Genomic DNA, 45144 nt, shown 5'->3' on the forward strand with positions numbered 1-45144 from the left:
AAGAGATCTGGGCATATCCTTCTGCTCGACATAATACTTGTTCTTTCTTACAAGGCTCTTGAATATCTCCTCATCAATCTGCTCATATATCTCACTGATAAGCCTGCATCCAAGCTTTAACACACGCTCATGAACATCGTTTGAAAGATCTGCTGCATCCTTCTCTCCATCAAGGAGACTTCTGACATTTTTCTCAATCTCCTTGATATCATTCTGAATAAACTGTAGTATACTGTTGTACATGGAAAGCACCGCCTTTTTAGATTTTTGTCGCAAACTCAATCTTAACATGAAGGCTGGTGCTTTTCCTTTTTTTATTTCTCCGAATCTATATTTACCCTAATTATTTAATTATTTATGATGCTTGTCAAAATGTTTTGCAAAAAATAAGTGCAGCTGCCAGAGTTAATTACTCTGACAACTGCACTTTTAAAGCATTAAAAGTCCTCAATTTTCCCGCTTACCGGAACATCTTTTCCTGCAATCCTTTAGCTCCTCTACATCAACAGTCTTATCCTTATCTGCAAAAGCTCAAGGTATATCATTTAAATTCCAGAATATACTTGGTAACGTCATCATATGAAGGCATTACGGCCAACGCGCCGCGTCTTGTAGTTATAAGGGACGCTGCGGCGTTTGAAAACTCAAGTATTTTGCTTAGATTATCCATATTAAGGTTATCAAGCCCATAATGGTGCACAAAATGAAGCGCACTGGCGCAAAATGTATCCCCGGCACCGGTTGTTTCTATTGTTGCAGGATTAAAAAATCCTCCATGAGATACAACCGTATCCCCATAATATGCTCTGCTTCCTTCCGAACCTAAGGTGGCGAAAATGAGCTTAATTCCAAACTCATCTTTTATGGCAGCTATGCCTTCATCAATATCTGTTTTGCCTGTCACAAGTTCAATCTCATTGTCGGAAATCTTTAAAATATCACAGACGCTCATACCATATCTGATGGCTTCCAAAGCATCCTCAACCTTGTTCCATAAAGGTGCTCTGTAATTGGGATCAAAAGAAACAGTACATCCGCTTTCTTTTGCAATTTCAATGGCCTTCTCAGTTGCCGCTCTGCCACAGGTGCTGGTCATTGAAAGTGTACCAAAGTGAAAAATATCAGATTTCTTAATGTATGACGCTCTTTCCAAAACCTCATCAGCTGTGATCATCATATCGGCTCCGGGATTTCTGAAAAAAGCAAAATCGCGGTCTCCGTTTGGAAGCTTTTGTACGAATGCAAGTGTTGTTCCTACATTTTTATCCTTCAGTACTGCGCTCATGTCAATTCCCTGTTCAGCTGCTTTTGAAACCAGCATTTCTCCCAGGAAATCTTCTCCAACCTTTCCGATAAAAGCTGTTTTATTTCCCAGCTTCTGTAACATGGACAGCACATTACAGGGTGCTCCGCCGGGATTTGCTTCAAAGATTGAATTTCCCTGTTCACTTTTCCCATTATCAGTAAAATCAACCAGCAATTCACCAAGTGCAACCACATCATATCGACTATACATTTCTCATTTCTCCTTATAAAACTGGCAGGATTACTTCTTAATCCTGCCATATCGTCAAAACTATTATTCCTCAGCTAAAGTATTCAGGCACACATCTACCACTGCTTCACCATCTACATTGAAGCTGATACCATCAGCGTGATAGTCCGTAAGAATACTCATTGACATAACCTGTTCCCCATCATTTACAAACACTTCAAGGCTATATCTATCCATTATTATGCGAAGCTTCACTGCTCCGTCATTCTTACCGACCTGACATCTTCTCTGATGAACGATAGCTCTTCTGCTACCCGAATATTTGCGGTCAATTTTTAAAACAGATTCAACCGGATCAAAGAAAACAGAAGAATGGAACCTGCCATTATCTGCAAGCCTTATCTCAATCTTTCTGTACAGATTCTCTGTTCTCTTTATATCCAGAGTCATATCTATTGTTCTTCCACTTATGCCGGAAAGAGTGCAGTCACCTGATATACGTACATTCTTTCTCTCAATAGTGGATGAATATAGCTTTTCAATCTCTTTAAGCGGCTTTTGGATCAGCTTTCCATTAACAATGGAGATTTCTCTTGGCATACTCATCTGTCCAAACCACGGGAAATCATCACGTTTAAATCCGGTGGTATCCCAGTTCTGCATCCAGCCGATCATCACACGTCTGCCATCTTCCAAAAGAAGAGTCTGTGGTGCATAAAAATCTATGCCATAGTCAACAGCCTGAGAATACTCGTCTTTAAACATGCCACTTTCATCCATATAACCTATCTGGCAAAGTGTTCCGTTACCATTATGAAATTCCAATTCTTCAGGAAGCATATCCTGAGGACTTGTAAGCAATACCTGTTTTCCATCTAATTCAAAGAAGTCCGGGCATTCCCACATACGTCCGAAACGATGGTTGTTCTTTGCAAGAAGCCTTTCGTATTTCCAGTCAAATCCATCCTTACTGCTAAAAAGAAGCAGCTGACCATCTGCATCCATAGTCTTACTTGCAATTACAGCCTTAAAGCCATCCTTATCTCTCCATATCTTTGGATCACGGAAATCATTTCTGCTGGCGCCTTCCGGAAGAGATGATTCATCAAGTACAGGATTATTCTCATACTTTACGTAATCTTTTCCATCACCAACCGCTATACACTGAGTCTGAACATCATGAAAAATACCATCTTCGTCTTCTTCCCTTATAACTCCTGTATACATAAGAAGCTGCTTGCCATCTGAAAGTTCAATAGCACTACCTGAAAAACACCCAAAATCATCATATTTTTCATCCGGTGCTATGGCTGCGGGAAGATTCTCCCAGTGCAGAAGGTCTGTACTTACTGCATGTCCCCAATGCATCGGTCCCCAAACTGTATCATAGGGATAGTACTGGTAGAACATATGGAACTTACCACCATAATATGAAAAGCCGTTTGGATCATTCATCCAGCCCACTCTGGGTACCAGATGAAAAATCGGCTTTAGCTCCTTTTTTATAAGCTTCTCCCTTTTTTCCTCATATTCTCTGGCTTTGCTTAACTTATCACTCATAATTACTCCGATCTAATTTAATATGAAGCAACCATACTAAATCATGACTTCGTCATGATGGCTCCTCTTCAAAAAACAAACATATCTATATCCGAAAACTCAGCATCTCCTTCAATATAAATCTGCCATTCGTTATCTACAGCAGAATAAATCCGGTTACTGAGAGCTTTTTCATCATTAACATAGAGCACAACTATTTCATTCTCCACGACCAGCTTTATATCATACGTCTTTCCGGCTTCCAGCCTGCACTTCTGAGAATTCTCAAATGCATCATAGATAATCTCCTGCTGATCAGGATCAATAATTACTTTATAATCTCCAAAGGAAAAACCTGCTTTTCCGTTTGTATTATTGAAGGTTACCTTGCCCTTAAGCAGCATTTTTCGCGGAAGTATTCCCAGGTTTTCCGTAGAAGTAACCTTCATGCCCTGTTCTTTTTTGTCTGCTCCGTTTTCAAAATAGTCCGTGAACTGGTCAGGCATCGTTACTCCCAGTGTGTTGTCATCTTTTTTCACCAGTTTGTACGGCATGACTGAACCTGCCCAGGTATATTCCAAAATATCGCTGCCACGCTTTTTATGATCAAGAAATCCCACTAGATAACGGGTTCCGTCATAAAGGACAGTTTTTGCAGCGTAAAAACCGTTGCCATCAAATGTATCAATTTCAGGCTTTATCCATTCTCCTTCGAGGTCCTGTGTCATTCTGTAGTATGTGACATTATTCCAGGAAAAAACAAGATAATACCAGCCATCTATCTCAAACAGATCCGGGCACTCCATAAAATAAAGCTCATCACTGTAATAAAATTCACCTTCAAATTTCCAGTCTGATAAATTCTTTGATGTATATTTCAGAATACAGCTTCCTGAATCATCATTTCTTTTTCCGCCAACCAGCATCCAATATTCGTCATATTCATCCATCCGGATAACTTGAGGATCCCTGAAATCATTTGTGCTATATCCTTCAGGAGCATGAATCGTATCTTTTGGTAGCTTTTTGTAGGATTTATTATTTTTGCTTACTGCGTGCATCAGGCACTCTCTGTCCTGATTATTATCAAAAGTTTCCGTATAGTCATTGTGTCCTGTATAAAACGCATGGTATTTACCATTTTCTGCCTTAATAAAGCTTCCGGTTCCTACCGCTATATCAGGATCCTCAATGTTTTCTCCAAACGGAATGATCTCTCCGACGTCTGTATAGCTACAGAAGTCTTTTGTGTCAAACCTGTAGATTGGATGATATCCTGTACCGTTATGATCCGTATCATACAGGTAATTGAGATGTATTCCATCTTCGTCAGCCTGTGCCATCACATCTCCAACCCAGGTCTCTTCGATATTGGGGAAAAGGCTGTCTATCTTCTCTCCGCTTTCCGTTTGTTCCCTAGCGTTTCCACATCCCTGACAAAGAAAAAGTGATATGGTCAGAGCTGTTCCAATTACTTTTTTATAATTCATACTCTTTTAAAATGCCCCAGCCAGATCATCTGACCGGGGCGAAACCTATTTGTCTAGTTACATTAAAAGCTCTTAATTAGCATAGAATGCATCAAGATATTTCTGATAGATTGAAAGGTACTCATCAAGACCATAAGCGTTAACCTTATCGAGGTACTCATTCCAACCTTCATCAGTCACACCATTCATAATGAAATCAGACTTGCTTGAATTTACATATGAAATAAGGTCTGTCTGGATTCCTGTAAGTTTTTCTGTGTCATCTGCTGACATGAATACGTTAGGATATACATACTCACAATGCATATCGTCTGTGTAGTATTCCTTGATCCAGTCAAGACGATACTGTGCATCATCAGGGCATGTTACATAAACGCCATAATACTCATCAAGGATTGCAAGAGGACCACCAACAGCCTCTGCTTCTCTAACTTCTACAGGTGAAGCATCTCCAAGAGGTGCATGCTTAAGCATCTTGTCACCGTTCTCATTAGTTGAAAGCTCAAAGATATCGAACTCGTCATCTTCACCATAGGTTCCCCAGTTGTTCTGAGGTGACTGGAAAGGATCATACATAAGATCAAGCCATGCACATACAAATGCAGGATTGTCACACTTAGCTGTTACTACGCATCTTCCGCGGTCAAAACCTGAAGTGAATGAACCGTTCATAGGTGTTACGTTTCTTGTATCTGCCTCAAGTGCAGCAAGGGGTACATAGTCCTCGATATTATCGATATTTGCTACATCCCATGTAAAGCAAACGCCGTATCTGTGGGATTTTCCCTTAGCAACATATGTAGACCAGTCCTGAGTAAAGCATTCAGGATCCATAAGTCCTTCATCATATAACTTGTGAAGCCATTCTACACCTGACTTGAAGCCATCCTGTGTAGCAGTGAAGATAACCTTCTTGTCATCAGTTACAGCAATGTGCTGTCCTATATCATTGTCACCATAGCCTTCGCCAAATCCATTGATAAGAAGGCTGGGATCGTTGTCATTGATGATGCATGACATAGGAATAATGTCACCGTCAATTCCGAATTCTGCCTGAAGCTCAGAAGCATGATCCTTGAATGCAAGGAGTACCTGTTCGAACTCATCAACTGTTGTAGGTGTCTCAAGTCCAAGGAAATCAAGCCACTTCTGGTTGATGTAAGTAAAGTTGTTACCTACAGTCTGGATAGCAGTCTTGTTAGAACCAAGCTGCTCGATCCAGGGAAGTGCCCAGATATGTCCCTCTGAATCTTCACACATTGCGCGGTATTCAGGATACTTGTCAAATACAGCCTTTAAGTTAGGCATGTTTGAATCGATATATTCCTCAACAGGAATGATTACACCCTGATCTGCGTATCTGATAAGATCGCTGTTTGAGAAGCCTGCGTTAAATACGAAATCAGTAAGTGCATCCTTGTTAGCCATGTTAAGACTTATCTTGTCTCCCCACTGATCATTTGAGATTGCAGTCCAATCTACATGTACATTTGTCTCTTCCTCAAGTCTCTTGAAGATTGTCTTGTTGTTCTGATTCTCTTCTGTTCCTGAAGGATAGCTGATCATACCGGTAATTGTAACCTTATCAGCAAGTGGGAAGCTGATGTCTTCAGCTGTCACTTTAGCCGCATCACTTTTTCCGGCTCCATCGCTACTGCCACATCCTGCCATCATTCCGGCAACCATAGTTGCTGTCATAACTGTGGCAAAAATTCTTTTCATTTCCTTTTTCATTTTTCCCTCTCCTTTTTTATTTGAACCCTTTGGGTTATTAACAACGAAGTTCTGCTCTTAGCCTTTTACAGAGCCCACCATAATTCCTGAGTCAAAGTACTTCTGGAAGAACGGGTACATGACTAACAGCGGAAGGCTCGAAATTATGATAGTTGCATATTTCAAAAGCTCAGCAAGCTGCGCTCTTTGTGCTGTACTCTGCATATCCGCGATCATTCCCGGATCAGGCTCATTCTGGATCAGGATTGCTCTGAGCACCAGCTGAAGTGGCTGCTTTGATGAAGAATTGAGATAGATCATCGCATCAAAGTAGCTGTTCCACATACCTACAAACTGCCAAAGAACTAATACTGCAATAAGTGGTGTACATACCGGAAGAAGAATTCTGAAGAAGAATACCAGCTCATTAGCACCATCAACATCTGCCGCTTCTCTGAGCTCGTTCGGAATTCCTTTATAGTAAGTTCTTGCAATTATCATGTTCCACACACTGAAGGCTCCCGGAAGGATTACTGCCCACATAGTGTCCAGAAGACCAATGTTATTTATAAGAAGATATGTAGGAATAAGTCCGCCACCAAAAAACATGGTTATTATAAAAATTGTGTTAAACAGTTTTTTTCCTTTAAAATCATCCCTGGACATGGGATATGCACAAAGTAGTGTTATGAAAACAGAAATTACGCTGAACAACACTGAGTAGATAATTGCATTTTTAAAACCTACCCATATCTGCGAATTCGTCATAACTCTCTCATAAGCAGTGAGCGTCCACTTTTCAAAATCCAGCACGATTCCCTTATTCTGAAGAGTGATGGGATCCATGAAAGACGCCACAACGATATATACCATCGGCAAGATTATCGCAAAGACAAATGCTGCAAGCAGGGCATAACCGAATATCAGAAAGCATTTATCTCCAAATCCATATTTTGCAAACCTGCTTTTTTTCTTAACTATCGTTTTTTCCATCTGAACGCCTCCTTATAATCCCTGTCCGTCGTTCATCTTCTCAACTATCTTATTTACAAGGACCAGCAAAATTACATTGATTACTGTATTAAATAGTCCAACAGCCGTTGAGTAGCTGTAGTCTCCGTTAATAAGACCCTTTTTGTACACATAGGTTGCTATGATCTCAGAAGACGCGAGGTTCATATCTGACTGAAGTGCATAAGCTTTCTCAAATCCAATGCTCATGATGTTTCCTGCCTGCAGGATAAACTGGATAACTACCATATCTTTGATTGCAGGCCACTCTACAGCCTTGATCTGCTGGAAAATGTTGGCACCATCTATCTGTGCAGCTTCCTTAAGCTCCTGGCTTGCATTGGATAATGCCGCAGTATACATAATTGAAGCCCATCCTGCTCCCTGCCATATTCCGCTGATAATGTAGATCGGTCTGAACGCTGCAGGAATTGTCAGGAAGTTGATGTTTGTTCCCATCATCATATTCAGTGGTCCGGTAACTGATAAAAGAATTCTTACCATACCGCAAAGTACTATGACTGAAATGAAATTAGGCATGTACAAAACAAGCTGTATATTCTGTTTTAATTTGCTGCTTCCCACTCTGTTTAACAAAAAGGCCAGAATGATCGGTACCGGGAACCCCCATAACAGTCCGAAAATACTTAACTTTAATGTATTAGCAAGATATTGGAGAAAGTCAGGTGATGATAAAAACTGTTTGAAGTATTTAAGACCGACCCATTCGCTTCCCAGCAATCCTTTGAACGGATTGTATTTCTGGAATGCAATCAGTATTCCTCCCATAGGTACATATCTAAAAAGTATTGTCAAAAACAACGCAGGTCCTAAAAAGAGTACATAAAGCTGCCAGTGTTGCCTGATATATACAAGCGTATTATGCAGCTCTCCTTTTTTTGTCTTTGTATTCATAATATTCTCCCAAAACATTTTACATTTGCACATCTGTGTTTTACATGTGTAAAATATAACACCAACAGGAACGAATGTCAACACTATATTTTTACATTTGTAACACTTTACTTTTACATTTGACACCCTGGTTTTTACATTTTATAATGAAGAAAACAATTCAAGGAAATGGAGATCAGAATAACAGATGGCATCCAGAGTAACATTACAAGACATTGCAGATGCTTTGGGCGTATCAAGAAATACCGTCTCAAAAGCCATTAATAATACAGGCGTTTTAGCTGATTCAACCAGAGACAAAGTATTGCAAAAAGCTTTGGAAATGGGATATAAACAGTTTTCCTACGCAAGCTCGGTATCAGAGATAAAGGCTCCTTCTTTTTCTCAGCCGGCTAAAGCATCAGGAGAAATAGCCCTGTTTACAGGAAATCTTTTGAACAATTCTCACTTTGCATCAACCATGCTGGACAAGTTCCAATATGAGATTTCTCTTCTTGGATACAGCCTTAGCATGCACAGAGTGGACTCCAAAAACATCGAGGATCTAACACTTCCTATTTCTTTTATAAAAGAAAAGACTGTAGCAATAATGTGTATCGAGATGTTTAATCACCCCTACTGTGAAATGCTATGTGACCTGGGTCTGCCGGTTCTTATGGTGGACGCACCCGTGGCAAGCTATTGGAAACCGTTAAATGCAGATCTTATTCTCATGGATAACTTTTCCAATATCTACACAGTAATTAATGATATGAAAAAAAGGGGAATCAGTAGTATTGGATACATTGGACAAGTTACTCATTGCCGTTCTTTTTATGAAAGATTTATGGCCTTTAGAGAAGCCATGTATATCAATGGGCTTACTATTGACGAGAAATTCTGTTTAACAGAAGTACATTCTCATGGAGACGAATACAAGGACTACATCTCTATTGCGCTTTCAAGGCTCAATGAGCTGCCACAGCTTTTTATCTGTGCCAATGACTTTGTTGCAATAGATGTACTATATGGTTTGAAAAAAATGGGGCTTGATTGTCCGGGAGATATAAAGCTTTTTGGTTTTGATGATTCACCAGAATCAAAGATAATGACTCCTTCTCTTTCAACGAGCCATATTCACAGCCAGGTAATCGGATATTCCGCTGCTAACCTGATTATTACCAGAATAGAACAACCTGACTTAAACTTCAGAACTGTCTATACTGAGACGGATCTGATCTATCGAGACTCTACTTCATAGAATAGAATGCTGCTTACATCGCACACCAACATTATACACCATGCACAAGAATTACCGCCATGTGATATCACACGGCGGTAGTTTCTTTACTTCTTAAGCAAATCTTTTACAGTTCTTATTTTAATTCTCTTGCCTTATTTATCACATCTTCCATTATTTCTTTGGTCATGCCGCCAGGAATGTATCCAAGAACATAGCCTTCAGGGTTAATTAAAAATGTGGTTGGGTATGCCGTTATGTAGTAAGGAAGTTGGAGCGATGCCCCCTCATCCATAAGTACAGGATAGGTGTAACCGTTTTCATCAAGGAAGTTGCTGATCCCTTCTATGCTGGTCTCATCTCCCATGTTCGGAAATGCAACACCTAATATCGCCACATCAGAATCCGGCTGAGAGTACTTTTCATATAGCTCCTGTATGTAAGGCATCTCTGCCCTGCAAGGAGGGCACCAGGTAGCCCAAAAGTTGAGGAAGACAATCTTTCCTCTATAATCTGACAAAGAGTGCGTTTCGCCATACTGATCCACCAGGGTAAAATCAGGAGCTAAAATACGCTCTTTCTCAGAAGTTTCAGTTGCCCGGTTCTCCTCACTAACTTCTGTTGCAGCCACATCCTGCTCGTCAGCCTCTTTTGAATTCTCAGCACTAATCTGTGTTCCAGTGAACTGTGAGAGATAATTTGAGATACTGTTAAGTCTTCCTGTAAACATAAGGATTCCCATAAGTATCATGAGCACAGCTCCGATTTTAACTGTATACTTTACAACACTCCTGTGCTTTCCAAAAAACTCTAAAAGTGTTGTGGTAAACAGTCCCATCAGTAAAAACGGGATAACGTAGCCTATGGTATATATTCCAATCAGCAAAAATCCTACGGATGCTGAATCTGCGGAAGCCGCCATGATCAGCACTGATGACAGCACAGGTCCTATGCAGGGGCTCCAGGCAAAACTTATAACAAAACCCATAAAAAGCGCTGTTATAGGAGACATTGTGAGCTTTCCAAAATCTATAGGAATCCGCACATCCCGGCTTAATAGCCTGCTGCTACCAAATACTCCCAGTTGATATAATCCGAACATTATGATAATAATGCCTCCGATTCTCACAAAGAGTATCTGATTACCACTAAAAAACCTTCCAAGAACGCTAAGCCCCATTCCCAGAAGGAAAAAGGCAAAGCTTATGCCAATCACAAAAAATATGGTATTCACCATGACCCTGGCTCTGTCATAATGTTTTGTACCATCATTTTCTTCCTTTAGCGCCCCGCCGGAAAGATAACCCATATACGCAGGTAAAAGCGGTAACACGCATGGTGAGAAAAAGCTCAATATACCTTGTAAAAAAACTGTTAAAAATGAAATATTCATATCAGAAACCCCTATCTCACTGTTTTATTACGGGGAAAATATTGTTTTTCTTTTTTCATCCCCGTAATCCACTTCGCCATTTCCTGATTTTCTTACGTGGATAAATATTGTTTTTCACGATACCCACGTAATTCAAAACAGCAACTGTAAAAAACTAAAAAGCAGCTAATGATTGACCGACCTTCCATGGAGCACCCACAGTCATATCAACAGCTTTAAACGATTTAAATTTCATAACTTGCCTTTCTTTGTAATCGATTGTATTGTGCGCAACCTATTATGATATTATTTCTTTTTCCCGAAATTGTCAATGTACTCAGATTGACTAATTAAAAGGACAGCTATTTCAGGGAAAAAAAATCAGCAGGTGCTTCCTGCCGATTTTTGCTATTTAGCTCGCTTAATAAGTGATAGAATTTTCTATCCACTATGTGAAATTATGTCAGCTTCTGCCGTATGACTCTATATTCTCACTGCCATCACGGCTGCTTTCCAATGTACGCGAGGATGCCTGCCTCCTTATATATAAGTTATATTATATCGAAACTACCTCCGGATCAAAAGACACCGTTATTCTTGTGCCTATTTCCTGACGTGACAGGACTTCAACAGTTCCCTTATGTGCATCTACGATCCATTTTGCAATGGAAAGACCAAGTCCGGACCCGCCGGTTGCGGAATTTCTGGCCTTATCGGATCTGTAGAAGCGCTCGAAGATGTGGCTCAGCTCTTCACCTGCCATACCGATACCTTCATCCTGAACTGTATAAACTATTTTTTCTCCCAGATTTTTAACGGTAAGCTTTATAGTACTGCCTTTATCGGAATACTTTGCGGCATTCTGGACAAATATCCTTATGGACTGCTTTATCATGGCCTGATCGCCTAAAACAAAACAGTCATCACTATCCTCGATAACATACTTGTGATCAGGATCGATCATCGAGGACTCTTCCCACACTTCACGCATTATTTCTGTCAGATCAAGTCTCACCATAGACAGCTTCTGACGGCCGTTATCTCCACGTGCAAGGAAAAGAAGCTGGTCAATGAGTTCCTTCATGTTCTCGGATTCATGCTTGATAGCCTTGATTGACTCATCAAGTACTGCCGGATCATCCTTTCCCCAGCGGTCAAGCATATTGGCATAGCCCTGAATAACAGCTATAGGCGTCCTAAGTTCGTGTGACGCATCGTCAACAAATCTTGCCTGCTGCATTCTGGCCTGCTGCATTCTGTATAAAAGGCTGTTAAGCGCAGCTTCTATGCTGGCAAGATCTTCATCTCCCGTAGATATCCTTGCTCCGTTACTATCGGCAGGAACCTTCAAAATAGCTTCCTCAAGCTCTTCGAATTTAGTAGTATCAAGGGGCACCTCACTTATGGCCTCGGCCTTAAGTGCCAGCTCATTTAAAGGGCGGAGTCTCCTTCTAATCCTTGAAGTATGGGTAAAGGATGCAAGAAGATTAAGAAGCTGGTAGGCGATTACAGCGGCAAGAATTATCCCAATAAATAAAACATAATCCCCCATCGGAAAGCTATACTGGGAGCTGTCCGTATAATAGTTGAGGACAACATTGCTTATCTTATCACCGCTTATTAAAAATCTCCTGATAACCTCGTCCTCCGGAACAGACAGATAGCTTTTATAGCAGAACAGCCCAAAGGAAACCATAAGTATCAATAAATCCAATGTAAAAAAAGCTTTCAGTTTATTAAACCAGAAAGCTGTATTTATACCTCTTGCAATTGATGTAGCACGATTTTTTGCATTATTCATAGCTGGCCTTCTTTTATTACATATCCGACACCTCTGACAGTCTGGATAAGCTTGATGCCATATTTGTCATCTATTTTGGTGCGCAGATGTCTTACATAAACATCTACCACATTAGTCTCACCATCGAAATCATAGCCCCATATTTCGCTTATCAGGCGCTCTCTATCAAGGACTATGTTGCAGTTTTCCATAAGGATTCTAAGGAGTTCAAACTCATAGTGTGTAAGCTCCACCAAATTACCGGCTGCAAGTACTTCGTGTCTGTCCAAATCCATCGTTACGTTATTGATCGTAAGCTGCCTGGAGGCGGTAACTGCACCGGCTTTTCTTTTCAGAGCTACTCTTATACGTGCGAGCAGCTCCTCAATAGCAAAGGGTTTGGTGATATAGTCATCTGCTCCGGCATCAAGACCCGACACCTTATCCATGACCGCATCTCTTGCAGTCAAAAGAATTACAGGCGTTTCCTTTTTTGCTCTTATTCTTCTAAGAACCTCAAAGCCATTGATGCCCGGCAGCATGACGTCTAATAGAATCAGATCATAGTTGATTGAAAGAGCCATATCAAGACCGACTCTTCCATCTTCAGCCTTATCCACGGTATTCCCCTCATGAATAAGTTCAAGTTCCACAAAACGTGCAAGCTGTGTTTCATCTTCTACGATCAATATTTTACTCATTAGTTTTGTTCATCATCCTTTTTGAATTCATTTTTGATTGTCTCAGCGGTCTGAGCTGCTTTATCACAAACATTGTTCATATCTGCAACCACCTTGTCAGCACCTGTAAAGTTGTAAGATACTCCAAAGAAAAGTCCGATAATGATAAGCGGAACTGTTACCCAGAAGAATCCAAGTACAAGAAGTGCCAATACAAGAACCGGAACGCTGGCAATTTTCTTGCCATTCCTGTTTATATTAAAGTAAATATCAAGACTCTTTCGGAATATCAGTCTGAAGAACTCCGCGATATTTCTGAAGCCTTCCTTCACATTACTCCTATTGCAGTCCTTTTCGTACTGTCTCTGAGCCAGCTCAAACTTCTTAATATATTCCATATCCTGGTTTGCTCCGGTGGTATAGCTGCCTTCCTTAGGCTCTATAACCTTGCCCTGCTTTTCCAATTCGATGATTGCATCCAGCATATCGTAATTGGTCTGTTCAAGAACCTTTTTGGCCTCCTCGTAGGATACGCCTGTCTTCTCTCTGAGCTTTTCAACCTTTTCAAAATTTTCCATAACTATTACCTTCCTTTCAGATATTTATGAATTGCTTGTTCATTTGATATCTGAAATGATACAGACCCAAGATTAATATAAGATTTTTGAAAGATTAAAATCAGATTAAAATTAGATTTATATTTAGCTTTTTTATGTCAATCCTCTCCCACAAGGTGCACTGTCTGGGGTTCGTGCCCTACAGCAGGCAAAAACTTCTCGAAAATATCAGAAGTCTTGATCTTCATACTTGATGTGCATACACATGGATGGCAGCCAAGATACTCAGATTCCCTTACATCCTCATCAACAAGGAGCTGTACTTCATGGTTTTCATCGTTCATAAGTCCCATTACGCTTACTGCTCCGGGTTCGATATCCAGGTATTTAAGCATATCCTCGGCTTCTGCAAAAGAGAGCCTTGCTGAATTGATCTGACTTGAAAGCTCTTTTGTCTTGAACTTCTTATCTCCCGGCATGAGCAGCAGATAAAACCTGGTCTTTTGCCTGTTGCATAGAAAAAGGTTCTTGCACATCAGCGTTCCAAGGGCCTTGTCCACTTCCTCGCAGGCTTCCATGGTGGTTGCGGGCTCGTGGTCCACTCTTTTAAACTCTATTCCAAGCTTATCCAAAAGGTCGTAGACTCTGACTTCCCTTGGTAAGCGCCCTTCAAGGCTTTCCGGTCTTCCATCAAACAATTCCATCTGTCCTTACTCCTTAATGCTTTCTTTTATCTTTTTACTAATGGCATGAAGAACAAAGCTGATGCACACTGCAGCAATCGATATTGCAAGACATGTATAAAAAACAGGTCTAAACAGCGGCGCATATTCTTCAGGCGCAAAAATTCCCTGACTGTGAAGCTGTGCGGAATAATATATCCAATAGACTGTAGATACCAGAGCAATGATCCATAAACACCCCCTGGCAACAAAAAGAACTCGTATCTGAGTTTTAGATTTTTCCTGCATTTTTACCTCCCCATGCTCTGCTGCATCGCAAATACTGATTCCGGCAGAACATCAAAACTTTCATACGGATATAATTATACAGTAAAATGGCCTATCCTTATATAGCAAGGTCTACTTCTCTTTTTATATGAAATCTTTTTTTGCTCTGCTATAATATGAATACTGAAATTATTCTGTCGGGTTATTGCAATAACTGTTTTTATCTGAGAAAACAAAGTATTACCCACTAATTATGAGGTGAATCCATGAGAACAGTATTAAAAAACGAGATTTTAGAAGTATCTATAGAATCAAAGGGCGCTGAGATTAAGAGCGTTATTAAGGACGGCAAAGAGTGCATGTGGCACGGCGATCCAAAATTCTGGGGCAGGACATCTCCTGTTCTTTTCCCTTTTGTAGGCTCAGTTGCTGAGGGTAAATACAGAGCTAAGGGTCAGGAATTTCCCATGGGTCAGCACGGCTTTGCAAGAGATATGGAGCATGAGCTTGTGGAAAGCTCTACTGATTTTGCACATTACAGACTGGTTTCAAATGAAGAGACAAGGGCGAAATACCCCTTTGATTTCTGCCTTGAGATAACCTATAAGCTTGTTGGAAATGAGATCACCATTGGCTGGAAGGTATCGAATACAGGAAGTGAAACTCTGCATTACGCAATTGGCGCTCATCCTGCATTTAATTGTGAGCTTGATGAAAACGGCACATTAAAGGGCAACTCTGTTGTATTTGATACAGATAAGAACGTCCTCACAGTAAGGAAATTTCACGATCCTCTTGCAGCCAAGGACACCTACGAGCTTCCTCTTACTGCGGATAAGGCCATCGCCATAGATGAGCACACCTTCGATAACGGTGCCATCATCCTTGAAAACAGCCAGGCTAAAGGCGTAGGAATTAAGGATGCTTCCGGCAAGCTCTTCATAAAGCTTGTATTTGATGCTCCTCTCCTTGGAGTATGGTCACCCTCCGGCAAAAATGCTCCTTTCATTTGCTTAGAACCCTGGTATGGCAGAGCTGATGCCGAGGGCTTCACCGGAGACATCAGCGAGCGTGAATTTGAGCAACACCTTGAACCCGGCGAAGCATTTACTACTGAATATAAGGCGATCTATTATTGATTCTTTTTACAATCATGCCTACCCTTAATAGAAACAGGATCCATTTATCTTGCCCCTTCCACAATATGTCACTAAGCCAAAACAGCATAAAAATCCTCCTGCCATTTCTTCGAAATAATGACAGGAGGATGAAACTTACTTCTTATTCTTTGCTCTCTTAACTGTTGCATTCTTTGGAAGTCCGGACTTTACAAGAAGTTTCTTGTTCTTCCCAAAGTTCTTGGCTCCGGTCTTAACCTCTATGGTCACGTTCTTCTTCGTGTTCTTAAGAGCGCCCTTTCCAACCTTAGTAAGCTTTCCTCTGATGATTATAGTCTTAACCTTTTTACCGTAATTAAAGGCATTCTTGTCGATAGTGTTGACATTCTTGCCTATATCTACTTTTGTTGCCTGCATGCAGTTTTTAAGGAATCCCTTGCGGATTCTTGTAACTTTGTAGGTCTTGCCATTTACATTTACTGTTTCTGGAACTACAACAGTTTTGATGTTATTACTGCTTACATTTGTAAGGTCTACTGTTGTTCCTTTTGCTTTTTTGAAGACAAATTGTGAAATCTGTTCATCAGTCTTGCTGTAATTGGTAATCACTATTGTTTTGCCATCAGCATTCTCTTTTGTAACCGTGGCCGCCGTCTTCTCCACCGCATCGGGAACCGTGATGGTCGCATCCGAAGTCGGCGTACCGGAAACTGTTACAACTGTACTACTCGTTCTTGTGGCAGTAATACCATTGTTGGTTATATCAGGAAACTCCGCAAAATAATATCCGGTGTTCGCCGTATAAGTCACTGTGGTCATAGCGGCTGTCAGCCCGGTCTGGCTCGTTGCCCCACCGCTTGTTGTTGCATTCGCACCGCCGGAAAGAGTCACACTGTACGGCTTCAACGAAAATGTATTTGTTCCAGATTCGAAGATGACAGATGACAGATTGAGCTTTAAAGCAGGGCGGACACCAAGCGGGTCGCTCACGTATTGGCCAGACTCCCAGACAGTCCCGTCCCGGCCGTGCACGTACCACGCACATACATCGAATTTACTCTGCGAGCAGAGCCACCAGTTAGCGCCTGCTAGTTTTCTCTTAGTCTCAGACAATCCTTTTGCCGTTTTTATATCAATCAGGGTCAAATCGGATATCACACTGCTGATTTTTTCGAGCGGCTGCCCCTCTCCAGTCAATCCATCCACATATTTTTTGATATCGGATGTTTCATAATTATTCCCTTTTGATCTGTCACTGTTAAATGCTTGGTTCGCAAAGCTTTGTTTTGACAGCAGTGTGACCGTTGAACTATCGTTGGCTATTACATACCACGTTTTCCCGGGCACCTCACTAATGGTCACCTCGGTATCGTTTGTATTCAAATTCCCAAAGCCGGTATACGTTGAAGCCGGATTATATGTTGTGCCATCCGCATACACCGTCAGGCTCATCCCCAGCATCAAGCCCAACACCATCACAAGGCTGAGCAGGAATCCTAAAAAACGTTTCTTAATTTTCATAAGCTATTCTCTCCTTTATACTTTTTTTACGGCTGTTATGGCCGCCGCTGAACCATGCTGCACAACACAAAAAAGCCGAATCTGACAGCGCATAGTAACTCTGTCAAATCCGACATTTATCCATCATAAAGGTAATATGCAGTTTCAAACGCCTTGCGGGAGCAAAACGCAAAAAAGGCGCAGTTAGTCGAGCCGAGCCAAGCCGAGCCGAGCCGAGCCGAGCCGAGCCGAGCCGAGCCGAGGGCATCATATTCTCATTCTGATTTACTATCAAGTTAGTTTTAAGATTGTTTTGTGTCAGATACAATGCTTTTCCTCATCTTGAAATTTAATGCAACCATATCTTTATTATATAGAATTATCTCTAAAATATGTAAAAAAACATAAAGAAACTATTAAGCAGAGCTTTATCAGAAAATGTGTAAGTTAATAGAAAGCATCCATTATTCCCATCGGAGTACAATAGATGCTCTATAAAAACATCCTTTTATTGGCTTTCAGAACCAAGTTCTTCCGCTAATATCTCATTGCAAATCTCAACACACTCATCACATATAAAAACTCCCCTCGGACCAGCAATCACTTTCTTGGCTTGATCCTGGAGCTTATTACAAAAATCCCATTTTACATTTGTGTTGTTGTAAAAACGAATACTTGGAGACAGGTATATAAGATAGAAATATACATAGAAATTATATATCTTTTTGTAAGCGACTGAGCGAGGCAGGTATATAAGGATAGAAATATGATGCACTTTTATATACTTTTTTCTGTGCTTTATAAGTACCAGGGGTGAGTGTTACAGGAAATGCTTATCGAAAAAGTATATAAGTCAAATTATCATTTTCAATTTATATACCGAGCGGAGAAGTTACGGGAGAAATAGGTATATAAATTTGACGTAAGAGCTTTTCTTATATATGTTGTGCAAAATGGCGCGTTATAAATATTTTAGGAACACTTTTGTAAAGAGAGAGTTACAAAAAGCACACATAACAGTTTTATCTCCATTTTTAAGCAATCTCAAAGGGTCAAGATTTCTATTTGTCCATGCATCATCTTCTAAAACTTTTATGGAATGGAGCAGACTTATATACGTGTTTGCTTTTAATTTCTCCTCTTTTTGCAAATTTTCGTATACATCTATGCTCACTATCAATATACTGGAGACGACTTCAACTTCACAAAAGATAAACACCCATGCCAAATGACTACTATGACAGATAGTATGAGCGATAAAAGAATCACCGATGTGAACCAATCCGGGTAAGAGGATACCTCATATGATATCCTGCTCTGACAGTAGTACCATACATAGCTGTATACGATGACCGGTAAAAACTTTAAAAATCTTAATATTCTCATCATTTCCATATGTCTTTGCCCCTTTGGAAAGCCTCCAGTTTCATGAGTTTCTGCTCATATAGTCTTTTTAGCTGAGGTATTCTTATTTGCCGTTCAAACATATCTTTTTCATATATATCAAAATTCATGCAGGCTTTCTCCAAATCAACAGCCTGCCTGTCCTGAACATATGACAGTAATTTGCTTTCCATTGCTATAAAGGAGTGCGTTTTTATTGAAGACAACTTTACATGCTCAAGCTCAGTATATGGAATATTGTAAAACATGGAATTTCCGGAATCGTAAATCGGGGCAAATCCCATGAATTCCAAGGTGTCCGGGTTACGAACGACTGAAATATTGTTCATGTGCCTGTCCGTATTGGATATAAGATAATCTGTCATAATCTCATAGTCCATAAACCGGGTGAACTCTTCATCACTGATTCCAATACTTATACATACCTTTTTGAGTGGATAGTATAGGGATTCATTCTGCTTGATTTTTATTGTTTGCAGTAGCTCCCAGGCGCTTATGCACTCCAGATTTTCGCTGCAAAAATCATAAGACATGCATCCGATACCTTCTATCCCTCCCTCCACATCAACGGTAGAAAGAATATATTCTGTATAATTGCTAAAGCCTTGCTTGCGATGAAGGTCAGTTGCAAAAATCTCATTTAAACTCTGCTGATAAGAACTACCATAGTTTCCTTTGACCATATATCTGCGTCCGGCATCATCAATGCACCATTTCTTTTGTAATTCTCCTTGAGACGCTGCACATTTGAACCGTGTTTTCCTGCGAAGATCTATAACATGATCCTTGTTTATCGTTAGTTCTCCAAAGGTATCCACAAAGTCATTTGTGAACAGGTTTACCTCTTCCCACGACAGATCTTCACCACGTGGCTTTATCCAGTAACAATCTGACAGGCTGAGCGCAAGATTATCCACTAATGCACTATTAGTAGATTCATATCCCAGCTTTTGAAGCGCAGATTTAGCACCATTTCTGGTCTTGGGAATAGCACGGTCTTTCCACCATTCATGGAATCGCATGTCATTCAGCCTGCCGCCCAATGGAAAATGATCTATTTGTGCTTCATTTTTCTTATAATTCCCAAGTTTGCCATCCTCAGAAATCTCCATCAGACATACCGGTATGTTTTTGTGCATAAGATAGTATTCGTTACCAATTTTTTTCACTTATTAACTCCATATAATATCTTCGTTCTTGTCATATTCGCAATCCTGCTCGAATCTCCCACGTACATCATAAAAAGAATCAAACATGTCTTTAACATACAAGCGGAGATTCTCTCTCTTGACCCCTTCGAGAGAAACTCCTATTTGTATCGTGTTACCAAGAGAATCGCTAATACTGTTAGCACTCTTATCATAGAAATATCTATCGCCACTTGCTGTCTGAATGATTTCTGAATACTTTTCCGGCATTGGTAAGAGCATTGATATCATATTCATGATATATGGAGCAGGTCTGGATTCACCCTGTTCCCATTTTCTCAGTGTACTCACAGGAATGCCAAACTTAGCAGCAAAAGCCTTTTGTGTAAGACCGGTATTTTCTCTTAATTCTTTTATTGTTACAGCCATATTATTGCCTCATCAGTTCGTTTAAACTTGTATCCATATTGGATAGTATTATTATACTAGTAACCATATTGGATATCTATATAAAAATAGTACCCAATTAGGGTACTATTGTCAAGCCGCAGGTCTTTATTCCATATATTAGTTCCTTCCACTGGCAAGCGTCATCTTTCCACTAGTGCATCTATAATGACAAAGTCTCAAGCATCCCTGCCGGTGCATGCTTCTGAACAGTTCTTGTAAGTGTAAGAAGCATATATTTGGCATCACGTTCTGACATATCCTCTATAAGTTTATGCAGCTTTTCGTCGTTCTTTTCCATTAGTATACTTGCAAACAATTCTGATCTGTTCATGATTCCCCTTATACAATCTTTTTATTCTTCATCCCTGATTTTATCAAGTGCTTCACTTATTATTTTCGAATCATGCCTGAATATCAGCGTGGTTCCTGCCCATGCACCAGCATATATTATGACATAGATCACAGAAGTTACGATGAAACCTGATGTTCCTCTGTACCAGTGACACAGGTATCCAAATCCCATTATAACAAAATATAACAGCACAAAGTGCAGGATCAAGCTAACCCAACCTCTTACTTTGGACTGTTCATTTTTCTCATCAAAATCATACAAAAAGAAAACAGTTACAACGCTGCACATAAAACTTGCCAGCACAATTGATCCCGGAATATACCAATCGAAGGTGTAATCATATTTTTTCATAGCCAAAAGGCCATAAATGCTTACATAACAGAGCACCATAAAACTCACCATCATGGTCTGTTCGATTATTATTTTTATTCTATTCATATCACAGTCCCAACCTTTTCTTCATCTCTTTTACATAACTTCTGGTGATTATGACAATTTCTCCGTTTAAAAGGACAGCCTGCATTCTTGCGTTGCTCTCCGCTTTTACACTTTTTATTTTCCTGATATTGCAAAGCATGGATTTTGAACATCTGAAAAATCTGAAATCGAGGTTCTTTTCTATCTCATAAAGTCTCGATCGTATCTCAAGACAGTTGTCCTTTGTATATGCAAAACATTTATCATCAACGGTTTCAATATAGTATATCTTAGAAATCGGACAGGGAATGCTTTCGCCATCCCTGTATCCGACTATTATCTGCTCTCCATTTTCGAGAAGACCTATTGCGGTATCTATCGCAGAAGAACGCTCACAGGCATTTATTACTGCGTATTCATCCTCTCCCGGTATAATCTTATTGAACCTGACCTTCAAAACTTTTCCCCTTTAGTTTTTGTTGTATGTTTTTGGATAAATGAATCTGATTGCAAATATAGAAACAACTGTAATAATTATTATGTAAAATACAGTCTTATTCAACTCCCAATTTCCGCCAAATACCTTCGAGTTAAAAGAGAATATTTCCTTCATTGATCTCAAAAATTCTCCATTATCAAGTCCACCAATACATTCATCCATGTGCTTTAAAACGCCGCCTGTGAGATAATTCCTGATAAGTATGGATATTCCTGTGGCAGGGACCAGATTACACACATTCTGAATGTTCTCATTAAACTCTGAAAGCGGGATGTACGCTCCGACTACAAAGCCTGATACAGCTGACAATATTCCCATAAAAGCACTGCAGGTGCTCATATTTTTAAAGAACATCATAAAGAACATTAATACAGCAGTTGATGATATTGTGCCAAGCAAGACTATTCCCATCAGTTTAAAAATATCCGCCGATTCAAAATACATACCCCCATTTACAGTAAGTACACCTATTCCCAAAAACATCACAGTTACTACCTGCAAAAACGAAGTCATTACAGCTGCAAAAAAGTAGGACATGATTATTTCCGATCTCTTTACAGGTGTGGCACTCATATCAAAGAAAGTCTTATCTTCTCTGTCTTTTACCATTACTTCAAGTGCATTGTAAGGTATAGTAAGAAGTGCCGTACTCATGATTCCTGTAAGAAGAAGCCCGTTTACAAACCTGTCGATATCATCTTTTGATACAAGTTCTCCAAGCTCTGATACTGCTTTTTCAATAGGCGAAACCAATGTATTCTTTAGGAAAAGAATATACAAAGCAAGTATTATCAGCGGTGTCAGCATTGAAAAAAAGATCGATCCTTTGTTTGTAAAAAATACCAACATATTTCTCTTAATAAGTCCCCATATACCTCTTAACTTTTTCATTTTCAGCTCACCATTTCCTTTCCTGTCAGTCTTAAAAATACGTCGTCCATTGTGCCCTTAATTATCTCGAAATCCTTAATGCGATCTTTGTTTTTCCAGACAAAATCAGTTATGCCTTCGTCCATTGAAATGCTGTAATGGTCGGCCTCATACCTGTACTGCAATACATCGGCATTTTCAATTATTTTTCTGTTATCATCGTTTGCCTGGGTGTACCAGATCAGCTTTTTAGCGGTGTATCTGCTCCTTAATTCTGCCGGAGTTCCTTCCGCTATAATGTTTCCTTTGTCCATGATCACTACGTTGCCAGCTCCTGTTGTTTCCTCCATATAATGCGTTGTAAGGAAAATCGTGAGTTTTTCTTTTTCCCGCAGATGATTTATATAATCCCAAACCATTTTTCGTGACATCGGGTCAAGACCTGTGGTGGGCTCATCCAAAAACAGGATTCCCGGCTTATGTATCAGTGCTCTTGCAATATCTATTCGCCTTCTCTGTCCTCCTGAAAGCTTCTCGTACTTTTGATTCCAGATTTCTTCCAAGTTAAACTCCTCCCAGAAGTCCCTTAGCCTATTCATTATTTCATCCTTACTGTATCCGTAATATGCGCCTCTTGTGAGCAGATTCTGTTTTACTGTAAGCTTGCTGTCCAAAACGGAATTCTGAAAAACGATTCCAATCTCTTTTCTTATTTCATCATCATTTTTTCCGAGCTCATGCCCCATCACGAAGGCTTCTCCCGATGTTTTGGGAAGGATTGTGCTAAGCATGTTTATTGTCGTTGATTTACCTGCACCGTTTTCACCCAGAAAAGCAAATAACTCACCCTGATTTACAGAAAATGAAATATTGTTTACGGCAGTAAGATCACCGTAACTTTTCTGCAGATTTCTTACTTCAATTGCTTTGTTCATACTGTACCTCTTTCCTCTGATTTATTATCCTAATCAGGTATCCTTTTTCTTCCAAAAAGTGTTTGTTGCTACTGTAGTTCTTTCTTACGAAATTGATATTATCGCATTTGAGACATAAAAAAAGCGTAACTGCGGTGAGTTACACTTTTCATAGGGTGAAATGCAATTTTTTGCCTCAATTTTCCATGGTTATTTCCATTGTCTACTTTAGGGGAATCATATCACAAAACTTGTGTCAGGTCTTTGTAATATCATGTAATTGGGCTAAAAGCTCAGGTTGAGCTCTCAACCTTAAATATACTCGACAATTGTGTTATACAGCCTTCTGGATTCAATCGGCTTTACAAGGTGAGCATTCATCCCGGCCTTGATGCTCTGTTCGTAATCTTCGTGGAAAGCATTCACTGTCATAGCTATGATTGGAATACTCCTGGATGAAGGAATTGTTGTATTCTCTCTTATCTGTCTTGCTACGGATAATCCGTCTATATCAGGCATTACAATATCAAGCAGTATAATATCAAATTTACCATGTTCCGTCCTGTATGTATGTAGCGCCTCCCTGCCATCACGTACCGTAACTACTTCCGCGCCTTTCTGTCTAAGAAGTCTGTCTACAATCTCAAGATTGATCTCATCATCATCTGCAACAAGAATTCTTTTATGTGAAAAGTCGAAGTTGCGATTAATCAAAGCAGCATACTCTCCAGCCGATACCATAGAGAAACGGATCGTTAACTGTATACTTGCTCCCTCTTCAGGATCAGAGGTGGCTTTAATAGTGTCCGCTCCCAATTCATGCGCATAATATCTAATGATAGTAATAGTTGGATCCATAGTTTCCAAAAAGGAATACGTATCATATTCAACAGCTTCAAACTCATCCCTTAAAGCCTGCAGCTTACTGCTTGTAATTGTTGTATCTTCCCCATAGGCTTTAAAACTTATATCAATATAATTGTTGACGTTGCCTACATTTTCTACTTCCAGATTAACAACACCCTTATTGGACATCATCTCTGTAACCACTCTTATCATCTTACGGAGAATACGAAAAAGAATTAAATAATCTGTACTGATGTAACAGTTCTTAAGCTCCTTTTTCTCTATGACAAGCTCTATTCCCACCGGACTTAAAAAATTAGCAACATCCTTTTTCAATGAATCCAGTAATGCATCCAAATCAACAAATTCCGGATGCAATCTTACATGGTTCAACGTAATTTGACGCATTGCCATAACATCATCAATAGATGCATTCATCAAATGGCTTGCACGGTTTATCTGATCCAGGTAATGTTTTGTGGCTACTTCATCATAACCACTCTCTTTTGCCAAATTTGAAAACTCAATGATAGAATACAGTGGTCCTCTGACACTTCTGTTCATCTGCTCAATTAAGGAATTGCTATTTTTTAACTTATGTTCTGTATCAATTAGTTTGTCAATTAGCTTCTTATCATTAATATCGTCCATCGTTTTTCTCTTTTCTATGGAAAAATTTCTGAAAACTTGAGATAATAATATCATATATTCTAATAAAAATGAGTGAATTAAATATAAAATTATTATGCTGAGCATAGAAAGGCACTATATGTATAACTCTCAGGAGATTTCTGTCAATATTCAACCGCACTGTGTAGTAGGAATTGGAGCTTCAGCCGGTGGACTTGAAGCTCTTCAGCAATTTCTGACTTTTCTTCCATCCAATACCGGCATGGCTTTTGTTATAATCCAGCATCTGGCTCCCAATCACAAAAGTATGCTTGTTGACATACTTGGAAAATATAATTCAATGCCTATAAAGGAAATAGAGGACGGAATGCAGGTCGAAAGAAACCACATATATATGATTCCGCCCAAATACAACGTAGTAATCCATAACAATGTCTTGAGTCTCAAGGAGCAAAACCCCCAGGAGATAAGCCACCCTATCGACATCTTCTTCCGCTCTCTTGCCAATGCCTATGAAAACCGTTCCGTTGCTGTCATTCTTTCAGGAACAGGTTCTGACGGAACAAATGGTATCAGGGCCATCAAAGAACAAAATGGTATGATTATTGTTCAAAGCCCTGAGTCTGCCAAGTTCGATGGCATGCCAAGAAATGCAATAAGTACAGGTTTTGTGGACCTTATGTTAAAACCGGATTCCATTGCCAGAGAACTTGCGCATATTGCCAAATCTGTGGTAGACGCGGAAACACAGCTAGGCGTCACCGATGATGACCTTCTCTCCAAGGTTTTTTCAATATTAAAAAATGTCACCAATATAAACTACGCTTACTATAAGCAGACAACCATCCTTCGAAGAATAGAAAGAAGACTTGTAGTAACACATAATCGTAACCTTCGGGAATACGTCAACTACATGACTACAAACCCGGAGGAAGCAAAAATCCTTGCGAAGGAGGTTCTGATTGGTGTCACATCATTTTTTCGTGACCCTGACTACTTCGAAGTATTAAAAGAGAATGTCATCAAAAAGTTGATCACAAGCTCTCATTCCGACGATGAACTGCGCGTCTGGGTTGCCGGCTGCTCAACAGGTGAAGAAGCCTACTCTATTGCTATTCTGTTTGCCGAAGCCATGGAAGAGCTTTCAACACACAGAAGCGTAAAGATATTTGCAACAGACCTTGATCCTGACTCAATAAGCACTGCTGTCCGCGGAATTTACGGAAACAACATAATTGAGGATGTGTCTGTCGCAAGACTCTCCAAATTTTTTACACGAAAAGGGAACAAATATGTAATTCATCATGACATAAGAAAGATGATCATCTTTGCCCAACACAACGTATTCCAGGATCCTCCTTTCGGAAAACTGGATTTAATCTGCTGCAGAAACGTACTTATATATTTCCAGGCTGTTCTGCAACGGAATCTTTTTGCTATTTTTCACATGGCTCTTTCCGACAGGGGATATCTGTTCCTTGGTCGTTCAGAATCAGTTATAGACTATGCGGATGTATTCCGTGTTGTGTGCGCTGATGAAAAGATTTTCATACACTATGCAGAGGGGAATGCACCCGTTCACGAGCAATTTGCCTATTCCATGAGCAATATCGAAACCCCTATTGAGCCCATCAATGTTTCTGGAATTGACGATGAAGATACCACCAGTTACAAGGCGCACGAGCTCGACACCTCTGTTCTTGAAGCGCTTATGCCCGCGACTGTTCTTGTTAATGAAAAGAACGAGCTTGTAAGAAGTTATGGTGACTGTTCAAGGCTCATCTCACTTCCTACAGGCCAAGTTACTTTGGATATTTTCCAGCTCATCAGGGCTGATTTTAAAATTGCGCTCTCAACTGCACTTAAAGAAGCCAGAATTACTGGCGAACGCAAAGCATACTCAGATATTCCTGTTGAAATTGATGGTAAAGCAGAATTTGTTTCAATTGTTGCATATCCTATCTCGGATAATCATGGTGATAAAACAGATTTTACTGCAGTTTCATTTATACGCAGACGCGAACTTGCAAATATCGATATGCAGAAATATAAGGTTGATTTTGCGGCATCCCAGCGTATATCAGATCTCGAACAGGAACTAAAGGCAACCAAAAACTCGCTGCGCCAGACCGTAACAGAGCTGGAATCAACTAACGCCGAGCTCCAGGCCGCCAACGAGGAGCTTCTTACCGCTAACGAAGAACTTCAGTCAAGTAACGAAGAGCTTCAGTCAGTTAATGAAGAATTATATACTGTAAATTCCGAATATCAAACCAAGGTTACAGAGCTAGCCGTTGCAAACAACGATATCTCGAACTTTTTGTCCTCCACCCTTGTTGGAATACTTATGGTGGACAAGGATCTGAACATAAGAAAATATACGGAATACATCTCATCCGAATTCAGTATTGCAGATCAGGATGTAGGTAGATCACTTCGCTACATTGGCTTTAACTTTACCACAATAGATCTTCTTGAACTATGTCGTGTAGTTCTTAATACCATGGAACCAGTAGAACAACGATGTGCATCCGTTGCAGGAAAAACCTATCTTATCCGCATTGCACCTTACCACGAAATCAATGGAACTGAAGAATCCGGTATCTCACCCAACGATAAAAAACGGGCACTCAAAGGACTGGTTCTTACTTTTGTTGATACTACCAAGCAAATCGATGATCAGGAGCAGATTGATGAAATGGGTAAAGCCCTTCGCGCTGCGGTAAAATCAAGTCGCGAAAAAGAGACCTTCCTTTCACAGATGTCTCACGATATGAGAACTCCTCTCACTGCTATCTTTGGACTTACACAGCTTTCACTTCAGGAGGATTCCATAACACCTGCACTTAAGGATAATCTTGATAAGATTATGACTTCCAGCCAATATCTTTTGACACTTATCGAGGAAATTCTGGAGACAAGCAAGATTAACGCAGGAAAAATAGTTTCGATAAGTTCGGCTGTCCGCGAGGAAAATCTTATAACTTCAATTTCAACTATGACAGCTGAGCAAGCTCGTGAAGCAGGCCTTAATTTTGAATATAAGATAAATGGTTCAAAGGATCGTTATGTCCTTATGGACACCAAGCATGTGGAGAGATCCATCCTGAACCTTCTTTCAAATAGTATTAAATTTACTCCAAAAGGCGGCAGGATAATCTTTACAACAAATGTAACCTATACTGATACATCTTCTGTTCATACATACACTATCAGAGACACAGGTATCGGAATAAGTGATGATTTCCAACAGCGTATGTTTATGCCCTTCGAACAGTATCGTGGTACAGATGATCCATACCAGGAAGGGACAGGACTCGGTCTTTACATATGCAAAAATCTCGTAGAACTCATGGGTGGAACCATCTCCTGCACTAGTCACGTAGGCGTGGGAACCGAGTTTACCATAGTTCTTACATATCCTCTCGCAACAGATGAGCAGATATCACTGCATACGCATCAATCTGAAGAATACGAGGATCAGATTCTCTACGGAAAAACCATTCTTCTTGCTGAAGATAACACAATAAATGCGGAAGTCATTATTAAACTGTTAAAAACAAAGGGAATTCATACAGAAGTAGCCAGAGATGGACAGGAAGCCATTGATATGTTCAAAGGACGTGATCCTTACCATTATCAGGCCCTTTTAATGGATCTTATGATGCCTGTCAAGACGGGTCTTGATGCGGCAAAAGAGATTCGAAGCCTTTCTACGCCTGATGCAGCTGTTATTCCAATCTTTGCGCTTACTGCAGATATGGCTAACGATGTAGAAAGCCGCTGCCAGAATGCAGGTATCGATCTGATACTGGAAAAGCCAATTGACCAAAACAGACTGTTTGCAAGCCTTGCCAAGGCTATCCAGAAGCAGCTCGATAAGGCCTGACACTTTACGCTTTTTTCTAGGAGATATTGTATGGACAATAAGCAAATTGAAGCACTTAACTTATGGGGAGCGGATTCAGAATCAGCAATAAAAAGGATGCTTGGCGACGAAGTCTTCTACCTCAGTCTTGTTGATGCTTTTGTATCAAATAATGATTGGAATGATATGTGTAAATTAATTGAGAAAAAACAATACAGGGATGCCTTTGTCATATCTCACAGAATGAAAGGCTCCTGTGTCGATCTCTCGTTGACGCCGCTTTTCAAAGCTATGTGCGAACTTACAGATGATCTGCGCTACGAAGAAATACGTCCAACGCTGGAAAGCGACCTTGAGGCAGCACAAAAGCTCAGAGACTCTTTAATCAAAGCCTTACATTTAGAATGATTTATTTTCTGTTAGTTATAAAAAGCCTGTCACCTTTACAGAACTTGTGATATGTATAAGTGACAGGCATTTTTTCCGATTTTAACGTACAAATATATGAACCACTATGAAAACAGCCAGATATGCGATGTTCACAAGAGTGAAGGTCAGCAGATATTTGCCTGTTTTTTCTTTGTAATCATTGGTATATGCCTTAAAAGAAATCAGGCTGGCCATTGATGCGATAAGAGTTCCAAGACCTCCTACATTTACACCTGCAAGAAGCTCTTTGTAGTCTCCTGCAAAATCCGTAAGAAGCAATGTCGCAGGCACATTACTGATAAACTGGCTTGTTATAACAGATGTTATGAATTCTTTTCCCTGAACAAGATTCTGCAGAATATCGCGAATCTGAGGGATTTTTCCTATGTTTCCTGTAAAAATGAAGAATCCTATAAAGGTAAGAAGCAGGATGTAGTCTGCTCTCAGCAGAATTTTTCCATCAAGGATCGCTACAGTAACCAGGATGATACCCGCCATGATCTGCCATGGAATTATTCTAAGTACCGTAAGAAGTGCAACTACAAACAGGATGGAGTATATGACCACCTGCCCGGTGCTTCCGAAGCTTTTTACTATGTGGTAAGTGTCTGTCCTGTCACCAAGACCTTCCTTTTTTCCTGGAATGAACAGCACGGATATCATAAGAAGAACCAGCGCCAGTATCGAATATGGCAGCATACATCCGATGAACTGCGCCATGCTCATGCCTGTAACTCCGTACAGATAGAGATTCTGAGGGTTTCCGATGGGAGTAAGCATACTTCCAAGGTTGGCTGCCACGGTCTGCAACACTACCACAGGGATCATCATATCTTCTCTTTTGCAGTTGTGAAGTGTCATAAGTGCGAAGGGCACGAAGGTAATCAGCGCCACATCATTTGTGATAAGCATGCTTCCGAAGAAACACATGAGGATGAGGATTACCGCTACCTGCCATCCTTTTGAAACCTTTTTGAGAAGAATTTCTCCTATTTTTTCAAAAATGGAGTTCTCCCTGAAACCCTGGACCACGATCATCAGTCCCCATAGGATGCCCAGCGACCTGAAATCTATATAACCGAGATAATCTTTTCCCGGGTGCACGAAAAAAGCTGAGATCACGGCCAGAAGCCATGCTGCCGCAAGGACAGGATCAGATTTTAACTTGCTTATTATTTTTTTCATTACTACTATCCCCTTTGATATAATCATTGGAATTCCAGGCCCAGATAAGCTCTATGGCCATGAAAATCCAAATAGATGGCTCACACCATATTACAGCATTATACCCGAAATGGGGAATAAGTAGTATCACAAACATAACTTTTCCGCAAAGTTCTATTACGCTGCTCAAATGAAACCATTTACACGCCTCTTTGTCTGGCAACGCTAATTACACTCGAATTGACTGCTTCCTGTTTTACATAATCTGCCAAATCTGTTATTTCTGTCTTATCTGTTACTAATATTAAAATCTGTAATGTAACACATATTCGTTGTCCCCATATAATATCTAATCTTTTCAGAGGTTTGGCAAAATCTTAAATTTCTATAAATTCTCATAAATGCAAAGTGATGATTTTTGGTCGGGTTTTATAAACATTTAATTCATTTGCGCTACTTGCTCGCTGTCTTCTTTACGGGGATGAATAGCATTTCCACTAATCACAAATAGTATTATCCATAAAGCTCCTCTGACAATATGCCGATCATCCCTGAAACAACAGTACCATTTACCAGATCCACGGTATCAACTTGTGCTTTACCCGCTTTCTGTAATCGGAATATCCCGCAAGTCCTTGTTCAAGTACCTGTTCTTCATTGCGGATGCGTTTCGCGATGATCGGGATATATACAAGCATGATAACAAAAGATATAACCGATCCAAGTACAAGCGGCATTGATAAAAACAAAAGAAGGGTGCTCGAGTACATCGGATGTCTGACAATCCCATAAAGGCCGGTATCTATCACCTTTTGGTTTTCCTGCACCTCGACAATTCTGGAAAGGTAAGCGTTTTCCCTAAGAACCTCCGCATAAAGCAAATAGCCAAGCAGAAACACTGCGGTTGCGGCATAGGCGATCCAATTTGGCAAAATGATCCAGCCAAACCGGAAATTTAACCCTGCTACGACAAAAGCGGCAAAAAACATCAGTCCGCTCAATACGATGACCGTTTTCTGCTCGGATTGCTCTTCTTTTGCGTTCAGCCGTTTTTGTAACAGTTCCGGGCTTTTCTTCATCATGACAAATCCCGCTACGATCATGGGAACAAACAAAACTGCCATCAGAAGCCATCCGTTCCAATAGGAAAAAGATCCCGCGGGTATAAACAGAAGAATACCCATCAGGAACACCCCCGAGATCACTTTTATGATTGCCTGTGCAAATAATTTACCGTTCATACTATCTCCTTTTCTCATACCGTATCATCAGCATATGCGCCGGTTTAAGATTTGCCACGGTGTATCGACGAACTACAGGAAGCGACCCCTGCTACAGTTCATGGTAATATGGACAGATGTTCTCATAGTGTCCATCCTTCATACGAAATCCTCCGGGAAAAATGGCAGGTGCAAATGTTACTTATACATATCATCAACTGTGATAAGAACAAGATTTGTCTTATCTATATCATTAAACCAGTCTGTAAATCCGCTAAGTGAAAACAGCAAATATTTTGTAATATTGTATTTACCGGAAATGGGTCTTGCTCTTCCGACCAGGGTTTCATATATTCCTTTATCAATCTTTTCATTCTTAAACTTGCATTCACCGATAACTGCAGTCTTGTCTATTGTGGAAATGCCAACAACGTCTATGTCCGTTGCCTGCTGATACCACTTATCTTCCGCATCCTGAAGCTGTTCTACGCCCCACCAGGTTCCGGTCTCAGTTAAGAATGATCCAAATGCTCCCTGGATTCCCTGCTCCAATGTGTAATATCTGCACATTTCTTCAAAAACACTTCCCATGAATTCATGGAGTTTTGGCTTTACAGCCTTTTCATAGTAGAGTTCTCCCTGCCCCATCTCTATTACGCTAATGGCCTTGGGAATAAACTCATACCAGAACTTAAACATATGATCCTTTAGTACATACTGAGTCTTTTTCTTGTTCTTTTCCTCTGTGATGCATTTTTTCTTCTCTACAAGACCCACATCTATCAGCTTTTCAAGGGAATAGAGAACTGTCGGATCCTTTTCCTTTACTTTGGATGCAATGATATTAAGGGCATTTTCTCCTGATGCTACCTGTTCTATAACGTTATTTACAAGAGTTACATCAGCAAATTCCTGGGTAAGAAGATTCTTTGTTTCATCAAAAAGATATCCGTTTGTATTAAAGAATAGACGCTTGATATTATCATCAAGGCTCTTTTTAGGATCAAACAGGGACAGATACTTTGCAACTCCTCCTGTTACGCCGTAGCATATAGCCTTATCTTCCGATGAGTAATCCGGAACAAATAGCGCTGAATCTCTGTAATTAAATGCTTCCAGCTTAATCTGAGCGTCTCTCCTTCCAAAGACAGGACTCTTTTCACTAAGGACCTTTTTCTCCATAAAACTAAGTGCCGATCCGCAAAGTATCAGCATCAGATTCTTATCAAGCCATTTTGTATCAATATACTTCTGAAGGATTGATAAGAGTGCTTCATCCTTCTCAGCCCAATATGGAAGCTCATCTATTACAAGTATGATCTTTTCATCAGATTCACTTAGCTTTTTTGTCAGAATATCAAGTACGCTCTCAATTGATGGAAAGGTCGCATCACTATATTCAGGATTAAGAACGTCCAGGACTTGTTTTGAAAAAAGCTCTAAGTTCCTTTCTGAACCCACCTTTGTTGCTGTGTAGAATATGGCCTTCTTATCTTTTATGAACTCTGTAATAAGGTACGATTTTCCTACTCTTCGTCTGCCATATATAATGGTCATTCCGAAGCCCGCTTTGGAATATACTTCATTTAGCGATTTTAATTCTCTTTCTCGTCCAATGAACATATGGCTCTCCTTAATTCAAATCATTTTTATTCAAATTGTTTTTAATAAAATCTCTTTGAATTAATATAACATGCCGACACTTATATTTCAATCAGGCTTTTATAGTTTTTGCATAAGGATCTTACTAAGTCAACTCTGAAAATTTTCAATTGAGGCTATTCATTTATAGTGCGTCAATCTGAAACATCCCCGGTGCCTCATACATATTTCAGGTTAGAATAATCTATTTTTTCCGTCCTGTCTGCAGGCGATGCCAAAGGAAGTGAATGTCCTCTTCTTATGAACACCAGAACCTCATTAAGCTCGGCTTTAATATAGTGGTGTCCTTTATCTATTATCTCAACATCGTAATCATCATAACTTCTGAATCTGCAAAGCTTCATTTCCTCCGGTAAATATACATATCTTCCAGTTACATTCTGCTTATAGACAGGTGCTATCATGATGCTTTCTCCCACAAAGAGCTGATCCTCTACTTCATAAGCCATATCATCATCGGGATATTCGAAGCATAAAGGAGTAAATAACATTCCGTCGCTGTTAACTGCCTTCATAAACTCTGAATAAAGATAAGGTATGAGCGAATATCTGAGTCTGACAATGTTTTTAAAGCTCTCTATATCCGAAAACCTATAGAATTCCTGCCTCCTCGTACCTTCTGCTGAATGGTTTCTGAAAAGAGGCGTGAAAATACCAAATTCTAACCATCTCATCATAAGATCTTCTGTGACATCTGCGCCAAAGCCGCCTACATCTGCTCCGCTGTATAAAAATCCGCACATGTTAAGTGCCGGCATCTGTTGTATATTAAGCAATAGGTGACTCCACCAGGATTTATTATCACCACACCACACACCGCCATATCGATGCATTCCTATATATGAAGATCTAGAAAACATCAACATTCGTTTATTTGGAGACAATCTTTCAAAAGCCTCTCCGGCAGCTCTTGTCATATTGTACCCGAAAAGATTATGAACTTTATCATGTCGATATTTTTTTCCTTTATAGTTGTGGTAAAACCTTCTGTAATCCTCTTCATTATTTTCAAGTCCACCGACAATATCCTGCATCTTGAAGAATGATCTTATATCCAGATTTTGGCCTTCATAATCCTTTAACTGCTCGAATACTTCCTTTAAATGGTCTTCTGTATAAAAGATAGCAGGCTCATTCATATCATTCCAAAAACCGTCTATTCCATAATCCAAAAGAACCTTATACTTGTCGCCAAACCAGCGTCTCGCATCCTCATTTAAGAAATCCGGAAAATGTACCTTCCCCGGCCATACTGCTGCAACAAGGTTTTCTCCATTTTCTTTTTTGCAGAAATAGTCATTTTTAATTCCTTCCTCATATACATCATAACCGTCTTCAATCTTTACCCCGGCATCGATGATAGGTACAAGGTGGATACCTTTGTCTGACATCTCTTTTACAAAGTCCTTAAAATTCGGAAATCTCTCCTCATCTATGGTAAAGTCCTTATATCTTTCCATGTAATCGATATCAAGATAGACACTGTCGATAGGAATATTTTGCTTATCATAATTATCTACGACATTCCTGACTTCCTGCTCATTCATATAACTCCACCTGCTTTGGCCAAATCCAAATGCCCATCTTGGTGGAACATAACTTTTACCTATTATTTTGCGGAACTGTTTTACAATATCCTTGATACTTTCTCCATCTATGACATAAATATATGCATCATAATCTTCAAATAATATGGAAAAGGTGTCCTTGTCGGTATACCCAATATCAAAAGATACCTGTCCAGGTGTATCCACATACATTCCAAAGCCCATTTCTTTTCCCCAATAGACAAAGAAATTCTGCGCTGCATACAAGGATCTCTTATCCTCTGTGTGATTGGGATCATCAGAACAGTTGCTTGTGTAGATATATCCTCTTTTATTTATTCCCCTTACTGTCTCTCCAAGTCCATATATCCTGTCCTTTTTTGACATACTAAGTGTCAGTTCTCTCTTGTCGCTTAGTGTTTCAAAGTAAGGAATTTTACTATTTTCAATATCTATATTGGTTACTACAGAATCTGTCTCGATCGGATTTCCTATCCTGTATTTTTTTATCATTATCCTTTTACTCCTCCTACGGTAATCCCCTGCTTCATCTGGGTCTGGGCAATAATGTATATGATTATTATTGGTATCATTGAGATAAGACTTCCTGCCATCAACACATTATATTCAGTGTCATACTGGCCGTTAAGTGTATTTAATGCAAGAGTCAGCGTCATCTTATTTTTATCTGATAGCATTACAAGTGGCCATAAGTAGTCATTCCATGCTTCCATGAAAGTTGTTATAGCTAATGTGGCTACTGTTGGAATCATCATAGGCATTATCACATCCTTATATATTTTGAACATTCCTGCTCCATCGATTCTTGCTGCCTCGAGATAATCATCCGGAAGTGCTCTCATATTTTGTACCAGCAAAAATACTGCAAATGCCTTAAAAATAGCAGGTGAAATAACGCTTGTATATGTATTTATCAAAGAAAATTTATTCATTATGATAAACATTGGAATAAGTGTGATCTGAACCGGTATCATCATGGATGTCAGATACATTGCAAAAACCACATTTGCACCTTTAAATCTTATTTTGGAGATGGCAAAAGCCGCCATGGATGCTGACAAAACTGTGATCACAACATAAGCGATAGTTATGAATGCGCTGTTGGCTATTGCCCTTGCAAAGGGAAAGAGCGTAAACACCTTTTTATAAGAATTAAGTGTCGGCTTTTTCGGAATCCACTGTATAGGAAGCGCCATCAATGCACCTTTTGATTTTAGTGATGTCGATATCATCCAATACAAAGGAATAGTTACTATTACCACAAGTAATGCTGATCCTATGTAGAATAAAACATTATATATTAGTTTTTGAGTATTATGATTCATAATGCACCCACACTTTCTGTACCTTCAACTGAATGAGAGTCAAAATGAGTATTATGAGGAACAGTAACCATGAATATGCTGCCGCATATCCCATCTTGAAATAGCTGAAAGCATACGTATAGATTCTTTCAACCATGACCTGCGTCGCTCCATTAGGTCCACCTTCGGTCATAATAAGAACCTGCGGGAATAGCTGAAATGCATTTATAAGGGACATTATCAGACAATAAAATAAAGTAGGCGATAAAAGGGGCATGGTGACACTGATAAGCGTCCTGAATTTACCGGCACCGTCCACCTTTGCCGCTTCGTAATATGTAGGATCGATTCCTCTTAATCCGCCAAAAATATACAGGCCGTAATATCCCATATCCTTCCACACTGATGCCAAAACGATTCCCGGCATAGCCCAGAACCTGTTTGTAAGCCAGTCCGGACCCTTCATTCCAAATATACCAATGATGGAATTAATTACTCCATATTGTGAACTTAACACCCATTTCCAGATAAGGCTTGCAGCAACCCAGGATGTTAAAACCGGTATATAGAACAACACCCTCATGACTCCGGTAAATTTTTTTTCTGTATTCAGGATGAGGGCTATTACCATTGAAAACACGAATCCAAGCGGAATATACAATACAATGTAATACAGGACATGCAACAGTGTGTTCCAAAACTCTTTACATCTGCAAAAACACTATTCCAATTATCAGATTCAATCCAATTAACGTTTAACTGTATGCTATCACCTTGTTCAAGCGCCTCGATCAATTGACTTGTAATGTTTTCCCATTTATTAAAATATCCTATTCCATCACGATTCGTCCTTATTTGGTTTTGGATTCTAAACTCTTCAAAAATGTCCCATATCAAGGCTCCAACATCATCTATATCCTCTATATCCATATATTGCTCAATTATTTCAATTGAAGTTCCTTCATAATATGGAGAAAGGCTTACCTCAAATGGCACAAAAATATCATCCGCGGAAAAAGTTTTCTCATCAGAATCACATAACCGCGAAAACCTAAAATAATGCCTCAATTTATCATTTCTATCAGCGTATTCATCAACTTCAATTATTAATAAGGGTATATCCCCTAGCTGAAACGCCCAAAAGCTGAAATAACAAGCTCTGTATTAATCCGATTTAGGCACTATACAGAAATCTGCACAAAAAGCGGATATAAATCCTTAAGACGCTTTAATGGCCTTTGGCTGCTCTATATCGATGCCTGCAAGAAGCCAGTCAAACTCACGCCAGGTAAGGTTCCTGACTTCATCTTTGTTCCTTGGCCAGCGATATCTTCCCTGTTCTGCGGATAGCCTTTTGTAAAACAGGATAAAGCCGTCAGATTCCCACAGAAGCATCTTGAACCTGTCGGATCTTCTTCCACAGAAGAGAAACAGAGCTCTGCTCTTAGGATCCATGTGAAGCTTATCTTCGACTATGGCACAAAGGCCATCTATGGACTTTCTCATATCGGTATAGCCGCAGACAATGTAGATTTCATCTGCAGCTGTTATATCGCCGATCATACGAAGTTCCTTAATGCTGAAAGAGTTCTGGCTACAAGATCAGGATCAGCTCCATTGCAAAGAGAGATGTGCATATCTCCAAGACTAATCTCTATCATATGTGAATTGTCAAGGTGCGTAGCCACCTCTTGTATAGGAACTATTTCCTTGGATGGCTGGATATCAGAAACGATATCCACCTTTACCACGTCCTGTTTGGGAATGGTAAGGTCATGTATATCAAGATCTCTAGACTTCGGAACTTCATAATTCATCCGTCTAAGAGTTTTGATAGCTGATGCAAATGTGTAATAGCTAATACCATTAGAATTACACCATTGTCGATCCGACATGCCGCTTTTGCGGCATTCAAGGACCAGTTTCATCCATTCATCAGGGTTACGACGCATTGAGTATGGCATATAGATTCCTTTCCGATGCACCATGAAATGTAGTGTTTAGTGATTTGGAACTACTCATGATTCACCATAAAACGTAGTGATATAGTCATACTCATTATGAAGTTATTGTGCGGTTTGCGAAATCCGCCGAATTATTTCGCGCTTACGATGAACCTATCACTTTTTTCTGATTTCAGAATACAAAATAAGATGGACAGTATATGCCCATCTTTCAAAAATCGTTACATTTTATTGGGATCGGTAAAAACGAATAATCATGTATGCTAAGATTGATCTTACTTATAACCAGTTTCTTCAACCTCGCTTCCGCAGGAAGGACAATGCTTTACATCACTTGAGCCAATAGTCCAGTACTCAAATATTTTTCCGCAATGAGGGCATTTATAAAAATATGTTCCACATGGTCCATACAATCCGTAAGAGACATTTCGATATGGCTTAAATGCACCTTCACCACGCTTTGTTCCACAATACTTACAATACTTATCTTATATTGACTTATGCCTTCATAAATGTATAGTCAGAAAAAGGGAGTAACCAATCTGATTGCTCCCTCATAAATCTAAACCCTCACGAACTTTGATTACCCATTAAATATCGAAAAATTCTATAGCAATTACTTACACTTGGTCTTCACAAATGCTACTATATCATCATTTTTCTCCATAATTGCCTCATCTGACTCCAAATCTTCTATAGTCATCCATTTATATTTGGAATCATTTTCTGCCACCTGAAGCAATTCGGACTCTACCAATGCCTTATAGAGTTTATGATTATAAATCTTATAAACCTGGTCACTTACTGAATATTTGCAATGCTTTGCCACTGTTACATAAGTAGTCTTTACTGGTTCCTTAAGCAGCTCTTCTGCATAAGCATCAACATTTGACTTGTTATCATCAGTACTTCTTACATATGGAAACAGCCAACATTGCCATCTTTCATCATAAATCTGCAAGTATTGGTTCTTACTATTTTTTATAGCGAGAAGGCTAAACTCATGGAACTTTTTAGAATTAATCTCCGTGACTAACTCCATTATTTTCGAAAAATCTCGACTGGATAAATCACCGATCTTTCTATCCATGAACCACTCACTTATGCTAACTATCCTATCTATTCTAGTCCAGGACGGTTTAGAAAGCCCTGCTTCTTTCCAATCTTCTATCTCTATACTATATGGATTATCTTTATCTTTACTTGTAACATACATTGCTAAAATAGCAATAGTATCATCATCTACAACTATAGCAGGTCTTCTCTTTTCAACATCCTTATCCCCATAAGGAAAGTGAATCCACCACACCTCACCAACGTTATACTTTCCCATTTTTCAAAACCTCTTGCTTATATATTTCATCCCACTCATCGTCTAGAATCCAATCATCATCTGGAGGAAGGTTTTCAATTCTAACAGCATTTTTGTGCAATAAATCTCTATTCTCCTTAAGATAATCCTTAAAGTCTTGAACAGATTTAATTTTAGCCATGTCATCCTCCTTTCTGAACGCCTTATAAAGAAAAGGTTCATCTAATTTATTGATATTCTATCACAGAACAAAAACAAGTTGAATATGTAAGTAGTGGACGCATACCTTAATAAAAGCTGCACTCTGCTAAATCCAGTGTATAAACCCTTATGTTTCAAACGATATTCCGACAAAATCTTCCTCATATATGCATTACTAATATGCATATTATGCCTTTAATTATAATCCCATATAATGAAAAAATTACACATTTCCAGCAATGCAAAATAGATGAGCAGTTAAGTATTTTCCTTAATTTTTTAATAACTTACGTAAATAACATACAAAAAAGAATCCCGCATGATACTGCAATCCCGCATATTTACTGATATCTGTTTGGTGCGCAAACAGGGAATAGCGCCCGTGACCCTCACACTGCCAGTGTGATGCGCTCCCATCTGCGCTAATGCCCCATATATCAGACAAATATGGCTGTTCCTCAACCATTTTAACTTAAGCCGCAACTTATAGGAACTGTTTTTGCAGAAATTTGGATGTTCTATCTTTGTGGATTCACTTACAATATCATAAAGAAAAGAATCCGTTTAAGGGGAATGATTATGGGAAAGCGTAGAAAATACAAGAGACTGAAGAAAAAGCTCGAAAAGCGCATGCTTAATATCTCACCACTTGAATGGCTTGGACTTTACAGAAGAGTCAGTGTGGCAGAATATGCCTATGTTTCTGGAAAAGTATCTTTCTTGGAAGCATCCCAATTTCTTGCAGAAAGCGATGCATTCTGTAAAATCATAGCAGCCGTGGCACTTGATGAGGATAATATAAGGGAAATCCCCCGAATCCTTTTAAGGTTAAGCCTCGTTTCAACCATTCTTGCGAAGAGTAATCCGAAAGTAAGGAAAAAACTTAGATAAAAACTGTCTCTAATAAAACCTTTATTTGGTGGGGCTGCTTTGGGTTATAGGTTCTCTATCTCTTTGATCTCAGGGATTGAATAGTCGTGTGAATCTTATATTACGAGCATTTTGCCCATGTTCATTGTGAATCCCCATCTTCACTTCCCCAGATCTCTATTATGAAATCCTTTGCATCCAGCTCCTCTTCCTAACCAAAGATGTTAAGCTGCTTAGCAGTTTCAACCATGGCATTATATTCATTTTTCTCTGCTTCTGTCAGTTCTCTTGCCACAGATTAAATCTCCTGTTCATACAATTTTTGTAGATTGCTGATTTTTAGCTCAACCTCCGCATCTTGCGTAAGGTCAAATACCATACGATAGCAGTCCAGAGCCTGTGCATATTGACCGGCTGCTTCTGCCTCACCGCCTGCTTTATATAAAAGCGCAAGAGTTACGCCATTTGCCTCTGTAGGAATATCATGTCTTTTCAATATCTTCTGAAGTTCATCAGGGCTCTTTTCCTCTACTGCCCGGTTTAGGGCTTTTTCCAGGAACTTTATCTCATCTTCAGCCTGTTCCGTCTTTTCAAATAACTGACTATACATATAGCAGGCTGAAGATAATTCCGGATCATATTTCTCAAGGTAATACCAACCCAGGTTTCTGTAATAAGCCCCCATCTCAGCTCTTGTGCAGCAGAAATTATAGGAATCTCTTGTATATGAATACTCTCCTTCAATATCACCAAGCTGTTTGCAGCATGAGATTATTGAAAGAATTGATTCCATATCCACAGGATTTTCAAAGTGAGCCTTGATCCACTCCTGCATTGCAGCGTCTGTATTACCTTCTGACATTAACTGCCTTGCCTTTTCCTTATGAGCTCCGGCATAATCTGTCTCTGAAATCTCATACTCACTGCCACCGGATACATAATACTCATATAGGAATACTTCAGATATATGATTTAAGCTTACTTTCGCTATTTTCCCCTTGTCAGCCATACTATTTTTCTCCCACCTGCCATCAGCTTATAATCACTGATACTCTATTAACGTATAAAACTCATATCATTCATTGCTTATTATAGCATTTGCGCATTTTTGCCCAAACGGACAAAAAGAGCCGGAACTGAATCCCGACTCTCAAGATTATACAATATTTACAGCTTATCAACACTCTCTTCAACAATGTTATGGACAAGGTATGCTGGTATGTCTGCCATATCCATGGCAAGGTTATCCTGGTCTTCAAGGAGCGCAAGTGCAAACAGGTTTGCCTCGTACTCCGCATCCATGTTGATCCTGCCACCCGGATTTGCAAAATTGTTAAGTGTGTCATCATGCAGGAAGATATGTCCAAGTTCATGCGCACACATAACCCTTCTTGACCTCTCCGGATAATTCCCGTTTATCAGTATGTATGGCACATAGCCTTTGAATTTTATGGCCTGCGCAGTGAAGCCCTTTATGCATTCAGTCCTCTCATGGACACTTATGCCGTATATTTCCGCGATCTCATACGGATCATTTGTCTGATACGTATTCTTCAGATCATTTGCGAAATCAACGATCTCCTGTCTTCTCATCCCCCGATGCCCCCTTTTTCTGATACCTGTGACTCATGACCTTTAAGTGTCCAAGCAGTTCATTTGCAAATTCAAGGATCGTCTCATCATCCATCTGGTCAGGGTCATACCCTCCAAAAGCAGCCAGCGTCGGAGTCTTCAATATGAATTCAATAGCCTCCTGCGGATTGTCAAAATGACTTGGCAGCTTTGCTGCTTCATCCGCGGTATCCTTTGCCTCCTCTGAATCACCCATGAGTTCAGCCGGGGTTACTCCCAGTATCCCGCACAGTTTGTTAAATGTCTCTACCGGGATCTTGGTAATGCTCGAAGCCTCATATCTGTATATGGTGGTATATGAAACACCCAGTTTCTCAGCGATTACCTCTGCAGAGATCCCTAGTTCCTTCCTTCTTTTTTTGAGTTTTTCGCCTATATTCATGTTCAAGTACCTCGTCTGTAAAAACTATATTACATCAATATTTGCATTTATGCAAATTTTCTATTGACACATATTTGCATAAACGCTATATTGATAAGCATAGAATTACTTGCATAAATGCAAATCTGATACATCAGTTTTCTTGCACTGATGCAAATCCGGAGGTGGAAAATGTTGGAAATAAGAGCAAAGAACAATTCAAATATGCCCAAGGTCATGGTATTAGGAATAGGCGGAGGCGGAAACAACGCGGTCTCCCGTATGGTTAGTGATGCTTCCGAATATGTGGAATATATAGCACTTAACACTGATTCCATGACGCTTGAACAATGCCCTGCAAACAAGAGGCTCCAGCTTGGCTCTAAGCTAACGCAAGGTTACGGTGCAGGTGGAGACCCTGTTATCGGGGAATCTGCAGCAAAAGAAAGCGAAGAGGAAATCGCAGAGCTTGTAAAGGATGCAAACATGGTCATACTCACCTGCGGTATGGGCGGTGGCACTGGGACAGGTGCGATACCTGTTGTAGCAAGGATATGTAAACAGCTTGGAATCCTTACTGTGGCCGTGGTAACAATGCCCTTTTCTTTTGAGAGCCAGCCAAGGGTCATGGCAGCAAAAGCAGGTCTTAAGAATCTTGAACAGAATATTGATACCCTCCTTGTCATCCCTAACGACAAGCTGCTAACCATAACCGATAAACCCTTCTACATGGATGAAGCCTTCAAGCTTGCTGACTCTGTACTTAAATACACGATAGAAGGAATAACAAATATCATCTTCAATCACGGTACCATCAATCTTGACTTCAACGACCTTAAGTCAACCCTCAAGGACAAAGGCTATGGACTTTTCGGGATCGGTATTGCAACAGATGATGAGACAATAATAGATGCTGTTGAGAAAGCCATGTGCTCGCAGCTCCTTGAAACAAACATAACCGGAGCATCCAACATTCTTCTGAACACAAGTGGTAAGATCGACATCGTCGCCCTTAATAAAGCTGTTGCCTACATCAGGGAACAGGCAGGTGAAAATGTAAACATCTTCTGGGGAACGGTAGGTAGTGACACGGAATCCTCAGAGGTTGTTGTCACACTTATTGCAACAGGAATGAAACAGACAAAAAATGTTCCTCTCCCTCAGAAGCAGGAAATACCCAAGGCTGACAATCGCGAACTTAAGGCTCCCATTCCGCAAACTAATACCACAAAAGCTGCAGATAATACCCCTGTCCAAAACAAAGATCTAAACGTCAGTGTCCTCCAACCAGCATCCGCTAAAACTGTTCCTCCGGTAAGACCGGCACGTGAGATCACTCCCAGGGTAAAACCCGTACAGCTGGAGATTCCACCGTTTTTAAAGAGCAGGGATTAAAAAACAGCCATCTCTACTTGGCAATATGCCCAGTAGGGTTGGCTGTTTTTTATATACCTACAATTCATTGTATTACCATATTTCAAGCAATATGGTCTGTAAGAAATTTCTCGAAATCCTGATTATAACCTATATAGCTTACTTTGAGCGGAGATCGAAAATCCAGCCCAAAAACTCCAAGGATTGATTTTGCATCAATCGTTACCCTGTTGTATGAAACATCTACATCAAACTCGCATTTAGAAGCAGCATTTACAAATTCAGGAATCTGACAAGGATTCAGCTTAATCATAGGTGAGCTGTTTACAGTAGCAGAACATTCTTCGTTCCATTCAGAAAAAGAATTTATGAAGAGTGATCTATACAAATTCATCATATCTGATCTGGATACCCCTGACCGCAAGGCATATCTGGATATGATACCAGCATTTAATAGGTCGTCTGGCTTAGTGCAGCTTGGTGAATTGGCTACTGAAATGCTGAGTACAATGATGTTTCCTCACTTTGGATTCTCATATAAAATGAGGAGTCTTCTTAGTGAGCTTCTGTATTTCATATCCTCCAATGTTAATTATCACTGTACTGAGGTTGAAATGGGTATGGGAAACGACCAGCTTCTTTTCAGCCGTATAGACCATCTTATGGATGAGAAGAATGGCAGAATTAGCCGTGCAGAACTTGAAAAAGCACTAAACTACAGTGGCGATTATCTCAACAGAATCGTGAACAAATTTACAGGCATGTGCCTTTATGATTATGGTATGACATTTTTCCTAAAAAAGCTGCAGAAGATCTGACAACAACCAAAGCATCCATCACATCTATTGCCCAGAACCTGCAGTTTTCCAACCGGACACATTTCTATTCTCTGTTTGAAAAGCAATTTCATATGACACCTAAAGAATACAGGACAAAAATGACAAAATGAACTACCTCCACCGACTCTGCGTCGGAAGAGGTTTCTGTTATGCCGCAGAGCGGCATGAACCTTTGGAATGCTTAGTGCATCCCAAAGAACAGGGCATGTCCACTATGCCCCTATCCCATTGGGTTACCTTTGGGAATACTTTTCTTAAGATATTGGCAGCTCCGTTTATGTCTGCATTTGTTATTGTCCCATCGTAGTGCCTGTAAAGTCCACGTTTTATCCTTTTTCCGGAAAAAACATAGTCAGCATTACTTCCCTTTTTATACACAGGAATCTCATCCATCGCAAGAAAATCCGCTTTGGATGTATAGCTCTCTTCCGTAAGCGCAAACCTTATCCCGTATTCAGCAAGTTTATATCTTAGCATATCTGCAAATATCAGCATTGGTATCTGCAC

General features: G+C 39.8%; 48 protein-coding genes. 8 read left to right on the forward strand and 40 right to left on the reverse strand.

Translation table 11 applies throughout. The features are described 5' to 3' along the window. The 7 genes from G610_RS20935 to G610_RS0113410 form a co-directional block, all read right to left on the reverse strand. Positions 1–243, reverse strand: a 243-nt coding sequence (locus tag G610_RS20935) for a hypothetical protein (RefSeq protein ID WP_035797584.1), incomplete at its 3' end; no start/stop codon positions are given. 298 nt (positions 244–541) lie between these two features. After that, on the reverse strand, positions 542–1516 hold the full coding sequence (locus G610_RS0113385; protein ID WP_026525206.1) for a carbohydrate kinase family protein: 975 nt from the start codon (positions 1514–1516) through the stop codon (positions 542–544). A 63-nt stretch (positions 1517–1579) separates the two neighbouring features. Then, a complete protein-coding gene (locus tag G610_RS0113390) occupies positions 1580–3055 on the reverse strand; it encodes a glycoside hydrolase family 32 protein (RefSeq protein ID WP_035793105.1) in 1476 nt (491 codons plus the stop codon). Between the two features lie 68 nt (positions 3056–3123). Beyond that, a complete protein-coding gene (locus G610_RS0113395) occupies positions 3124–4524 on the reverse strand; it encodes a glycoside hydrolase family 32 protein (protein WP_026525207.1) in 1401 nt (466 codons plus the stop codon). A gap of 72 nt (positions 4525–4596) precedes the next feature. After that, positions 4597–6258, reverse strand: a complete 1662-nt coding sequence (locus G610_RS0113400) for an ABC transporter substrate-binding protein (protein ID WP_026525208.1) — start codon at positions 6256–6258, stop codon at positions 4597–4599. Positions 6259–6315: 57 nt separating this feature from the next. Further along, positions 6316–7230 carry a carbohydrate ABC transporter permease gene (locus tag G610_RS0113405; RefSeq protein WP_035793099.1) on the reverse strand — a complete coding sequence of 305 codons (915 nt, stop codon included), beginning with the start codon at positions 7228–7230 and terminating at the stop codon, positions 6316–6318. A gap of 12 nt (positions 7231–7242) precedes the next feature. Continuing rightward, positions 7243–8163 (reverse strand): ABC transporter permease, encoded by a 921-nt coding sequence (locus G610_RS0113410; protein ID WP_026495560.1) that lies wholly within the window; start codon positions 8161–8163, stop codon positions 7243–7245. Positions 8164–8350: 187 nt separating this feature from the next. On the opposite strand from G610_RS0113410, the gene G610_RS0113415 reads away from it, so the two are divergent. After that, complete coding sequence (locus tag G610_RS0113415) at positions 8351–9403, forward strand: LacI family DNA-binding transcriptional regulator (protein ID WP_026495561.1); 1053 nt, start codon at positions 8351–8353, stop codon at positions 9401–9403. A 115-nt stretch (positions 9404–9518) separates the two neighbouring features. Here the strand turns inward: G610_RS0113415 and G610_RS0113420 are convergent, their stop codons facing one another. From G610_RS0113420 to G610_RS0113445, 6 genes are all read right to left on the reverse strand, one after another. Next, entirely contained in the window at positions 9519–10775 is a 1257-nt protein-coding gene (locus G610_RS0113420) for a redoxin domain-containing protein (RefSeq protein ID WP_330368134.1), read from the reverse strand. A gap of 535 nt (positions 10776–11310) precedes the next feature. Beyond that, positions 11311–12555 carry a sensor histidine kinase gene (locus G610_RS0113425; protein WP_026525211.1) on the reverse strand — a complete coding sequence of 415 codons (1245 nt, stop codon included), beginning with the start codon at positions 12553–12555 and terminating at the stop codon, positions 11311–11313. Beyond that, positions 12552–13235, reverse strand: coding sequence for a response regulator transcription factor (locus tag G610_RS0113430; protein WP_026525212.1), 684 nt, complete (start codon positions 13233–13235; stop codon positions 12552–12554). Before G610_RS0113430 ends, G610_RS0113425 begins: the two co-directional genes overlap by 4 nt. Then, positions 13235–13792, reverse strand: a complete 558-nt coding sequence (locus tag G610_RS0113435) for a hypothetical protein (protein WP_026525213.1) — start codon at positions 13790–13792, stop codon at positions 13235–13237. Before G610_RS0113435 ends, G610_RS0113430 begins: the two co-directional genes overlap by 1 nt. A gap of 137 nt (positions 13793–13929) precedes the next feature. Further along, a complete protein-coding gene (locus G610_RS0113440) occupies positions 13930–14475 on the reverse strand; it encodes a prolyl-tRNA synthetase associated domain-containing protein (protein ID WP_026525214.1) in 546 nt (181 codons plus the stop codon). Positions 14476–14481: 6 nt separating this feature from the next. Beyond that, positions 14482–14742 (reverse strand): hypothetical protein, encoded by a 261-nt coding sequence (locus tag G610_RS0113445; RefSeq protein ID WP_026525215.1) that lies wholly within the window; start codon positions 14740–14742, stop codon positions 14482–14484. A gap of 245 nt (positions 14743–14987) precedes the next feature. Here G610_RS0113445 and G610_RS0113450 point away from each other — a divergent pair, with 245 nt between their 5' ends. Further along, the gene (locus G610_RS0113450) at positions 14988–15860 is read left to right on the forward strand and encodes an aldose 1-epimerase family protein (protein WP_026525216.1); all 873 of its coding nucleotides are present in this window, start codon (positions 14988–14990) and stop codon (positions 15858–15860) included. Positions 15861–15995: 135 nt separating this feature from the next. Here the strand turns inward: G610_RS0113450 and G610_RS0113460 are convergent, their stop codons facing one another. The 10 genes from G610_RS0113460 to G610_RS0113505 all read right to left on the reverse strand — a co-directional run bounded on the left by G610_RS0113460 (position 15996) and on the right by G610_RS0113505 (position 24890). Then, complete coding sequence (locus G610_RS0113460) at positions 15996–17360, reverse strand: leucine-rich repeat protein (RefSeq protein WP_026525217.1); 1365 nt, start codon at positions 17358–17360, stop codon at positions 15996–15998. 487 nt (positions 17361–17847) lie between these two features. Beyond that, complete coding sequence (locus G610_RS23810; protein WP_330368135.1) at positions 17848–18114, reverse strand: ClpX C4-type zinc finger protein; 267 nt, start codon at positions 18112–18114, stop codon at positions 17848–17850. Between the two features lie 610 nt (positions 18115–18724). Continuing rightward, positions 18725–19912, reverse strand: a complete 1188-nt coding sequence (locus tag G610_RS0113470) for a hypothetical protein (protein WP_026525219.1) — start codon at positions 19910–19912, stop codon at positions 18725–18727. A 3-nt stretch (positions 19913–19915) separates the two neighbouring features. Next, on the reverse strand, positions 19916–20320 hold the full coding sequence (locus G610_RS0113475; protein ID WP_026495573.1) for a helix-turn-helix domain-containing protein: 405 nt from the start codon (positions 20318–20320) through the stop codon (positions 19916–19918). 181 nt (positions 20321–20501) lie between these two features. Continuing rightward, on the reverse strand, positions 20502–20672 hold the full coding sequence (locus G610_RS23120) for a hypothetical protein (RefSeq protein ID WP_155831034.1): 171 nt from the start codon (positions 20670–20672) through the stop codon (positions 20502–20504). Positions 20673–20693: 21 nt separating this feature from the next. Continuing rightward, complete coding sequence (locus tag G610_RS0113485) at positions 20694–21131, reverse strand: DUF3021 family protein (RefSeq protein ID WP_026525220.1); 438 nt, start codon at positions 21129–21131, stop codon at positions 20694–20696. A 1-nt stretch (position 21132) separates the two neighbouring features. Then, a complete protein-coding gene (locus G610_RS0113490; RefSeq protein ID WP_026525221.1) occupies positions 21133–21567 on the reverse strand; it encodes a LytTR family DNA-binding domain-containing protein in 435 nt (144 codons plus the stop codon). 12 nt (positions 21568–21579) lie between these two features. After that, positions 21580–22500, reverse strand: a complete 921-nt coding sequence (locus G610_RS0113495; protein WP_035797585.1) for an ABC transporter permease — start codon at positions 22498–22500, stop codon at positions 21580–21582. Between the two features lie 2 nt (positions 22501–22502). Further along, the gene (locus tag G610_RS0113500) at positions 22503–23414 is read right to left on the reverse strand and encodes an ABC transporter ATP-binding protein (RefSeq protein WP_026525223.1); all 912 of its coding nucleotides are present in this window, start codon (positions 23412–23414) and stop codon (positions 22503–22505) included. 291 nt (positions 23415–23705) lie between these two features. Continuing rightward, complete coding sequence (locus G610_RS0113505; RefSeq protein WP_026525224.1) at positions 23706–24890, reverse strand: response regulator; 1185 nt, start codon at positions 24888–24890, stop codon at positions 23706–23708. Positions 24891–25008: 118 nt separating this feature from the next. On the opposite strand from G610_RS0113505, the gene G610_RS22315 reads away from it, so the two are divergent. Both G610_RS22315 and G610_RS0113515 read left to right on the forward strand, forming a co-directional pair. Further along, positions 25009–28758, forward strand: a complete 3750-nt coding sequence (locus G610_RS22315) for a chemotaxis protein CheB (RefSeq protein ID WP_051198006.1) — start codon at positions 25009–25011, stop codon at positions 28756–28758. A gap of 30 nt (positions 28759–28788) precedes the next feature. After that, positions 28789–29145 carry a hypothetical protein gene (locus G610_RS0113515; protein WP_026525225.1) on the forward strand — a complete coding sequence of 119 codons (357 nt, stop codon included), beginning with the start codon at positions 28789–28791 and terminating at the stop codon, positions 29143–29145. 81 nt (positions 29146–29226) lie between these two features. Here G610_RS0113515 and G610_RS0113520 read toward each other — a convergent pair whose 3' ends face one another. The 12 genes from G610_RS0113520 to G610_RS23135 all read right to left on the reverse strand — a co-directional run bounded on the left by G610_RS0113520 (position 29227) and on the right by G610_RS23135 (position 39541). Beyond that, a complete protein-coding gene (locus G610_RS0113520) occupies positions 29227–30351 on the reverse strand; it encodes an SLC13 family permease (protein WP_026525226.1) in 1125 nt (374 codons plus the stop codon). A 548-nt stretch (positions 30352–30899) separates the two neighbouring features. Continuing rightward, positions 30900–31571: a methyltransferase family protein gene (locus G610_RS0113530; RefSeq protein WP_026525227.1), complete on the reverse strand. Its 672-nt coding sequence runs from the start codon at positions 31569–31571 to the stop codon at positions 30900–30902. Between the two features lie 177 nt (positions 31572–31748). Further along, positions 31749–33173, reverse strand: a complete 1425-nt coding sequence (locus tag G610_RS0113535; protein WP_026525228.1) for an ATP-binding protein — start codon at positions 33171–33173, stop codon at positions 31749–31751. 197 nt (positions 33174–33370) lie between these two features. Then, complete coding sequence (locus G610_RS20950) at positions 33371–35272, reverse strand: glycoside hydrolase family 31 protein (protein WP_035797589.1); 1902 nt, start codon at positions 35270–35272, stop codon at positions 33371–33373. Further along, complete coding sequence (locus G610_RS0113545) at positions 35272–35976, reverse strand: carbohydrate ABC transporter permease (protein WP_242829656.1); 705 nt, start codon at positions 35974–35976, stop codon at positions 35272–35274. The genes G610_RS20950 and G610_RS0113545 overlap by 1 nt, the downstream gene beginning before the upstream one ends. A 118-nt stretch (positions 35977–36094) precedes the next feature. Beyond that, entirely contained in the window at positions 36095–36715 is a 621-nt protein-coding gene (locus tag G610_RS20955) for a carbohydrate ABC transporter permease (RefSeq protein ID WP_051198009.1), read from the reverse strand. Then, positions 36709–37080: a hypothetical protein gene (locus tag G610_RS22320; protein ID WP_155831035.1), complete on the reverse strand. Its 372-nt coding sequence runs from the start codon at positions 37078–37080 to the stop codon at positions 36709–36711. Before G610_RS22320 ends, G610_RS20955 begins: the two co-directional genes overlap by 7 nt. Positions 37081–37302: 222 nt before the next feature. Then, positions 37303–37647: an IS66 family insertion sequence element accessory protein TnpB gene (gene tnpB / locus G610_RS0113555; RefSeq protein WP_026525230.1), complete on the reverse strand. Its 345-nt coding sequence runs from the start codon at positions 37645–37647 to the stop codon at positions 37303–37305. Next, complete coding sequence (gene tnpA / locus G610_RS23125; RefSeq protein WP_155831036.1) at positions 37644–38048, reverse strand: IS66 family insertion sequence element accessory protein TnpA; 405 nt, start codon at positions 38046–38048, stop codon at positions 37644–37646. The genes tnpB and tnpA overlap by 4 nt, the downstream gene beginning before the upstream one ends. A 275-nt stretch (positions 38049–38323) precedes the next feature. Beyond that, complete coding sequence (locus G610_RS24020; protein WP_155831037.1) at positions 38324–38461, reverse strand: zinc ribbon domain-containing protein; 138 nt, start codon at positions 38459–38461, stop codon at positions 38324–38326. A gap of 203 nt (positions 38462–38664) precedes the next feature. After that, a complete protein-coding gene (locus G610_RS0113565) occupies positions 38665–39381 on the reverse strand; it encodes a type II toxin-antitoxin system PemK/MazF family toxin (RefSeq protein WP_026525232.1) in 717 nt (238 codons plus the stop codon). Then, complete coding sequence (locus G610_RS23135) at positions 39368–39541, reverse strand: hypothetical protein (RefSeq protein WP_155831038.1); 174 nt, start codon at positions 39539–39541, stop codon at positions 39368–39370. The genes G610_RS0113565 and G610_RS23135 overlap by 14 nt, the downstream gene beginning before the upstream one ends. 599 nt (positions 39542–40140) lie before the next feature. Here G610_RS23135 and G610_RS0113580 point away from each other — a divergent pair. Further along, on the forward strand, positions 40141–40452 hold the full coding sequence (locus tag G610_RS0113580) for a hypothetical protein (protein WP_035797586.1): 312 nt from the start codon (positions 40141–40143) through the stop codon (positions 40450–40452). Between the two features lie 277 nt (positions 40453–40729). Here G610_RS0113580 and G610_RS0113590 read toward each other — a convergent pair whose 3' ends face one another. The 3 genes from G610_RS0113590 to G610_RS22325 form a co-directional block, all read right to left on the reverse strand. After that, a complete protein-coding gene (locus G610_RS0113590) occupies positions 40730–41440 on the reverse strand; it encodes a tetratricopeptide repeat protein (RefSeq protein ID WP_026525234.1) in 711 nt (236 codons plus the stop codon). Positions 41441–41598: 158 nt separating this feature from the next. Then, entirely contained in the window at positions 41599–42024 is a 426-nt protein-coding gene (locus G610_RS0113595; protein ID WP_026525235.1) for an ImmA/IrrE family metallo-endopeptidase, read from the reverse strand. Beyond that, entirely contained in the window at positions 42002–42445 is a 444-nt protein-coding gene (locus tag G610_RS22325; RefSeq protein WP_026525236.1) for a helix-turn-helix domain-containing protein, read from the reverse strand. The genes G610_RS0113595 and G610_RS22325 overlap by 23 nt, the downstream gene beginning before the upstream one ends. 171 nt (positions 42446–42616) lie before the next feature. On the opposite strand from G610_RS22325, the gene ftsZ reads away from it, so the two are divergent. Beyond that, the gene (gene ftsZ / locus G610_RS0113605) at positions 42617–43819 is read left to right on the forward strand and encodes a cell division protein FtsZ (protein ID WP_026525237.1); all 1203 of its coding nucleotides are present in this window, start codon (positions 42617–42619) and stop codon (positions 43817–43819) included. Between the two features lie 82 nt (positions 43820–43901). Here ftsZ and G610_RS0113610 read toward each other — a convergent pair whose 3' ends face one another. Further along, on the reverse strand, positions 43902–44111 hold the full coding sequence (locus G610_RS0113610; protein WP_026525238.1) for an HPr family phosphocarrier protein: 210 nt from the start codon (positions 44109–44111) through the stop codon (positions 43902–43904). A 55-nt stretch (positions 44112–44166) separates the two neighbouring features. Here G610_RS0113610 and G610_RS20965 point away from each other — a divergent pair, with 55 nt between their 5' ends. Together G610_RS20965 and G610_RS24025 are read left to right on the forward strand one after the other, a co-directional pair. Beyond that, positions 44167–44616: a hypothetical protein gene (locus tag G610_RS20965; RefSeq protein ID WP_051198011.1), complete on the forward strand. Its 450-nt coding sequence runs from the start codon at positions 44167–44169 to the stop codon at positions 44614–44616. After that, positions 44613–44747, forward strand: coding sequence for an AraC family transcriptional regulator (locus G610_RS24025; RefSeq protein WP_442855670.1), 135 nt, complete (start codon positions 44613–44615; stop codon positions 44745–44747). Before G610_RS20965 ends, G610_RS24025 begins: the two co-directional genes overlap by 4 nt. Positions 44748–44784: 37 nt before the next feature. Here the strand turns inward: G610_RS24025 and G610_RS20970 are convergent. Beyond that, positions 44785–45144: transposase (locus G610_RS20970; RefSeq protein ID WP_242829657.1), on the reverse strand; the 360-nt coding region annotated here is incomplete at its 5' end.

The organism is Butyrivibrio sp. MB2005, assembly GCF_000424285.1.
Lineage (GTDB): Bacteria > Bacillota > Clostridia > Lachnospirales > Lachnospiraceae > Butyrivibrio.

Excerpts from the sequence above, each read along its gene's own strand:
- tnpA (WP_155831036.1), bottom strand. The coding sequence starts at position 38,048 with ATGCCATACTCAATGCGTCGTAACCCTGATGAATGGATGAAACTGGTC.
- tnpB (WP_026525230.1), bottom strand. The coding sequence starts at position 37,647 with ATGATCGGCGATATAACAGCTGCAGATGAAATCTACATTGTCTGCGGC.
- G610_RS0113595 (WP_026525235.1), bottom strand. The coding sequence starts at position 42,024 with ATGAGAAGACAGGAGATCGTTGATTTCGCAAATGATCTGAAGAATACG.
- G610_RS20950 (WP_035797589.1), bottom strand. The coding sequence starts at position 35,272 with ATGATAAAAAAATACAGGATAGGAAATCCGATCGAGACAGATTCTGTA.
- G610_RS0113385 (WP_026525206.1), bottom strand. The coding sequence starts at position 1,516 with ATGTATAGTCGATATGATGTGGTTGCACTTGGTGAATTGCTGGTTGAT.
- G610_RS0113565 (WP_026525232.1), bottom strand. The coding sequence starts at position 39,381 with ATGGGAAAGTATAACGTTGGTGAGGTGTGGTGGATTCACTTTCCTTAT.
- G610_RS0113410 (WP_026495560.1), bottom strand. The coding sequence starts at position 8,163 with ATGAATACAAAGACAAAAAAAGGAGAGCTGCATAATACGCTTGTATAT.
- G610_RS0113425 (WP_026525211.1), bottom strand. The coding sequence starts at position 12,555 with ATGAATAATGCAAAAAATCGTGCTACATCAATTGCAAGAGGTATAAAT.
- G610_RS0113515 (WP_026525225.1), top strand. The coding sequence starts at position 28,789 with ATGGACAATAAGCAAATTGAAGCACTTAACTTATGGGGAGCGGATTCA.
- G610_RS0113580 (WP_035797586.1), top strand. The coding sequence starts at position 40,141 with ATGGGAAAGCGTAGAAAATACAAGAGACTGAAGAAAAAGCTCGAAAAG.
- G610_RS0113440 (WP_026525214.1), bottom strand. The coding sequence starts at position 14,475 with ATGGAATTGTTTGATGGAAGACCGGAAAGCCTTGAAGGGCGCTTACCA.
- G610_RS23120 (WP_155831034.1), bottom strand. The coding sequence starts at position 20,672 with ATGAACAGATCAGAATTGTTTGCAAGTATACTAATGGAAAAGAACGAC.
- G610_RS23135 (WP_155831038.1), bottom strand. The coding sequence starts at position 39,541 with ATGGCTAAAATTAAATCTGTTCAAGACTTTAAGGATTATCTTAAGGAG.
- G610_RS0113535 (WP_026525228.1), bottom strand. The coding sequence starts at position 33,173 with ATGTTCATTGGACGAGAAAGAGAATTAAAATCGCTAAATGAAGTATAT.
- G610_RS0113520 (WP_026525226.1), bottom strand. The coding sequence starts at position 30,351 with ATGAAAAAAATAATAAGCAAGTTAAAATCTGATCCTGTCCTTGCGGCA.
- G610_RS0113430 (WP_026525212.1), bottom strand. The coding sequence starts at position 13,235 with ATGAGTAAAATATTGATCGTAGAAGATGAAACACAGCTTGCACGTTTT.
- G610_RS0113415 (WP_026495561.1), top strand. The coding sequence starts at position 8,351 with ATGGCATCCAGAGTAACATTACAAGACATTGCAGATGCTTTGGGCGTA.
- G610_RS0113530 (WP_026525227.1), bottom strand. The coding sequence starts at position 31,571 with ATGAACGGTAAATTATTTGCACAGGCAATCATAAAAGTGATCTCGGGG.
- G610_RS0113505 (WP_026525224.1), bottom strand. The coding sequence starts at position 24,890 with ATGGACGATATTAATGATAAGAAGCTAATTGACAAACTAATTGATACA.
- G610_RS0113390 (WP_035793105.1), bottom strand. The coding sequence starts at position 3,055 with ATGAGTGATAAGTTAAGCAAAGCCAGAGAATATGAGGAAAAAAGGGAG.
- G610_RS20955 (WP_051198009.1), bottom strand. The coding sequence starts at position 36,715 with ATGGTAATAGCCCTCATCCTGAATACAGAAAAAAAATTTACCGGAGTC.
- G610_RS0113590 (WP_026525234.1), bottom strand. The coding sequence starts at position 41,440 with ATGGCTGACAAGGGGAAAATAGCGAAAGTAAGCTTAAATCATATATCT.
- G610_RS0113475 (WP_026495573.1), bottom strand. The coding sequence starts at position 20,320 with ATGGCTGTAACAATAAAAGAATTAAGAGAAAATACCGGTCTTACACAA.
- G610_RS0113435 (WP_026525213.1), bottom strand. The coding sequence starts at position 13,792 with ATGGAAAATTTTGAAAAGGTTGAAAAGCTCAGAGAGAAGACAGGCGTA.
- G610_RS0113450 (WP_026525216.1), top strand. The coding sequence starts at position 14,988 with ATGAGAACAGTATTAAAAAACGAGATTTTAGAAGTATCTATAGAATCA.
- G610_RS0113545 (WP_242829656.1), bottom strand. The coding sequence starts at position 35,976 with ATGGCGCTTCCTATACAGTGGATTCCGAAAAAGCCGACACTTAATTCT.
- ftsZ (WP_026525237.1), top strand. The coding sequence starts at position 42,617 with ATGTTGGAAATAAGAGCAAAGAACAATTCAAATATGCCCAAGGTCATG.
- G610_RS0113500 (WP_026525223.1), bottom strand. The coding sequence starts at position 23,414 with ATGAACAAAGCAATTGAAGTAAGAAATCTGCAGAAAAGTTACGGTGAT.
- G610_RS0113485 (WP_026525220.1), bottom strand. The coding sequence starts at position 21,131 with ATGAATAGAATAAAAATAATAATCGAACAGACCATGATGGTGAGTTTT.
- G610_RS0113445 (WP_026525215.1), bottom strand. The coding sequence starts at position 14,742 with ATGCAGGAAAAATCTAAAACTCAGATACGAGTTCTTTTTGTTGCCAGG.
- G610_RS0113420 (WP_330368134.1), bottom strand. The coding sequence starts at position 10,775 with ATGAATATTTCATTTTTAACAGTTTTTTTACAAGGTATATTGAGCTTT.
- G610_RS22325 (WP_026525236.1), bottom strand. The coding sequence starts at position 42,445 with ATGAATATAGGCGAAAAACTCAAAAAAAGAAGGAAGGAACTAGGGATC.
- G610_RS20965 (WP_051198011.1), top strand. The coding sequence starts at position 44,167 with ATGAAGAGTGATCTATACAAATTCATCATATCTGATCTGGATACCCCT.
- G610_RS22315 (WP_051198006.1), top strand. The coding sequence starts at position 25,009 with ATGTATAACTCTCAGGAGATTTCTGTCAATATTCAACCGCACTGTGTA.
- G610_RS0113495 (WP_035797585.1), bottom strand. The coding sequence starts at position 22,500 with ATGAAAAAGTTAAGAGGTATATGGGGACTTATTAAGAGAAATATGTTG.
- G610_RS0113405 (WP_035793099.1), bottom strand. The coding sequence starts at position 7,230 with ATGGAAAAAACGATAGTTAAGAAAAAAAGCAGGTTTGCAAAATATGGA.
- G610_RS0113610 (WP_026525238.1), bottom strand. The coding sequence starts at position 44,111 with ATGATTAAGCTGAATCCTTGTCAGATTCCTGAATTTGTAAATGCTGCT.
- G610_RS0113460 (WP_026525217.1), bottom strand. The coding sequence starts at position 17,360 with ATGAAAATTAAGAAACGTTTTTTAGGATTCCTGCTCAGCCTTGTGATG.
- G610_RS0113395 (WP_026525207.1), bottom strand. The coding sequence starts at position 4,524 with ATGAATTATAAAAAAGTAATTGGAACAGCTCTGACCATATCACTTTTT.
- G610_RS0113400 (WP_026525208.1), bottom strand. The coding sequence starts at position 6,258 with ATGAAAAAGGAAATGAAAAGAATTTTTGCCACAGTTATGACAGCAACT.